At 54.4% G+C, this 56,485-nt stretch carries 55 protein-coding genes, 1 tRNA gene, 1 other RNA gene and 3 pseudogenes (2 of these 60 only partly in view); 8 read left to right on the top strand and 52 right to left on the bottom strand.

What is annotated here, in order from left to right; translation table 11 throughout:
- The 4 genes from bioA to ACVBDQ_RS03000 all read right to left on the bottom strand — a co-directional run.
- Nucleotides 1–612 carry the 5' portion of an adenosylmethionine--8-amino-7-oxononanoate transaminase gene (bioA, locus tag ACVBDQ_RS03015; RefSeq protein WP_446663039.1) on the bottom strand. 768 nt of this gene lie to the left of the window's left edge, so only the first 612 of its 1,380 coding nucleotides appear in the window; it begins with the start codon at nt 610–612; its stop codon lies off the left edge, out of view.
- Entirely contained in the window at nt 602–1,318 is a 717-nt protein-coding gene (gene bioD, locus ACVBDQ_RS03010; protein WP_011232487.1) for a dethiobiotin synthase, read from the bottom strand. The genes bioA and bioD overlap by 11 nt, the downstream gene beginning before the upstream one ends.
- A gap of 4 nt (nt 1,319–1,322) precedes the next feature.
- On the bottom strand, nt 1,323–1,886 hold the full coding sequence (locus tag ACVBDQ_RS03005) for a biotin transporter BioY (protein ID WP_011232488.1): 564 nt from the start codon (nt 1,884–1,886) through the stop codon (nt 1,323–1,325).
- A gap of 177 nt (nt 1,887–2,063) precedes the next feature.
- On the bottom strand, nt 2,064–3,896 hold the full coding sequence (locus ACVBDQ_RS03000; RefSeq protein ID WP_305142500.1) for a pyruvate kinase: 1,833 nt from the start codon (nt 3,894–3,896) through the stop codon (nt 2,064–2,066).
- 408 nt (nt 3,897–4,304) lie between these two features.
- On the opposite strand from ACVBDQ_RS03000, the gene ACVBDQ_RS02995 reads away from it, so the two are divergent.
- Nucleotides 4,305–4,868, top strand: coding sequence for an FAD-dependent oxidoreductase (locus tag ACVBDQ_RS02995; protein ID WP_011232490.1), 564 nt, complete (start codon nt 4,305–4,307; stop codon nt 4,866–4,868).
- A 136-nt stretch (nt 4,869–5,004) separates the two neighbouring features.
- Here the strand turns inward: ACVBDQ_RS02995 and ACVBDQ_RS02990 are convergent, their stop codons facing one another.
- The 11 genes and pseudogenes from ACVBDQ_RS02990 to ACVBDQ_RS02940 all read right to left on the bottom strand — a co-directional run.
- On the bottom strand, nt 5,005–5,472 hold the full coding sequence (locus tag ACVBDQ_RS02990) for a flavin reductase family protein (RefSeq protein ID WP_011232491.1): 468 nt from the start codon (nt 5,470–5,472) through the stop codon (nt 5,005–5,007).
- A gap of 211 nt (nt 5,473–5,683) precedes the next feature.
- Complete coding sequence (locus ACVBDQ_RS02985; protein WP_011232492.1) at nt 5,684–6,409, bottom strand: ABC transporter ATP-binding protein; 726 nt, start codon at nt 6,407–6,409, stop codon at nt 5,684–5,686.
- Nucleotides 6,409–7,179: an ABC transporter ATP-binding protein gene (locus tag ACVBDQ_RS02980; RefSeq protein WP_011232493.1), complete on the bottom strand. Its 771-nt coding sequence runs from the start codon at nt 7,177–7,179 to the stop codon at nt 6,409–6,411. Before ACVBDQ_RS02980 ends, ACVBDQ_RS02985 begins: the two co-directional genes overlap by 1 nt.
- Complete coding sequence (locus tag ACVBDQ_RS02975; protein WP_446663038.1) at nt 7,176–8,240, bottom strand: branched-chain amino acid ABC transporter permease; 1,065 nt, start codon at nt 8,238–8,240, stop codon at nt 7,176–7,178. The genes ACVBDQ_RS02980 and ACVBDQ_RS02975 overlap by 4 nt, the downstream gene beginning before the upstream one ends.
- Before the next feature lie 13 nt (nt 8,241–8,253).
- Nucleotides 8,254–9,135 (bottom strand): branched-chain amino acid ABC transporter permease, encoded by an 882-nt coding sequence (locus tag ACVBDQ_RS02970; protein ID WP_011232495.1) that lies wholly within the window; start codon nt 9,133–9,135, stop codon nt 8,254–8,256.
- Between the two features lie 61 nt (nt 9,136–9,196).
- Nucleotides 9,197–10,366, bottom strand: a complete 1,170-nt coding sequence (locus ACVBDQ_RS02965; protein ID WP_068894908.1) for an ABC transporter substrate-binding protein — start codon at nt 10,364–10,366, stop codon at nt 9,197–9,199.
- A gap of 78 nt (nt 10,367–10,444) precedes the next feature.
- A complete protein-coding gene (locus ACVBDQ_RS02960; protein ID WP_060788246.1) occupies nt 10,445–11,092 on the bottom strand; it encodes a GntR family transcriptional regulator in 648 nt (215 codons plus the stop codon).
- A 39-nt stretch (nt 11,093–11,131) separates the two neighbouring features.
- Nucleotides 11,132–12,295: pseudogene (locus ACVBDQ_RS02955) on the bottom strand (aldehyde dehydrogenase family protein); the annotation flags it as partial.
- Nucleotides 12,296–12,327: 32 nt separating this feature from the next.
- Nucleotides 12,328–13,086, bottom strand: a complete 759-nt coding sequence (locus ACVBDQ_RS02950) for a fumarylacetoacetate hydrolase family protein (protein WP_060788785.1) — start codon at nt 13,084–13,086, stop codon at nt 12,328–12,330.
- 227 nt (nt 13,087–13,313) lie between these two features.
- Complete coding sequence (locus ACVBDQ_RS02945) at nt 13,314–14,432, bottom strand: RNA-guided endonuclease InsQ/TnpB family protein (protein ID WP_446663037.1); 1,119 nt, start codon at nt 14,430–14,432, stop codon at nt 13,314–13,316.
- Between the two features lie 137 nt (nt 14,433–14,569).
- Nucleotides 14,570–15,262, bottom strand: a pseudogene (locus tag ACVBDQ_RS02940) (4-hydroxyphenylacetate 3-hydroxylase N-terminal domain-containing protein); the annotation flags it as partial.
- Between the two features lie 156 nt (nt 15,263–15,418).
- Here ACVBDQ_RS02940 and ACVBDQ_RS02935 point away from each other — a divergent pair.
- Nucleotides 15,419–16,333: a LysR family transcriptional regulator gene (locus ACVBDQ_RS02935; protein WP_011232505.1), complete on the top strand. Its 915-nt coding sequence runs from the start codon at nt 15,419–15,421 to the stop codon at nt 16,331–16,333.
- A 126-nt stretch (nt 16,334–16,459) separates the two neighbouring features.
- On the opposite strand, the gene ACVBDQ_RS02930 is transcribed toward ACVBDQ_RS02935, so the two are convergent.
- The 4 genes from ACVBDQ_RS02930 to ACVBDQ_RS02915 form a co-directional block, all read right to left on the bottom strand.
- Nucleotides 16,460–17,359: a manganese catalase family protein gene (locus ACVBDQ_RS02930; RefSeq protein WP_014196698.1), complete on the bottom strand. Its 900-nt coding sequence runs from the start codon at nt 17,357–17,359 to the stop codon at nt 16,460–16,462.
- 20 nt (nt 17,360–17,379) lie between these two features.
- A complete protein-coding gene (locus ACVBDQ_RS02925) occupies nt 17,380–17,616 on the bottom strand; it encodes a YuzF family protein (RefSeq protein WP_013144273.1) in 237 nt (78 codons plus the stop codon).
- A 144-nt stretch (nt 17,617–17,760) separates the two neighbouring features.
- Nucleotides 17,761–19,131, bottom strand: coding sequence for a PepSY-associated TM helix domain-containing protein (locus tag ACVBDQ_RS02920; protein WP_014196699.1), 1,371 nt, complete (start codon nt 19,129–19,131; stop codon nt 17,761–17,763).
- Between the two features lie 125 nt (nt 19,132–19,256).
- Nucleotides 19,257–20,432, bottom strand: a complete 1,176-nt coding sequence (locus tag ACVBDQ_RS02915) for a helix-turn-helix domain-containing protein (protein ID WP_033026218.1) — start codon at nt 20,430–20,432, stop codon at nt 19,257–19,259.
- A gap of 203 nt (nt 20,433–20,635) precedes the next feature.
- Here ACVBDQ_RS02915 and ACVBDQ_RS02910 point away from each other — a divergent pair, with 203 nt between their 5' ends.
- The 3 genes from ACVBDQ_RS02910 to ACVBDQ_RS02900 all read left to right on the top strand — a co-directional run bounded on the left by ACVBDQ_RS02910 (nt 20,636) and on the right by ACVBDQ_RS02900 (nt 22,290).
- Nucleotides 20,636–21,226: a DUF6230 family protein gene (locus tag ACVBDQ_RS02910; RefSeq protein ID WP_015375775.1), complete on the top strand. Its 591-nt coding sequence runs from the start codon at nt 20,636–20,638 to the stop codon at nt 21,224–21,226.
- Nucleotides 21,227–21,247: 21 nt separating this feature from the next.
- The gene (locus ACVBDQ_RS02905; protein WP_033026220.1) at nt 21,248–21,673 is read left to right on the top strand and encodes a DUF6114 domain-containing protein; all 426 of its coding nucleotides are present in this window, start codon (nt 21,248–21,250) and stop codon (nt 21,671–21,673) included.
- A gap of 167 nt (nt 21,674–21,840) precedes the next feature.
- Nucleotides 21,841–22,290 carry a staygreen family protein gene (locus ACVBDQ_RS02900; RefSeq protein ID WP_033026222.1) on the top strand — a complete coding sequence of 150 codons (450 nt, stop codon included), beginning with the start codon at nt 21,841–21,843 and terminating at the stop codon, nt 22,288–22,290.
- 732 nt (nt 22,291–23,022) lie between these two features.
- Here ACVBDQ_RS02900 and ssrA read toward each other — a convergent pair.
- The 6 genes from ssrA to secG all read right to left on the bottom strand — a co-directional run bounded on the left by ssrA (nt 23,023) and on the right by secG (nt 27,640).
- Nucleotides 23,023–23,374, bottom strand: a transfer-messenger RNA (tmRNA) gene (gene ssrA, locus ACVBDQ_RS02895).
- Between the two features lie 61 nt (nt 23,375–23,435).
- Complete coding sequence (locus ACVBDQ_RS02890) at nt 23,436–23,591, bottom strand: hypothetical protein (RefSeq protein ID WP_014196709.1); 156 nt, start codon at nt 23,589–23,591, stop codon at nt 23,436–23,438.
- 149 nt (nt 23,592–23,740) lie between these two features.
- A complete protein-coding gene (gene smpB, locus ACVBDQ_RS02885; RefSeq protein ID WP_013144268.1) occupies nt 23,741–24,208 on the bottom strand; it encodes an SsrA-binding protein SmpB in 468 nt (155 codons plus the stop codon).
- 81 nt (nt 24,209–24,289) lie between these two features.
- Nucleotides 24,290–26,566, bottom strand: coding sequence for a ribonuclease R (gene rnr, locus ACVBDQ_RS02880; RefSeq protein ID WP_033026225.1), 2,277 nt, complete (start codon nt 26,564–26,566; stop codon nt 24,290–24,292).
- 22 nt (nt 26,567–26,588) lie between these two features.
- Nucleotides 26,589–27,329 (bottom strand): carboxylesterase, encoded by a 741-nt coding sequence (gene estA, locus ACVBDQ_RS02875; protein WP_033004594.1) that lies wholly within the window; start codon nt 27,327–27,329, stop codon nt 26,589–26,591.
- Between the two features lie 74 nt (nt 27,330–27,403).
- Nucleotides 27,404–27,640 (bottom strand): preprotein translocase subunit SecG, encoded by a 237-nt coding sequence (gene secG / locus ACVBDQ_RS02870; protein ID WP_013144265.1) that lies wholly within the window; start codon nt 27,638–27,640, stop codon nt 27,404–27,406.
- Between the two features lie 615 nt (nt 27,641–28,255).
- Here secG and ACVBDQ_RS02865 point away from each other — a divergent pair.
- Complete coding sequence (locus tag ACVBDQ_RS02865; RefSeq protein ID WP_013144264.1) at nt 28,256–28,471, top strand: hypothetical protein; 216 nt, start codon at nt 28,256–28,258, stop codon at nt 28,469–28,471.
- Nucleotides 28,472–28,571: 100 nt separating this feature from the next.
- On the opposite strand, the gene ACVBDQ_RS02860 is transcribed toward ACVBDQ_RS02865, so the two are convergent.
- Nucleotides 28,572–30,068 (bottom strand): carboxylesterase/lipase family protein, encoded by a 1,497-nt coding sequence (locus ACVBDQ_RS02860; protein ID WP_033026229.1) that lies wholly within the window; start codon nt 30,066–30,068, stop codon nt 28,572–28,574.
- 681 nt (nt 30,069–30,749) lie between these two features.
- Between ACVBDQ_RS02860 and ACVBDQ_RS02855 the strand changes: the two are divergent.
- Nucleotides 30,750–30,905 (top strand): annotated as a pseudogene (locus ACVBDQ_RS02855) (IS4 family transposase); the annotation flags it as partial.
- A 152-nt stretch (nt 30,906–31,057) separates the two neighbouring features.
- On the opposite strand, the gene eno reads toward ACVBDQ_RS02855, so the two are convergent.
- From eno to ACVBDQ_RS02805, 10 genes are all read right to left on the bottom strand, one after another.
- A complete protein-coding gene (eno, locus tag ACVBDQ_RS02850; protein ID WP_011232524.1) occupies nt 31,058–32,350 on the bottom strand; it encodes a phosphopyruvate hydratase in 1,293 nt (430 codons plus the stop codon).
- Between the two features lie 41 nt (nt 32,351–32,391).
- The gene (gpmI, locus tag ACVBDQ_RS02845; RefSeq protein WP_013524585.1) at nt 32,392–33,927 is read right to left on the bottom strand and encodes a 2,3-bisphosphoglycerate-independent phosphoglycerate mutase; all 1,536 of its coding nucleotides are present in this window, start codon (nt 33,925–33,927) and stop codon (nt 32,392–32,394) included.
- Complete coding sequence (tpiA, locus tag ACVBDQ_RS02840) at nt 33,920–34,681, bottom strand: triose-phosphate isomerase (protein ID WP_033026230.1); 762 nt, start codon at nt 34,679–34,681, stop codon at nt 33,920–33,922. The genes gpmI and tpiA overlap by 8 nt, the downstream gene beginning before the upstream one ends.
- Before the next feature lie 61 nt (nt 34,682–34,742).
- Entirely contained in the window at nt 34,743–35,927 is a 1,185-nt protein-coding gene (locus ACVBDQ_RS02835; RefSeq protein WP_033026232.1) for a phosphoglycerate kinase, read from the bottom strand.
- A gap of 122 nt (nt 35,928–36,049) precedes the next feature.
- Nucleotides 36,050–37,057, bottom strand: coding sequence for a type I glyceraldehyde-3-phosphate dehydrogenase (gap, locus tag ACVBDQ_RS02830; RefSeq protein WP_011232528.1), 1,008 nt, complete (start codon nt 37,055–37,057; stop codon nt 36,050–36,052).
- Between the two features lie 42 nt (nt 37,058–37,099).
- Nucleotides 37,100–38,119: a sugar-binding transcriptional regulator gene (locus ACVBDQ_RS02825; protein ID WP_011232529.1), complete on the bottom strand. Its 1,020-nt coding sequence runs from the start codon at nt 38,117–38,119 to the stop codon at nt 37,100–37,102.
- 123 nt (nt 38,120–38,242) lie between these two features.
- Complete coding sequence (locus ACVBDQ_RS02820) at nt 38,243–38,488, bottom strand: glutaredoxin family protein (RefSeq protein WP_011232530.1); 246 nt, start codon at nt 38,486–38,488, stop codon at nt 38,243–38,245.
- A 50-nt stretch (nt 38,489–38,538) separates the two neighbouring features.
- Nucleotides 38,539–39,846: an RNA polymerase factor sigma-54 gene (gene rpoN, locus ACVBDQ_RS02815; protein ID WP_033026234.1), complete on the bottom strand. Its 1,308-nt coding sequence runs from the start codon at nt 39,844–39,846 to the stop codon at nt 38,539–38,541.
- 519 nt (nt 39,847–40,365) lie between these two features.
- Complete coding sequence (locus ACVBDQ_RS02810; protein WP_014196720.1) at nt 40,366–40,530, bottom strand: hypothetical protein; 165 nt, start codon at nt 40,528–40,530, stop codon at nt 40,366–40,368.
- A gap of 240 nt (nt 40,531–40,770) precedes the next feature.
- Nucleotides 40,771–40,842: transfer RNA gene (locus ACVBDQ_RS02805), tRNA-Arg, on the bottom strand.
- A gap of 306 nt (nt 40,843–41,148) precedes the next feature.
- Between ACVBDQ_RS02805 and clpP the strand changes: the two genes are divergently transcribed.
- Complete coding sequence (clpP, locus tag ACVBDQ_RS02800) at nt 41,149–41,739, top strand: ATP-dependent Clp endopeptidase proteolytic subunit ClpP (protein ID WP_011232532.1); 591 nt, start codon at nt 41,149–41,151, stop codon at nt 41,737–41,739.
- A 126-nt stretch (nt 41,740–41,865) separates the two neighbouring features.
- Here the strand turns inward: clpP and ACVBDQ_RS02795 are convergent, their stop codons facing one another.
- The 16 genes from ACVBDQ_RS02795 to ACVBDQ_RS02720 all read right to left on the bottom strand — a co-directional run.
- The gene (locus tag ACVBDQ_RS02795) at nt 41,866–42,123 is read right to left on the bottom strand and encodes an HPr family phosphocarrier protein (protein ID WP_011232533.1); all 258 of its coding nucleotides are present in this window, start codon (nt 42,121–42,123) and stop codon (nt 41,866–41,868) included.
- Between the two features lie 14 nt (nt 42,124–42,137).
- Entirely contained in the window at nt 42,138–43,100 is a 963-nt protein-coding gene (whiA, locus tag ACVBDQ_RS02790) for a DNA-binding protein WhiA (RefSeq protein WP_011232534.1), read from the bottom strand.
- Between the two features lie 120 nt (nt 43,101–43,220).
- The gene (locus ACVBDQ_RS02785; protein ID WP_011232535.1) at nt 43,221–44,174 is read right to left on the bottom strand and encodes a gluconeogenesis factor YvcK family protein; all 954 of its coding nucleotides are present in this window, start codon (nt 44,172–44,174) and stop codon (nt 43,221–43,223) included.
- On the bottom strand, nt 44,171–45,067 hold the full coding sequence (gene rapZ, locus ACVBDQ_RS02780) for an RNase adapter RapZ (protein WP_011232536.1): 897 nt from the start codon (nt 45,065–45,067) through the stop codon (nt 44,171–44,173). The genes ACVBDQ_RS02785 and rapZ overlap by 4 nt, the downstream gene beginning before the upstream one ends.
- Nucleotides 45,068–45,085: 18 nt before the next feature.
- Complete coding sequence (locus ACVBDQ_RS02775) at nt 45,086–45,562, bottom strand: NUDIX hydrolase (protein WP_014196721.1); 477 nt, start codon at nt 45,560–45,562, stop codon at nt 45,086–45,088.
- A gap of 337 nt (nt 45,563–45,899) precedes the next feature.
- Complete coding sequence (trxB, locus tag ACVBDQ_RS02770) at nt 45,900–46,856, bottom strand: thioredoxin-disulfide reductase (RefSeq protein WP_011232538.1); 957 nt, start codon at nt 46,854–46,856, stop codon at nt 45,900–45,902.
- A 75-nt stretch (nt 46,857–46,931) separates the two neighbouring features.
- On the bottom strand, nt 46,932–48,404 hold the full coding sequence (locus ACVBDQ_RS02765) for a tetratricopeptide repeat protein (protein ID WP_069304507.1): 1,473 nt from the start codon (nt 48,402–48,404) through the stop codon (nt 46,932–46,934).
- Between the two features lie 152 nt (nt 48,405–48,556).
- Nucleotides 48,557–49,204 carry a bifunctional phosphoribosyl-AMP cyclohydrolase/phosphoribosyl-ATP diphosphatase HisIE gene (gene hisIE, locus ACVBDQ_RS02760; RefSeq protein WP_020279446.1) on the bottom strand — a complete coding sequence of 216 codons (648 nt, stop codon included), beginning with the start codon at nt 49,202–49,204 and terminating at the stop codon, nt 48,557–48,559.
- Nucleotides 49,201–49,959, bottom strand: a complete 759-nt coding sequence (hisF, locus tag ACVBDQ_RS02755) for an imidazole glycerol phosphate synthase subunit HisF (protein WP_011232541.1) — start codon at nt 49,957–49,959, stop codon at nt 49,201–49,203. The genes hisIE and hisF overlap by 4 nt, the downstream gene beginning before the upstream one ends.
- Nucleotides 49,956–50,693, bottom strand: a complete 738-nt coding sequence (hisA, locus tag ACVBDQ_RS02750) for a 1-(5-phosphoribosyl)-5-[(5-phosphoribosylamino)methylideneamino]imidazole-4-carboxamide isomerase (protein ID WP_014196728.1) — start codon at nt 50,691–50,693, stop codon at nt 49,956–49,958. Before hisA ends, hisF begins: the two co-directional genes overlap by 4 nt.
- Complete coding sequence (gene hisH / locus ACVBDQ_RS02745; RefSeq protein ID WP_014196729.1) at nt 50,693–51,334, bottom strand: imidazole glycerol phosphate synthase subunit HisH; 642 nt, start codon at nt 51,332–51,334, stop codon at nt 50,693–50,695. The genes hisA and hisH overlap by 1 nt, the downstream gene beginning before the upstream one ends.
- Nucleotides 51,335–51,559: 225 nt before the next feature.
- The gene (gene hisB / locus ACVBDQ_RS02740) at nt 51,560–52,147 is read right to left on the bottom strand and encodes an imidazoleglycerol-phosphate dehydratase HisB (RefSeq protein WP_042381731.1); all 588 of its coding nucleotides are present in this window, start codon (nt 52,145–52,147) and stop codon (nt 51,560–51,562) included.
- A 3-nt stretch (nt 52,148–52,150) separates the two neighbouring features.
- Nucleotides 52,151–53,425 carry a histidinol dehydrogenase gene (gene hisD, locus ACVBDQ_RS02735; protein ID WP_011232545.1) on the bottom strand — a complete coding sequence of 425 codons (1,275 nt, stop codon included), beginning with the start codon at nt 53,423–53,425 and terminating at the stop codon, nt 52,151–52,153.
- 350 nt (nt 53,426–53,775) lie between these two features.
- On the bottom strand, nt 53,776–54,399 hold the full coding sequence (gene hisG, locus ACVBDQ_RS02730) for an ATP phosphoribosyltransferase (protein WP_015375795.1): 624 nt from the start codon (nt 54,397–54,399) through the stop codon (nt 53,776–53,778).
- A gap of 178 nt (nt 54,400–54,577) precedes the next feature.
- Nucleotides 54,578–55,762, bottom strand: a complete 1,185-nt coding sequence (locus ACVBDQ_RS02725; RefSeq protein ID WP_011232547.1) for an ATP phosphoribosyltransferase regulatory subunit — start codon at nt 55,760–55,762, stop codon at nt 54,578–54,580.
- A gap of 547 nt (nt 55,763–56,309) precedes the next feature.
- Nucleotides 56,310–56,485 carry the 3' portion of an acyltransferase gene (locus ACVBDQ_RS02720; protein ID WP_011232548.1) on the bottom strand. 322 nt of this gene lie beyond the right edge of the window, so 176 of the gene's 498 nt are visible here — the last part of the coding sequence; its start codon lies beyond the right edge, outside the window; the stop codon is at nt 56,310–56,312.

Genomic DNA, 56,485 nt, shown 5'->3' with positions numbered 1-56,485 from the left:
CAAACAATAGCCGACGATCTCCTGCTCGCTTCCGTATTCGTCCATACGGTACACGTACGGCGACGGCACTTCGATCCGCTCAAACAAAAGCGGCGCAAAAATGCGGTGGAACGTTTCCATGCCGCCAACGCTCACCGCCCCGACCGTATCGCCGTGGTACGCTTCCTTCAACGAGACAAACTTGTTCTTCTTCGCATATTGGACCGGGTCGATGTTTTTCCAATACTGATAGGCGATCTTGAGCGCGATTTCCACCGCCGCCGCCCCGGTATCGGAATAAAACACTTTTGACATGTGCGGCCAATATTCAAGCAGCCGTTTGGCCAACAAAATCGACGGCACATTCGCCGAACCAAGCAATGTCGAATGGGCAATTTTCTCCAATTGCTCGCGAAGCGCCGCATTCAGCTCCGGATCGTTATGGCCGTGGACATTGACCCATAGCGACGCATAGCCGTCCAAGTACCGGTTGCCGTCGACATCGTACAAATAGCTTCCTTGCCCGCGTTCAATGATCAAGGGGCGTTCTTTGGCATACTGCTTCATTTGCGTAAATGGATGCCAGACGTACTGCTTGTCCCACTGTTCCAATTGCTCGTACCTATACGCCAACGCCAAGCACCTCCAGCAGTTGTTTCGCCTTTCCTTGTTCGATCCAATGCTGAGCTAGGGTTTCCAGTTCCCTCCTTGAGACTGCAGGAAGGAGCGGCACGACCGCCAGCACCGGCAGCCGAAGCAAGGCGGCGATCGTTTCGACATTGTTTTGGTGGATGATCTCTTGTTCCTGAAACTGATTAAACATCAGGCCAAGCAGACGAATGCCTTGCGCGTCGGCATACGCCGCCGTCGTCACCGCGTGATGAATCGCACCAAGGCTTGAGAGCGACACGAGAATCGCCGGCAGCTGATAATCACGAAGGAAATCACTCGTCATATAGAATCGTCCGTCGCGCTCACACCACGGAACGGCCAACCCTCCCGCTCCTTCGACGAGCACCACATCATAGCGCTGCTTCAACCATTCCAACCGTTCAGCCACCCTCTCTGGTTCGATGGACGTGCCGGTCAACTTCGCCGCTAAATGCGGCGACATCGCCGGTTCCATATAGTACATGCCTTCTGATGCGGAAAGCTTCGCCACTCGTTCGTACCAATATTGTTCGGCAAACGACACCCCGTCTTCGGCCAGTCCAGTCTGAACCGGTTTCAACACGCTTACGCTCATCCCAAGCCGCTCCAGCGCCAACGCCACGATGGAAGTGACGACCGTTTTGCCGATTTCTGTTCCTGTTCCCGTCATGAAAATGGCTTGCCCCATTCTCTTATCCCCCCATCCCTCGAGTCATCATGATCGGTCGGACGCGCGGCCATACGCGCGCCGCGATGACCGAACAAACGGCGCAAAGCACGAGATCTCCCGGCACCGGGAGAAGAAAGCCGAACCATAGCGTTTGGCCGATGGAAAGCGGAGCCCCCGCGATCCATTTCATCGCTATGTACAGCCACGCGCAGCCAAACACATACACGACCAACAATGCCGCTGCATTCGCCATCAATATGTCTCTCGCTCTTGTCCATTGAAAGCGGCGGACAAGCAAGCCGCACGTATACGCCCCGGCGATGAAACCGAGCAAATAGCCAAACGTCGGCTTCCAAATATAACCGAGCCCGCCTCCTTCCGCAAACACGGGCGCGCCCGCCAGCCCAATCAAGACATATAGAAGTTGGCTAAGCGCTCCGATTTTTGGGCCAAGCAGACAGCCGGCCAAGTACACCGCCGCGATTTGCAGCGTAAACGGCACATACGGCACCGGAATTTTGATCCACCCACCAACAGCCGTCAACGCGGCAAAAAATGCCGCCCAAACAAAGGAATGGATTCGCACATCTTCCCTCCTCTCCAAATATTTGTTTCTATTGTGCCTGATGTGTTTTTTATTTGTCAACTTTATTTTTATATAGGTTTACATTTAGACAAAAAATATGGAGCCCCCTAACACAGCAGGACTCCTTTTTTGGCGCGGCTCATTTCTCAAACAGACGGCGGAAGCAGTGGCCAACGCTCACCCTTCATCCTCCCACAAGTTAAGCAGGTTCATCCGTTCGCCGTCCGTTTTCGGCATCGCCAGCGATCCACTCTGCCTCTCCTCCTTTTCCAACAACGACGACAATAAGCGCACCGCCTCCGCAATATGCCTTCCTTTGTTCAACATGATGCATTGCGCCTGTTTTCCAACAAAAACATCCGAGATTTCCGCGCGCGACGGAATTCCCTTTTTCGCCATTTGTTCAAGCACTTGCGTCGCCCAAATGACCGGGATGTGAGCCGCCCGGCATAGCGCCAAAACGTCGTTCTGTGCGGCCGCAAGATGTTCAAATCCAATCTCCAGGGCCAAATCGCCGCGCGCAATCATCACACCAAACGCCGGAAACTTCAATCCCTCAAGCAAGATGCGAACGAAGTTATGAAGCGCCGCCCGCGTTTCGATTTTCGCGATCACCGGGAGAGAACCAGCCCCTTGTTCGGCAAGCAAATGATAAAGCTTTCGCAGGTCATGAGGGGCCTGAACAAACGACAGCCCGACGATATCCGCCCATCTCGCGATGAACGGAATCCATTCAAGGTCGCGGTCGGTGAGCGGCGGAACCGTCAAATGGAGAAACGAATCGGGAAGATGGATGCCCGTTCCTTGCTTAATCGCTTTTCGCTTTCCGCCATCGGCAACGACTTTGGCCTCTACATGCCGCTCGTGCACTTTCACGACCCGCGCTGCAATTTGGCCGTCGTTCAAATAAAGGCGGTCTCCCGCCCGCACATTGCGCCACGCTTTCGCCAACGTCGTCGTCATTTTCACACCGCATCCATTCTGCGCCTGTGCAAACGCAGCGTCATCGAAATAAATATACAGCGGTGTACCGACCGTGACAAACGCTTTCATTGGAATGAACAAAACAGAACATAGAGTGAAGGAAGCCGACCCGCGCCGCAGTTTCATCCCTTTTTGCACATAGGCCGTCCGCGAAAGAAGAACTTTAAAACAAGACGGCGCGATTTGTTCCGTGACCCGAAGTTTTCGTTTTTTTCCGCGCACATCGGTAAACAGCAGTTCATCCCCTTCTTCGACGGTCGCTCCGTCCTCAGCCGTCAACTGCCACAAGAATGAAACATCGCGGGGGAGCGGAGACGGCGGCGGGGAAGAAGAGAAGGAAATGAGGCCGAAGAGCGGCTCCATTGGCTCTCCATATAGATTTTTCTTCACAGAGAGCTTCATCGGCCCCGCGTTGACCGCCAAGCGGTCGACCCGGATTTTTGGCCCCGGCAGATCCATGTAAATGCGGCATCGCCTCCCCTGCAGCTGTTGCTCCAACTGCTTCTCGGCTTGACGAATGATGGCCACGAGCGCCTCCCACGTTTCTGGAGAACCGTAGGCGCAGTTGATGCGGGCAATGTCCATGCCATAAAGAAGCAGCCGCTCGATCAGCCCCGGCTCATCCACCCATGCCTCGTCCATCGTCACCATAATGCGTGTCGGCCGAACAGAACTTGGGCTTCCGAACACTGCCTCCGCCCGTTTATGAAGCAACTGTTTCGCTTCCTTTCTTGTCATCTTTCGAAGCTCCCATCCGCCATCAACCCGCGTGCGCAAATATGCCAAAACTTGTTCGATCGCGTCGATGAGATGAGCCTCTTGCCCCTCGAGCCGCCATCCGGCGTCTTCCATCGCTTCATGCAAATCCGACGGCATATGCTCCCTCATATATAAGTAAGCAAGCAACTGATCCCGGCTCTCTTCATGGGATGGAAGAGGAAAATACTTCTGCTTTTGTCCCACCCACTCCGCCATCCCTCGGTAAAAAGCGGCCAAGCGGGCGCCCAAATCTCGTTCGTCGTGCATCAGCGGCACCAACCCTTGTGAAAAATGCGGTTTTACTTTTATATATTCGCCGCCGCCCCAAATGAGGACAGAAAAAAACCGGCGCCATTCGCCGGTTGAATACGACAGAAACAGGAAATCGTTTTTAGCGATATGATTTTTGAACCACAATTTTCGTCCCGCATTGGCAAAGCAGTGAGTGTTTCAGCCGCCGCAACGGCTGGCCGCACTGTTCACAAACGGCCGGTTTATTCACGCGTTTCCTCCCCTTTGCTGCGTGTTTGGTATCTATTATACGCCCATAATTATTTAAAGTAAATATAAAATGATAGCAATTATAAATAAAAAGCAGATCATTTGGACCCTTTTTCCATTTGTGATAAAGTAATGAATGATAGTGCCAATATTCAAAACAAGGAGGCGGTCACGATGTACGACATCGCCATCATCGGCGCTGGACCGGCGGGAGCGAGCGCTGCGATCTTCGCCGCCAAAGCGGGAAAGAAAACAGTGTTGTTTGACAGCGACAAAGGCATGACCAAGCGCGCTTGGGTGGAAAACCATTACGGTGTTCCGGAAATCAGCGGCCCGGAATTGGTCGAAACAGGAAAACGGCAAGCCGCGAAATTCGGCGCGGAATTGGTGGAAACGCAAGTGACAGACGTGCAAAAAACGGACGGCGGCTTCCGCCTCGAAACGGAAAACGGCTCCTTTGAGGCGAAACACGTCATTTTCGCCACCGGCGTCGCCACGGATCTGGCGGAAAAAATCGGCCTGCGCACCAAACCGGGCACGGAGCCGCGCATTAAAACGGTGATTGACGTCGACGCCAATGGCAAAACGAACATCGACGGCATTTGGGCGGCGGGGACGGTGGCCGGCGTCAGCGTTCATACGATCATCACAGCGGGTGACGGGGCGAAAGTCGCCATCAACGTCATCAGCGAACTGAACGGCGAACGGTACGTTGATCACGATGTATTGAAAAAATAACAACGAAGGTGTCCCAAACAGCGGGACACCTTTTCTAATAGCGCCATGGAAACGGCCGGGACGCAAGATGACGGGCTGAACCGCCTGTTGCGTCGTCCCCGCATCGACATAGCGGCCCCGATCCATCCAAGGGCGCTTATTGTCCAATGCTCCGGTACTTCCCTTCAAAAAACAAGAGCGGGTCGCCCGGTTCGTCTTTCATCAAAATATCGGTCACTTCCCCAAAGTAAAGCGTATGATCGCCGGCCACGTACGTGCTGTGGACGTTGCATAAAATATTCGCCAACGCCTCCGGCAAAATCGGATGGCCGTTCACCCAATCAAACGAAACATGGCGTTCTTCTTTCAACTGGCCGGCAAACAAGCGCGACAACTCCTCTTGATCGCGCCGCAAAATGTTGACGGCAAATTTCCCCGTTTGCTTGACAATGTCATGCATTCGCGCTTTGTGACCAATGGAGACGACGACAAGTTTCGGGTCGAGCGAAACGGACATAAACGCGTTCGCCGTCATTCCTTTCGCTTCCCCTTGAAATTCGGTCGTCACGACCGTCACGCCGGTCGCAAATTTTCCCATGGCTCTGCGAAATGTACGATCATCCATACGGTTCTCCCATCCTTCCCTTTTCGTCATCCAGCAGCCCTACGCCTTCAGCTGGCGGTTGGACGGCTTCCCTTCTTGATGTTTCCACACGACGGGCGCTTCGTCCGACATCTTGCCTCTATGGCTGAGACCCATTCATGCCGAAATGAGGGTCAAATCTACCCCCATCATAGCAGAAATAGAGGAAAGAAACAACGACGATATACGGCTGTCATCGGCGGCCCGCCGCTCCAAGGTACGCCTCTGCCACCCGCTCATCGGCAAGCAGCTCGGCGGCCTTCCCGTGCACCACGATGCTTCCCCGTTCCAACACATACGCCTCATCCGCTGTCTGCAGGGCGGCACGCACGTTTTGCTCGACAAGAATCATGGCCGTCTGAAATTGATCGCAGAGCTGTGTCAGCATCCCCATCACTTCCTTGACCACAAGCGGCGCCAGCCCTAACGATGGTTCGTCAAGCAAGAGCAGCTTCGGTCTCGCCATCAGCCCGCGGGCGATCGCCAGCATTTGCTGTTCGCCGCCGCTTAATAGTCCTCCCGGACGGTCGAGCATCGTTTGCAGTTTCGGGAACAGTTCAAGCACCCGCTCATAGTCGCGCTTCACTTCCTGTCCGTCGCGGCGGTGGCGGCGGTACGCCCCCAGCAGCAAGTTATCCCTCACGGACAGGCTGTCAAAAATTTGCCGCCTCTCCGGCACAAGGCAAATGCCTTTTTCAACAATTTGCTCCACCTTTCCGTATGGAAGCGGTTTATGTTCAAAAAGAATCTCCCCTTCGGTTGGAGCGTAGACGCCGGCAATCGTGCCGAGCAGCGTGCTTTTGCCCGCCCCGTTGGCGCCGACAACAGTGACGATTTTTCCTTCGTCCACTTGCAAACTGACCCCTTTTAACACGTGCAAATGGCCGTGGTAGACATGAACGTTGCGAAGCACGAGCATCAGACCGCCTCCTCTCCCAAATACGCCTTGATGACATCAGGATGCCGCGCAATCTCTTCCGGCGCCCCTTCGGCGATTTTTTTCCCATAATCGAGGACGACGATCCGGTCGGCGATCGCCATCACCGTTTCCATATCATGTTCCACGAACAAAAAGGTAAAGCCTTGTTCCCTCATCGCCAGCAACACATCAACGAGCTGCTTTGATTCTTGCGGGTTCAGCCCGGCCATCGGCTCGTCAAGCAAAATGAGCGAAGGACGAGACACAGCCGCCCGAGCGATTTCCACGAGCCGCTGCATCCCATATGGCAGCGTGCCTGCCCGCTTGCAGGCGAGATGGGCCAAACCGACCTGCTCGAGGCAGGAAAACGCCTGTTTCTGCGCTTGCCTTTCTTCTTTCACCGTACGCGGCAGCCGAAAGCCGGCGCTGAGGATTCCGCTCTTCAACCGTGAATGAAATCCGACCATCACATTTTCCAACACCGTCATATCAGAAAACAGCTGCAAGTTTTGAAACGTCCTTGTCATTCCCAGCATCGCCAACTCGTGCGGTTGTTTGCCGCTGACCATGGCTCCTTGAAAACGAACGAGACCACTCGTCGGCGGAATAATGCCGCTGATCATATTGAACAAGGTCGTTTTGCCTGCCCCGTTCGGCCCGATCACCGCGACGATTTCTTCTTTTTTCACGTGAAAGGACACGTTCTGCACCGCCTGAACGCCGCCAAATGACTTGGACAATTGCTCCACTTCGAGCAACACTGCGCTCATCCCCGCTCCCCTCCGATCGAACGCGCCTTATGCCCCTCAACTGCGGCTATCTGCTTCTCTTGACGTCCGCCCATTTCCAAAAAGCGCCGCATCCTCTTTTGCATCACACCCGTCAACCCGTTCGGCATATAAATCAACATGACCACCAACAACAAGCCAAAAAAGACAATTTCAAACTCTCCGCCGGCATTCGGAAGCAACAGCGGGACAACGGCTTTGAGCCATTCTCCTAAGCAGACATAGACGGCAGCGCCGACGAGCCCGCCCCACACATGGGCCGATCCACCGATCACCACCATAATCAAAAAGGAAATCGACGGGACGATGCCGAATAAGTCCGGATTGATAAACGTGACGTAATGGGCGTATAAGCTCCCGGCAATCGAAGCGTAGACCGCGCTGAGCATAAAGATTTGCAGCTTGTATTTCATAATGTTCACCCCAAGCGAACTTGCGGCCACTTCACTTCCATGAATCGCCCGCAGCGCCCTTCCGACCCGGGAGCGGACAATATTATGGGCAAACCATAACCCGGCCAGAACAAACAACGAAACGAGGTAGTAAAACTGGAGATCGCTTTGCAACGGAACCCCGGCTATACGGATCGGCGGAATGCCAAAAAAACCATTCAGCCCTCCCGTGATCTCTTTCCATTCCTTGAAAAATGTAAACATAATGACGCCAAAGCCTAACGTCGCCAACGCCAAATAATGCTCACGCAGCCGAAAAACTGGGATGCCGACCACAAGCGCCACCAAAGCAGCCAAAACCGCGCCGGCAGCCAGCGCCAGCCAGGACGGCCATCCCGCATGCGCGGTCAAATAGGCGGACGCATAAGCCCCGATGCCGTAAAACGCCGCCTGGCCGAGCGAAATTTGGCCCGCATACCCCATCAACAGCGTCATCCCTGTGCTTACGAGCGCGTACAGCCCGATGAGAATCAGAGTGCTTAGCACGTAGTTATTGCCGAAGACGAGCCAAGGGAGACCGAGCCAGACGGCTGCGCCAACAAGCAAGAGCCATCGTTTCCGTCCATCCGTCATTCGTTGACCGTGCTCCATCCATCCGCCCCCCTTACACTCGTTTTCCTGTCATCTTGGCAAACAGCCCGTTTGGCATGAAAAACAGAACAAGCAATAGCAGCCCGAAGCTGATCGCTTCTTTGTACCCCGAGGACAAGTATCCTTCCGCAAATGATTCAAGCAGCCCGACGAGAAACGCACCGGCGATCGCCGCCGGGGCGTTCGTCAATCCCCCGACAACAGCGGCGATGAACGCCTTCAGCCCGATCATCATTCCCATATCATAAGACGCGCCCGAAATCGGGGCGATGACGATTCCCGCCAGCGCTCCAAGACCGGCGCTGACGGCAATCGCGCCAAGCGACATTTTGCGGATGTCAATCCCCATCAACCGAGCGGCAAACGGATTGATGACGCAGGCCGCCACCGCCTTGCCGATGTATGTTCGGTGAAAAAACAGATGCAAGGCGGCAAAACTTGCGAGCGAAATGACGATCGCCCAGACGCTTTGCCATTGGATGACCGCTCCAAACACCTCAAGCGCCCCATGGCCCGTAAAGGGGCGCAGCGCGTACGGATCCGTCCCCCAAACAAGCAAGGCGATCCCGCGGAATACAAACGACGCCCCGATCGTAATGATAATGAGCACCGCGACAGGCGAACGGCGCGCCGGCTGAATCGCCAGCCGCTCAAACAGCCCACCGACGACCATCACCGCAAGCATGCTCAAACCGATGGCCGCGGCAAACGGCACTCCGTTATTGACCAACGTAATGCAAAACAACGCCCCCAACATAGCGAAATCGCCTTGAGCCAAATTTAAAATGCCGGTCACGCTGTACGTAATGACAAACCCGAGCGCCACCAACGCGTAAATGCTGCCGACCGTCAGCCCGGAAAACAACAGCTGCACAAACTGGCTCCACGCTTCCATGCCCCGTCCCTCCTTCAACGGTTAGGTGGAACAAAAGGGAATTAGCGACCTCATTCCCTGTTTACTGCTCGGCAAGGACAAACTTGCCGTCTTGAATTTGCACCATCACCAAACTGTCGGCGTCAAGCCCTGTATGGTCGTCTTTCGACATATGGAAGACGCCCGAAATGCCGATAAATTTTCTTGTATTCTCCAGAGCCGACCGTATTTTCTCTTGATCCGCGCCGCCCTCCTTGATCGCATTGACCAACAAATGGAACGCATCCCACGCATGTCCACCAAACGTTGTCGGGGCATAGCCGTACGCTTTCTCAAACTGTTCTTTGTATTTTAGCAGCGTTTCTTTTTGCGGGTCGCTGTCCGGAAGCTGATCGGCCACTAAAATGCGCCCGGCAGGGAACCATACGCCGTTGGCCGCCTCCCCGGCCAAGTCAATAAAGCTTTTCGTGCCGATGCCATGGCTTTCCACAATCGGCGCCTCAATGCCCAACTGGCGGATGTTTTTCGTGACGACCGCCGATTCCTGCGCTGTTCCCCATACGATAATGGCTTGCGGATTCGCTTTTTTCACCTTTGTCAACATCGCTTTCGCATCATCGACCGTCGCCTCAAACTCCTCTTCGATGACGGCTTTCACCCCATATTCCGGGGCATAATGCACAAACTCTTCATGCCCGCTCGTTCCGTATGCATTGGCGACGTTCAGCCAGGCGACGTTCGTCCATCCTTTCTCTTTTAAAAAACCAAGCAGCTTCTGGATGACGATATTGTCCCCTTGAGCGGTTTTAAATGTCCAATGACGTGAGGATCCATCGCTTGGATTGACGATTTGTTTGCTTGCGGCGAGGGAAATGTACGGAATGCCTGCTTTTTCAATGAGTGGAATCATGGCTAAGGAGTTGCCGCTGATCGTGCCGCCGATGATGGCCGTCACTTTGTCTTGTTCGATGAGTTTTTTCGTGGATAATACGGCCTCATTTTGGTTGGACTTGTCATCATAGGCAATCAGCTTAATTTTCTTTCCATCAATGCCGCCTTGCTTGTTCCATTGCTCAACGAGCATTTTGACCGTCTCCATCTCCGGCTTGCCAAGCGGGGTCGCCCCGCCGGAAGCCGAAAAAATGGCGCCAATTTTGATTTCATCCTCTCCTCCCGATGTCGCCGTCTTCCCACAGGCGGCAAGGAACATGAGCAATAATGCCGCCAGCAATCGAGACATTCCTTTTTTCATCTTTTTTTGACCCCTTTTACATTGACAACGCTTTCAAATCATCATTCTCCCGCCAGGCCTCCACCCGGCGGAAGAAGATCAGCGCCGCCGCTTAAACGCTTCGGCGGTGTTGATTTTGTGTTGACGGACGTATTGTTCGATTTCATGCGGCGGCGCCTGTTCATGCAACAGACGGATGATCTCTCTATGTTCTTCGATCGATGCTTTCGCCCGCTGCGGCACAAAGGTGAAGCCGTAGGCGCGGATGCGCTTCATCCGCTGCCAAATTTGCTTGATTTGCTCTTCGAGGTAGGCGTTGCCGCAATGGGCGTAAATCAAGGAATGAAATTCATAGTTCAGCTCGCTGAACCGTTCCAGCTCCAGCTCTTCAAGCGCCCGCTCCATCCGTTCGTTCAACCGCTCAAGCTCGTTGATCGCCTCCTTCGTCAAATGGGCGGAGCCAAGCGCGGTCGCATAGCCTTCCAGCACAGCCAACACCGACAGCGTCTCGATATATTCTTTCTCGTTGATGTTGCTCACAACGGCGCCCGTATACGGTTTGAACTCGACAAGCCCTTCCGCTTCAAGCTGGCGGATCGCCTCCCGCACCGGGATGCTGCTGAGTCCAAGCTCGCGGGCGATTTGGTCGATGACGACCCGGTATCCCGGGCCATAGACGCCGTTTTCAATGCGAGAAAGAATATACTCGTAAGCCAATTGGGTTTTGTTTTTCGCTTTCGTTTCCATACGTTTATCATATACTAGATCGTATACATTGACTAGCCATTATGCCTGTTCGGCAGACAAGGCGGTCTGTTTCTCCCCTTTGCCGAATGCGGGGATTGGCGGATCGCCGACCGCGACGTGGACAACTTGCACTTCCGTATAGAAATCAAAGCTGTAATGCCCGCCTTCGCGGCCGATGCCGCTGTATTTCGTCCCGCCAAACGGGATGCGCAAATCGCGGACGTTCGGTGAATTGACCCACGCCATCCCGCTTTCGATCGCCTGGGCGACGCGGTGGCCGCGCTTCATGTCGTTCGTCCATACGTACGCCGCCAGCCCGTATTTCACATCGTTCGCCAACCGAATGGCCTCTTCTTCACTTTCACTCGTGAAAGACATGACCGCCATGACCGGTCCGAAAATTTCTTCCTGCGCCACTTTCATATCGTTGCGGCAGTTAAGCAATAATGTCGGGGGCACAAAGTTGCCGCGCTCCAGCCCTTTCGGAACGCCCGGGGCATAGACGTCCGCCCCTTCCTGTTTGGCGATCTCAATATAGCGGTTCACCCGCTCCCAATGATCGCGATGAATGAGCGGTCCCAGTTCGGTCGCGGGGTTCATCGGATCGCCGATGACGATGCGGTCGACGCGCTCTTTCAGCCGGGCGACAAATTCATCGTAAATCGACTGTTCAAGCAAAAGCCGCGAGTTGGCCGTGCACCGCTCGCCATTGAGCGAAAATACGCCCCACACCGCCGCGTCAAGCGCCCGATCGAGATCGGCGTCGGCGAACACGATGAGCGGCGACTTGCCGCCGAGCTCCATCGATGTTTTTTTCAACGTTGCGGCGCTGTTGCGGATGATCTCCATGCCGGTCGTCGTCTCGCCGGTAAACGAGATGAGGCGCACATCCGGGTGGGCGACCAATGCGGCGCCCGCCGTTTCGCCAAACAGCGGGGCGAAATGGTCTTTCATCACGGCAAACAGTTCGGCGCCGACTTCTTTTTTTACCTGTTCCGGCCGCCCGGCGCCGATTTTGAGCGTCGCGTGCACAAAGGCATCGTCTTCGGCCCCGTCGGCCACATAGTACTCGTCAAGGCGAATCGCGCGCGACCGGATGCCGCCGATAGGAAACGAATCGCGCCGCTTGATCAGCACGCGGTGGACTTTTTCCAGCAATCCGCGAATGTCGGCTTCTTCACCGAGATTGGCCGTGTATTCCACAATAAAGTGCGGCATCCTCTCTCCCCCTTTGGCTAGGCGATGTAATTGACCAGCCGGCCGATGCGTTCGATTTCCGTCACGACTTCATCGCCGGGCTGGACGTTCACCGCTCCTTTCGGCGTGCCGGTCAACATGACGTCGCCCGGCGCGAGCGTCATGAATTCGGTGATGTACTCGAGCAAATACGGGATGGAAAAGATCATGTCGCCCGTATACCCTTCCTGAACCACTGCTCCATTGACATACGTCCGCAGCCGAAGCGCCATCGGATCGCCGACTTCGTCATGGCTGACGATCCACGGGCCGACCGGGGCAAAGCCGTCGCGCGCCTGCTCCTTCACCGCCGGGCGGTAACGCTGCTTATGGGGAATGGAGAGATCATGGACGATCGTATAGCCGAATACAACATCGAGCGCCTGCTCGCACGGCACGCGCGCCGCCGTCCGTCCGATGACAATCCCGAGCGCCGGAGCCGCCTGAAGATGCTTCACCCCGCGAGGCAGCAGCACCGGCCGCCGATGGGCGTTGATGGTGTTTGCCGGCTTCATATACAGCACCGGGCCTTCCGGCGGCTTTTCATACGGCGGGGCGTTCATTTCGGTTGACAACGCTTCCCACTCCTTTTCATCATTCAGCGCCACCCCGTACATCGCCCCGTCAACAGGCGCAGCCCATTCCCATTCATCGATGCGGTGCGTCCGATCGCCAAACGACACCGTTCCGCTCCAAGGATCCGCCTTCGCCTCAATCGCCCGCCCCATGCCGGCCAGGCGCAAGCGCACATTGACCATCTCTTCTCCTCCCACCCCGTTATGCCGTTTTGGATGGCTCTTCGGCCAGCAGTCCGTATTTGACGATGTTTTTTGCCACCACTTGATGGGACATGTCAACTACCCCCACTTAGCTAACGCTTGAAGTGGGGGCTTGCAACTCCCCAGAAGTGCGAGCGGACTTCGTCCTCCTTCCTTGACTTGGGGTTGCATCAGGGGGCAGGTTGACAACTACCCAACGACGCAGGTCATGCCTGTGTCGTTCCTTCAACGATGTACTCTATTCCTTTTCGTTGAAGGTTCATAGCACCAATGCGGTCATCGTTTGAGGTATATCCGCATGTTCGACAACAAAAGGTGTGTGTACGTTTCTTTCGATTGGCTTTTTCCGTATGACCACACTTTGGACATGTCAAAGAGGTGTAATGCGGAGCAACCACCATCACTTTTGACCCATGCAAACGTGCCTTATACTCTAACATTTGACGGAACTGATAGAAAGCCCACGATACGGTTTCATATCGGTCATGGATCCATACACGTTCTGTTTTTTCACGAATGCCTGTTAAATCTTCTAATACAAAAAGGGTACGTTCTCCATATTGACGAACGAGTGCCTTCGTGACAGCATGGTTCACATCCGTCATCCAACGGTTTTCTCGTTGTCCGATTGTTTTCAACTTCCGACGCGCAGAAGCCGTCCCTTTTTGCTGGAGGGTTTTTCGCATTCGTTTGTACTTGGCACGCATATGCTTGATTTTTCGTCCGTTAAAAAAGATAGTTTTCCCTTGCGAATCATAAGCTACTGCAAGAAAGTTAACCCCTACATCGACACCGACCACTTGGCGAATGTTGTGTTCATCCACGGTTGGAATCGTTTTGGTCATGGGAATGTGCAAAAAGAATTTGTTATGCTTGTAGACGAGTTTGGCTGTGCCAAACGTCCATGAGCCATCAAAATATTGTTCCATGCCTTTTGGTTCGAATGGCACTTTGATTCGTCCTTCTAGTGTATTGACAGAAAATAACCCTTGAACAATGGAGTAATCTCGATTCCAAACGAGGTCATATTCAGGCTTTTTAAAGCGAACCAATGTCCATTCGTGACCATTGCTTTTTAGGGAACGGTATCTAGCGATCACCGTTTTAATCACAGATTGCGCCATTTGCGAACGCAAAGCGTAGTTTGATCGAAGTAGACGATAGGTCATGTCGTGTAACTTGGCTTGTACAAGCACTTTTGTGTCAAAAATCACAACAGATACAGCGTTGCACGCTTGTCGATAAGCGGAAAGGGTAGCTTTCAATACTTCTGCTTGTTCCGCTGTTGGGTAAATTTTGATTTTGGCTGTTAACGTCATGTCCATTTGTCTCACCTCTCTTTCACTAAATATATTATATAATATATTATATCATATTTTTTAGTGATACAAAAACAAAAAAAGCGATTCCTCCCCCACTTACTCCCTTTGGTCGTTGAAGTGGGGGTCTCCTCGCCAAAGACGATGAACTTGACGCCCGGCGTATTGTTCGGAATGGCAAAGGCGAGCGCGTACGGGTCTTCACCAGCTGTCGATTTTTTCACGGTCGACGGAAACACTAAAATTTCATCGGTAATCCCGCCTTGCGTCGCCAACAGGCGGATGCCGCTGACGATGATCCCGTCTTTCCGCCGTTCGACCAAATGGAGCGGCACATCGGCGTCTTTCTGCTCATGAAGCGCCTTGCCGCGGTTCATTTGCGGATGGATGAGCGTGTGCGTCAAGCTGATATCGTTTTCACGTGCGTATTCATAGTAGTTTTTCGCGTTTTCGGCAAACATCGGATCGTCTTCGGCAAACAAATCGTTGGCGATGCCCATGGCCATGACTTCGGCATTCAAATAATCAGGCGAGCGCCCCATCATTCCGGCCGACATGCGCGCCCATTCTTGCGTCGCCTCGCGGCGGGCGATGAGCTCGTCAATGGTTGTCGGCTGAATGAACGTCATGCCGACGAGTTGCCCGGTTGTCGGCGACCGGTACAACATTTTCTCCGGCTTTTCATATTGCCGGTCGTAAAGCGCCGCCATCGAACGGACGACGTTGCGGAACGCCGGATGAACAGTGACATCCTCAACTTTTTCCCCGTGGATGTACACGCTGCTTTTCGCCCGCTTGAGCCGCTCCATATACTCCTGACCTGTTTTGGCCGGCATTTTCATTCCCCCCGTTTTCACGTATAATAGATAAGGAAGCGCTATCATTCAGAATGTTCAAAATTAATATAACATATGATTTCATATATGAAAAATACAAAAATGATCAACCATCCTATACGAAAAAGATATGGAAGCAAGAGAGGAGTCACGGCCATGATCGATGTGAAGCAGCTGAAATACTTCGTCACGATTGCCGAAGAGGGGCAAATCACGAAAGCGGCGCAAAAGCTTCATATCGCCCAGCCGCCGCTCAGCCAGCAGCTGAAGCAGCTCGAAGAAGAGCTCGGCGTTCCTTTATTTGACCGGAAGGCAAAAAAAATGGAGCTCACCGCACCGGGCAAAGCGTTTTACGAAAAGGCGAAACGGCTGCTCGCCCAGCTTGATGACGCCGTAGCGGAAGTAAAAGAAATCGAAGAGGGAACGGCGGGAACGCTGTCGATCGGCTGCGTCAAATCGTGCTTTTACTATTTGGCCCAAGCCATCCGTCACTTCCATGAACAAGCCCCGAACGTGACCTTTCATCTCCGTGAAGGAGATACATTTTCCATTTGCCAGCTGCTTTACGAGCGGCACATTGACATCGGCATCGTCCGCCTGCCGATCGACTCGGCTGATTACGACGTCATCCGTCTGCCCGGCGAACGTTATGTCGGCGTGCTGCCGGCGCAATGGAAAACCGGCCAAACCGCGTTATGCATGCGCGATTTTGCTGATTGGCCGCTTCTCCTTCTCCACCGGGTGCACGGCGCCGGACAGTACGAGCGGGTCATCGAGGAATGCCGCCGCCATGGTTTTGAACCGAACGTTCTATGCGAATGCCCGGACGCGACCATATTGCTCTCCCTTGTCGCCCAAGGCCTCGGGGCCACCATTGTGCCGCAATCCACTGTAGCCTTGTTTCGCCTCCCCGGCATCAAGGTGCTTGAGATCATCGACTCTTCCATGACAGCGGAAGCCGCCGCCATCCTCGACCGACAACGGTATTTGCCGAAAAGCGCCCGAACATTCCTCGACGTGCTCCAAACCGCTGCGGCCCGCGCCGCCGGCGGACAACATGAAGAAAGATAGCGATTCCTCCAATCGTGGACGCTCAAGTGAAGGGAAAAAACAACATTGGCGTCATCTCTTCGTTGCGCCGCCCTTTTTGTTCAACGACCGGCTTTCCAAAAAAATCAGGCGCCGTTGGGCGCCTCATCACAACCCTGCCGACCGCTGCAGCCGCTTGGCGATTTCGAAAAAATCTTCGGCCGAAATCCCGGGGGCGAATTCTTCCGGCACTTCGTCCAAATCGGGGATCGCCCCCCCTTGGGGCGCTCCTTCGACCACCTCGAGCGGCTGTCCATCGCTTGGATGGGTTCCTTGCCAAATGCGGACGATTTCTTTGTAATAGCGATCGCTGAACGTATAAAGCCGGCGGTGGACGCCTTGATCCTCATACTTTCTCGCCTCGTCGAACACACGGTTATCCAACTTCGGGATCGGCAGCAGTTTCGTCACATCGACCCCCGTAGCCACTTCGATCGCTTTGGCGTACGCCAAAATATGAACGCCCCCGCGCACAAGCAAGTAGCCGATCATCTCGCGGGCGGTAGGGTGGTCCGTCATTTCATAGACGCGCATTTTATGCGTGCGCGCTCCGCATTCAAGGAAAAAGTTGTGAAGCAAATCCAAAATCAAGTTGCCGCTGTTGAACACGTACTCCCCCGTCCACGCCTTCCCCATCGAATCGCCGGGAAACGCCGTCTGCGCCGTCGCGATAAAATGATACGTATTGCGCTTGTCTTTCGCATCCTTCATCGGCGCTGTATCCGGATCACCTGGATGGGTGGAGCCGGTCAAGCAAAGGTTGATCGCATTGGACACGAGCTCCACATGGCCAAACTCTTCGGCGGTGATGCTCGCCACCAACTCGTAAAACGGGCGCAGCTTCTGTTTTTGCCGAAAATTGAATGACTGAAACAAATAATTGTTTAACGTCGACATTTCTCCGAAACGGCCGCCAAGCAGCTCCTGAACAGCGGCAGCCGCATTGGGGTCCGCGTATTTGGGCTTCGGCAATTCAATCGCCAGCCGGTCGATCCGCTGAAATACCACGACTCTTTTCCTCCTCTCCATTAATTGCTGAGGCGAACAGACACCACTTGCGCCAAGCGGATGTAATAAACCGCCTGATGCGCCGAGATGACGATATGGTCCGGCTTCACATCCCTCACAGTTCCTTGGATCGAACCGCGGACGGTTTCCACCACCACTTCTTTGCCGTTCAAAGCTTGGAAAGCGTGGTACACATACGGGTCAACCAGGGCAATGAGCTGCGGTGACGAAGCATGGGACGCGTAGGGCTGGTTCATTCTCATTTCCTCCCTTTTGATGCGCTGAAGAAGATTCCCTTTTTATCCATATGCCGCCCCATGCAGAACATGACAAAAAAACCCAACGTCGAGAAAAGAAAGCGGCCTGATGCTCAAGGACATTCAAGCCGCTTCCAAAGATGTTTACGCCGCTAGAAAGCGACGAATGCTCGGAATCTTTTGCACAACAAAACGATCAAACAGCCAAATTGCGGCGAGCGACAAAGCAAATAACGGCATCACAATTCCTGCAGCGATCATGCCGCCCCACACCGTTTTCGCCGCTTGAGGGTCTTTCACCCGCGCCGGAGCGCCGAAACCGTCTTTCGGCTTGCGCTTGCGCCACATGACAAAGCCGCTGACGCACAAAAACACAAGCCCGAGGCAAAAAACGAGATTGACGAGCTGATTGGCCAGCCCAAACAACCGCCCTTCATGGAACGCGATGCCAATCGTAATCGCTTTGGCCAATGCGCCGTAGTCGGAAAAGCGGACATCGCTCAGCACCCGTCCCGAATATTGGTCAATATGCAAGGTGGCGTTATCCCACGGCTTCGTCTTCGATGTCGCAACGGTAAACACCCCTTTCGGCCCTTGCGGCAGCGAAATGGTGAACGGCTTTTTCACCTTTTTCGCCTCCGCGATCGCATACACGTCATCGAGCGACAACGAAGTCGTGTTGTGTGTATGAACAGAAGGCACCGGCAGTTGCTCGGCCGCCCATGGCACGTCTTGCGCCACGTCTTTGGTGACCACTTTCGATTCCGGCTTCGGTCCGAAGCTGAACGCAAACGGCGGATACCCGGTGTTTGTCGCCGTCGCCACGCGGTTGATGACCTCCCCCATGACCCCTGTCCACGGCATCCCTGTCACAATGAGCAGCAAAATGCCGATGCTCAACCATATGCCTGTCACTGCATGCCAATCGCGCCAAGCCAACCGTTTTTTCGCCCGCCAGCGCGGCCAAAACGTCCCGAGAACAGAGAATGATTGCCGCGGCCACCAAAGATAGAGGCCCGTGGCCAACAAAATAAAGCCCCAACAAGCCGCCAGCTCTACAAAACGGTTGGCTGCCGTTCCGCCAATCAATAGCTCGCTGTGGATTTTTTTCGCGATTTCCGTCCAATTCTCATCCGCGCGCAATGCCCCTTGAATCTCCCCGGTATACGGATTGACAAAAGCAAACACCATTTCTCCTTTGTCCATCATCCCGATTTTCACGGTCCGATTCGCTTCTTTCTCAAGCGTCACAGAGACAACGGAATCATGCGGATATTTCTCCTTGACCCGTTCCGTCAGCTCAACGAGAGACAGCCTTTTTTCCCCTACCTTGTCCACCTCGTACAAATGGCCGTACAGAGCCGATTCGATCTGCGGCTTAAACAAATAGACGGCCCCGCTCAACGCCAAAATGATCAGAAACGGCGCAAAGATGATCCCGGCATAGAAATGCCACCTCCAGACCGCCGCATACATCGGCCGCTGTTTGTCCGCCGCCTTCACCGTTTGTTCCACAGTTTTCCCCCCTGCCATGTTTTCATGTTTTTCAGTAGGCAGTATAGAACAAAACTGTGTCCAAACGGTGAGCAATCGGCGAAAATGGTGTGAAATGAAACGGCCGGACAGACCGGTCCGCCTCATCATCCGATCAACCCAAGACGCAGCGCTTTTGCCACCGCTTCCGTCCGATTTTTCGCGTTGAGTTTCCTTAAGGCGCTGGAAATGTAGTCGCGCACCGTAAATTCGCTCAAATAAAGCTGACAGGCCGCTTCCAATGTCGAGGCTCCGTCGGCGAGCAGCTTCAAAATCTCGATTTCTCTTGGCGACAAGGATTCCGCCATCCCTTCCCATTCTTTTTTTGGCGCCTTGATCCATTTCAACAGCAACTCCCCCGCGCTTTGGCCAAATTTCATCAGCGCGGGAAACAGGCGGCGGTCAACGGCAAAGAAGCGGCCCGGTCCGCGGTCGAGAACGACGCCTCCAATCATCCGCCCTTCCGTCGGCACATACACCGGAACGATCACCAGTGAGGCCAAACCGAACAAATCCACATACAGGCGCGGAAACTGTTCGCTCGCCCTCGGCACATAAATCGGACGAAAATGTCGAAATTCATGCACTTCCGCTTTCAATTTCCCCACACTTTCTTTCAACATCGGAATGCTGTCCAATTCCACGCGCAAGCGCTGAATTTGCCCATTGTCCACGCCATGCCCGTGCAGACCGATGGCTGTGCTCTCCTGATTGACAAATTGAAACAGAGCGCAGCGGCTGAAAGGAAGAAAATAGGAAAAACCAAAACAAATATGCGCCGCCGATTCCTCAAACGTCTGCGCCCGCAAAATCCATTCGTTGAACAAAATGACGGCGTCTTTCCACAAGGATTCTTTTTTCCACGAGGAATCGCGGCCGATTTTGAATGATTGCTCATTCATTTCATACAACAACCATTCATTCCATTTGAAAAACAAATACCGCACGGCTGGGTGCAGCGTAGCAGCCGCTGACGCATGCGCCTTCAACACTTGATGAACCGTATTTTCCATTAAATTTAGGGAAAATATGACCATCTCCGGATGAAACGCCGCAATGCGTTCGAGATGCCTATTCGCTGGGTGTTCGCCCCCGTACGGGAGCAATCTTGCCTGAACGAATGCGCACAGCGTGGAAAACACCTCTTGAACCCGCGCATTCCGCTTGCCAAGCGCTTCGCCGATCCGCTTCCATTCCCGGTTCACTTCCCTTTCATACTGCCGCAAAATATCCGAAGCCTCTCTCAGCAGTCGAAACAAATGATTGTGCAATTCTGTTGACAAGGCAACGCCCCCCTTTTTGGTCGACCGTGTTCCCTCACTATTGTATTTTCGCAACGCGTGCGTTGATTCCTTCTCCCCTCTGCGACGAAGACGGGAAAAAACCCTACAAATGTAGGGATTTTATTTTATTTGAATTATTTTAATATTTAATTAAATCTATATTTAAAGCGCTTTCAATTTATGTGAAGGGGAGGAGAATGTTCATGAATATGGCCAGCCAATCACTGATTGTAGGAGGGCACACGGCGAAAAAACCGTTGCTTCTCGCCTTGCTCGGAGGATTTTTTGCCCTCACTCTTATGTTGTCCGCCTTCGGGCTGACAGGCGTCGCCTATGCCGTACCAATCAGCGGGGTCGGCGAATTCACTGTTCAGTTTGACAAGCTAAACGGCAGCGGGTTTAAAATGTACGGCGGCGTGGCGGAAGCAGGCAATGCGCCGCAGACGCCGGTCTTCGTCAATGAAATGGATAAAGCGACGATTCAAGGTCTTCGGATTTCGAAAGACTTCCCGGCCTTGGGCATTCGCGTCGTCATTGTCGCGAGCGAGCCTGTCTCCATTGACGGCCTCGTGCAAAAAGCGACGCAAATCAACGGCAACATCTCCTTCGGCAGCTTGACGATGAAAGAAAGCTATGTCGGCGATACGAGCAACCCAGTCGAGAAAGCGGCCAAAGAATTCACACAAGGAGCCGACAGCATTACGATCGAAAACGGCGATATCAAAACCGTCTACTTATTCCAGCAAAAAGTGTCGCTGCCGGGCATGAAAGTGTACTTTGAAAAACTCAACTAATTTCAGTAAGGATGAGAAACATTGGGCATCATTCGTTCTAGCTGGCAGGCGTTCGGTCGCTGGCGGAAACGCCGCCCGTTTTGGGGGGCAACGTTTCTCTTGTTATCAAGCCTTGTGATTTTATGGGTTCCGATGCAGCTATACGAAATTTCTCTCGTTCCCGGAAGCATGGTGTTCGTCGGCTTTTTCCTTGGCGGCATGGTCATGTTGATGGGGATTCTTTCCTACGCCATGCCGCGGCTATCCACCTTGCTCGGCATCATCGGTATGTTCAGTGCCATTCTGTCGATCATGGGCGCCTTGGGCGGCTTCTTAGTCGGCACGATTCTCGGCATCATCGGCGGGGCGCTTTGCATCGCCTGGCGCCCGCAATGGGCCGAAGCCGACACTCCTGCCGCTCATCGTGAAGCAGCGGCAGACAAAGAGCCATCCGCCGCAACCGACTAACAGGCGCCGATCGCTCGGCCGAACGAAGCGAAAGATTCGCTCGTTCGGCCTTCTTTTTTATCTCTTTTTCCCGATCACGAATCCATTCATCATGAACAAACGAGGCGCATATTCATATTATGGGCCCATCATCGCTGCAGAACAAGATGAAAGAAGGAGGGACCGCCATGAAACACCTTTCTCCCGAGCGACTGCACGTCACCCAGACCGCTGGAATCACCCAGCTGTCACCAGTGAACGGCCGTCTGTACACCTTAACCCACTCGGACACGACTGGCGCCTTATTCCTCACCGTCTCCCGCGCATTTGTCACTGATCAGCTCACTTCTCAACGCGATGAAGTGCTCGGTGAATGGAAACAAGCCGGGCAACAGCTAGTATTGTTTCTCTATGTATTCATTGGCAACCGGCAAATGGGCCGGCAAGAAAATGCGCGCCGGGCGAACGTATTCAAGAAAGAATTGCCGTTGGCGCTCGAAGCCATTCGCTATGGCGACCGCGCTTTTTTTCACACGTACCCGTTTTGTGATTGGTGCCCGATTTTCATTCATTTCACTTTGGAATACCCGGAGCTCAACCGGACGGAATACTACGGCACCCCGTATTTGTACCGCTGACAACCACTTCGGTGATGGGGCTATGCATCGCCGCGTTTTTGGGCAGCCGACAAATCTCTTTCTGTTTCTCAAAACTGTATAAAAATATCGGGCCAACGGTATGCGCGCATTGTAAGAATTACCCTTAAGCATTGCGCTCAAAGTGAGTGCCACTCTACATTCCCCGCCTCAATCATGATGATGTTCACCCCGTCGGTTACTATTTTAACTTTTTCAAGCGATTGAGTGGCGGAAATAAGCACTACTTCCAATATTTCATCAGCATCAAAGTCTTTAACGCAATCTGTTTCAAAATATGTTACATCTTCAAAAACAACGAATCCTTTAATCATCTGTAGATGAGCAAATTCACTAACATAAATTTACATCCAAACAAAAAAAGGCGACATGGACTCGATTCCTTGGTTAGAATAGACAAGTGCAACTCTTGGCGGCGCTAGAGCTGAGGCCGCCTCCGAAGATTCTAGGCATCCATCCTCGCGCCTAGATACACGCTGGAAGGATGCCCAAATGCCTCTTGTCCCTTTGGCATCAAGGGATGAGAGGCATTTTGTTTACTTAGTCACTGTCGAACTCGGTATACAATGCAAGGTAAAAACGCGGTGCAAAATCCGTGCAAAATTTTTTCGGATTCTATCGATTTCTTTAGGATTCCCCAAAAATGAAAAACGACCGCAAACACGGTCGTATCAAGAGGTTCACCATTTTTAATCCGAAACAGCAACATGTTGGAAATGGAGACGGTGGGAGTCGAACCCACGTCCAGAGGCATCGCCACTTAAGCATCTACGAGCGTAGTCGGTATATTTCGCTTCGCCGTCCGTTCCGCCTACCGACAGGCCTCCCGGCGGCTAGCCTGGTTCGTCTCTTCCCTCATCCTCAGGCGGCGGATTTGGGCGTAGCCCGCTTCATATGAGCCCCTCGAACGCCACGCGGGCGATGGCGGGAGGAGCTAGCTGCAGCAATTAGGCAGCTAAAGCGTAGTTTTGTTTGCCAGTTATCTTTAGGTGACGTTTTTACGAGGACGTCCCCCTCGGCTCGCCGCTTAAGCTCGACCTACCCCTGTCGAATCCGGATCGTCCCCGCGGTGGCGAAGAAAGATCGGAATAGCGTAAGCGATGGATAACTGGCTGTTGCATTATTTATTATACCATGGCGATGCGCATTTTCAATGGGAATGTTTTCAACCCCGGTGAAAAACGGTCATTTTTGCCAAAGCGATGGAGTTCGCCAGGAAAGAAGAGCCGATGTTTCAATGCTTCTCCACTGGAGAAGATTCGATTGAGAACTGTTTTTCCCATACACCACCGACTCCCTATAAGGCTGGTGAAAAACGGGTTTTGCGCCCAGATCGGCGGCGCTGGACGAGAAAGGCATGTCGATCTGACAAAGTTTCTCTAAATAGAAAAAGAATTGGGATCTCCCGTTTTTTCTTTGAATCACCAACCCTCTATAGTTTTTGCCGCTCGCGGAACGCCCGCTCGATTTCGCGCTGCGCTTCTTTCCGCTTCATGTCTTCCCGTTTGTCGTATTTTTTCTTCCCTTTGGCCACTCCAAGCTCCACTTTGGCAAAGCCATTTTTAATATACAATTTCAGCGGCACGAGCGTATACCCTTGCTCTTTCGTATAGCCGATCAGCTTGTTGATTTCGCGGCGGTGCAAAAGGAGCTTTCTCGTCCGCAGCGGATCATGGTTGTAGCGGTTGCCTTGTTCATACGGGCTGATATGCATGTTATGAAGAAACACTTCCCCTTTTTCCACTTTGGCGAACGAATCTTTCAAGTTCACCCGGCCGTTGCGGATCGATTTGATTTCCGTCCCTTGCAGCACAAGGCCGGCTTCATACGTTTCTTCGATGAAATAGTCGTGGTGCGCTTTTTTGTTTTGGGCGATCACTTTTCCTTCGCCTTTCGGCATCCGTTTTCCCCCTCCTCATTGTAGCGTTTCTTATTTTACCAAAAACGAAAAAGAAGGAAAAGCCGCCCGTTCGGCTTTTCCTCACCGTTTTTTCTTTTTCTTCTTTTTCGCCTTCGCGCTGCGGTTTGAGCCGCTTTGCGCTTTCGGCTCCGCCTTCGCTTTTCCTTTCTTTTGCTTTTTCCCTTCAATGACGACCGGAGCGGCTTTCGCTTTCGGCGGACGGCGTCCCTTCATGCCGACGACTTCAAAATCGACGATCCGTTCGTCTTTGTTCACGTTGATGACGCGGACGGTGATTTCATCGCCGATGCGGTACATTTTCCCGGTCCGTTCGCCGATCAACGCGTAGTGGCGTTCGTCGTAGCGGTAATAGTCGTCCGTTAAGTAGCTGACGTGCACCAAGCCTTCGATCGTGTTCGGCAGCTCAACGAACAAGCCGAAGTTCGTCACCGAGCTGATAATGCCGTCAAACTCCATCCCGATTTTGTCTTCCATAAACTCGGTTTTCTTCAGATCGTCCGTCTCCCGCTCCGCCTCAACGGCGCGCCGCTCCATATCGGAAGCGTGTTCCGCAATTTCAGGCAGCTTTTCCGCCCATTTTTGCTGGGTGTCAAGATCCATCTGGCCGTTAATGAGATACGTCCAGATCAACCGATGGACGATCAAATCCGGGTAGCGGCGGATCGGTGACGTAAAATGGGTGTAAAACTCGGTCGACAGGCCGTAATGGCCGAGGCTCTCGGCGTCATAGCGCGCCTGTTTCATCGACCGAAGCATGACGGTCGAGATCACCATTTCTTCCGGCTCGCCGCGCACCGCTTCGAGAATTTGCTGGAGGGCGCGCGGATGGATTTGGTTGCCCGTTCCTTTCACGACATAGCCGAAGTTCGTGATGAACTCTAAAAAGCGCTGCAGTTTTTCCGGCTTCGGATCCTCGTGAACACGGTAAATAAATGGCACGTTCAACCAATGGAAATGCTCAGCCACCGTTTCGTTCGCCGCCAGCATAAACTCTTCAATCAACCGCTCAGCGACCGACCGCTCGCGCAAGACGACATCGTACGGCTTGCCGTTTTCATCGACAAGCACCTTCGCCTCCTTAAAATCGAAATCAATCGCCCCGCGCTTTATCCGCTTTGCCCGCAAAATGTCGGCAAGCTCAGCCATCAGCTCAAACATCGGCACAAGCGGCGCATATTTTTCCCGCAAGGCTTCGTCTTTGTCAACGAGAATTTTATTGACATCGGAATACGTCATCCGTTCCGCCGTGCGGATGACGCTTGGGAAAATTTCATGGCGGACGACTTCTCCTTGCGGGGTGATTTCCATTTCGCACGAGAGCGTCAGCCGATCGACTTTCGGGTTGAGCGAGCAAATGCCGTTCGACAGCCGATGCGGGATCATCGGGATGACGCGGTCAACCAAATAAACGCTCGTGCCGCGTTCATACGCCTCGCGGTCAATAGGCGAGCCTTCCTCAACATAGTAGCTGACATCGGCGATATGAACGCCGAGCTTATAGTTGCCGTTTTCAAGCTTTGTCACGGTGACGGCATCGTCCAAATCCTTCGCATCTTCCCCGTCGATCGTGACGATCATCTCGCCGCGCAAATCGCGGCGCCCTTCCAAGTCTTTCTCCGTAATGACATCCGGCACCCGGTTGGCGTGCTCGATCACGTCTTCTGGAAATTGAAGCGGAAGGCCGTATTTATAGATGATCGCCAAAATGTCGACGCCCGGGTCGTTTTTATGGCCGAGAATTTGGACGACTTCCCCTTCAGCGCTCATTCGTCCTTCCGGGTACGAGGTGAGCCGGGCGACGACTTTATGCCCTTCGACCGCGCCGTTCGCCGCGTTTTTCGGAATGAAAATGTCGTTGACGATCCGTTTGTCATCGGGGATGACAAAGCCGAAATATTTGCTTTCCGTGTACGTGCCGACGACTTCTTTCACCCCGCGCTCCAAAATGCGGACGATCGTTCCTTCGCGGCGCGCCCCGGATGAATCGGCTTGGACGCGCACAAGCACCGTGTCGCCATGCATGGCGTTTTTCAGTTCGGACGGCGGGATAAAAATATCATCCAGTCCCGGCTCCTCCGGTGTGACAAACGCGAATCCTTTCGGGTGGCCAATCACCTTGCCGCGCACGAGATTCATCCGCTCGGGCACGCCGTAGCGGTTGCTGCGCGTCCGGACGACAAGACCTTCCTCTTCCATGGCGACAAGCGTTTTGACAAACGTTTTAAACTCCTCAGCATCCGCAATCCCAAACGCTTCCTCCAGTTCCTCAACGGTCAGCGGTTTGTACGCCTCATCGCGCATAAACGTTAAAATTCGTTCGGCCAACACATGATCCATTGGCCATCCCCTCCTTTCTCCATTACCAATCTAACGATTCAAGAAATGCATAAATATCTTCATGCAGCTGATCTTTTTCTTGATCAAGCGTAATCACATGGCCTGATTGCTCATACCATTTGATTTGTTTGACCGGCGATTCAATTTCGTTATAAATGATGTTCGCGCTGTCTGGATTGATCATCTCATCATGGCGCGCTTGGACGACGAACGTCGGCGCATAAACCAAATCAAGGTGGGCGCGCACATCGGCAATGAGTTCTTGCAAGGCTTTCAACGTCTTCATCGGCGTTTGTTTGAACCGTTCCATTTCCTGTTCGATTTGTTCCTCTGATTTCCCTTCCCGCTTTTTATACTCGCGCGCATACTCGAGCACACCTTCGTACATCGTTTCTTCGCTTTTGATGTACATCGGCGCGCACATCGTCACAATGCCTTCTATAGGTACAGTGTAGCCTAATTTGAGAGAAAATACGCCTCCAAGCGACAATCCAGCCACGGCAATTTTTTCGTAGCCTTTGTTTTTCAAAAACTGATAGCCGTTCATGACGTCTTGCCACCAATCATCCGGTCCGGTGTGGACGAGCTCTTCCGGCGGCACGCCATGCCCTTTGTAAATCGGAGCGTGGCACGTATACCCTTTCGATTCCAAGAATCGCCCAAGCATCCGAACGTCGGCGGAATTGCCGGTAAACCCATGCAAAAGCAGCACCGCCCGCTCCCCGGCTTCAAAGAAAAACGGCTTCGGCGGAACAATTTTCATCATAGGTTCTCCTTCCTCTCTGGTGTGAAATAGAAAGGGCAGCCCTTCATTCTATGGACCGCCCCATGTTTGACTTATGATGGCTGTACGTACGTAACCAAGATCGTCAATACGAAAAACAAGACGGCCAACACGACCGTGACGCGCTGAAACACCGCATCGAGCCCACGGGCTTTCTGCTTCCCGAACAATTGCTCGGCGCCGCCGGTGATCGCCCCCGACAGCCCGGCGCTGCGGCCCGACTGCAGCAAGACAACTGCGATCAGCGCGATCGACACAATGACAAGCAGCGTCACAAGCAAGGCATGCATGCCTGACACCTCCAACGACCGACGTTGCAATAATTTCACTATACCATAGATCGCCGTTGGCGGCAACTGGCGGGCCTGTCTCAACACGACGAAAGGAACAGATTCTCTTTTTTGTGAAACATTAGATTGGAAAGCCCGTCATCTAAAAATTTTAAAAAAATACAAGCCAGAAGATGCTCAAATGGAGGAAATCGATGAAATCATTGACGAATGCCTGGCAAAAATCGCAACGTATCTGACCTGATCTGATCGGCCTGGAGGCAGCGAAAGAATGGAACGATGTTGAAGGAAAGACTACATTTCCTGTCTTTTCTATATAAGTTGCAATAAAGATTTTCCGATTGTTCGATTCTGTTTTCCTTCATAACAAGTCATTTTGATAGAATGCAGCGGGCGTTCTACTGGATGTAAAACAAAGTTTCAACTTATATAGAGGGCTAAATCGAAGGGATGGGGCCAAAAAATTCCCTGCTCCTCCCCTTTGGCATAGATGGGGGAGCGTTTCATCCTCCATCCGCTTGACGCTCCATGAATCGGGTGCGGTATGATCATTGTCGTCCGCCGCCGAAATACGTTACAATAGAAAGCAAATCGGCAACGACTGGAGGGACTTCAATGGCAAGACCGGACGAACGAGTCGTCATCGCGATTGACGGCTATCAATTCAAACGGGCGCGGGAGGCGAAGAAAGGGAAAATTTTCGTCACCTCGCCGATTGGGGCGAACTTTACGTTTGACGTCAACGTCATGCGCAAGCTCATCGAGGCCATCGACCGCGACCCAGCGCTGGCGGAACAGTTCGGGCTTCCTTCTCAGGGGGCAAACGAATAACAAAGGAACGGCGGTTGGCCGTTCCTTTGTTGGTTTAGCGGAGAGAGGCCGAAGCTCCATTTTTTCACAGATGGCGGTGCTCCCTCACGAATCAAATCTTCTAGCGTCCTTGCCATGCCGCTCGCTCGCGGCCAAACGGATCATCTTCGACATGGCTGGCGGCTGAAAAGACAAAGGCCGCCTTGCGCTCGCTCGTATACGCCGGCCACGCTTCCGGCAAGTGATCGCCGTTCGGGTTGCCGGTGCGGGCAAACGCCAGCCAGGCGTAATGCATTTGGTCAGCGATCGCCTCGCGCTCCGGCCGGTTGCCGACGAAATTCGCGACGCCCGGCTGATGGAGATTGTGAAACACAAACGGCAGCTCGAGCGCGTGGCATGCTTTCAGCTGTCCGCCGAACACCGGCGTCTCATAATCAAACCGGTACATGTACACATCCGCTCCGTGGGCCGCTTGGGCGTCCGCTGTCCGCAGCATCCCCTCGACAAAAACACGGTACGTCATGATGCGCAGCCACGTTTGCCAGTCGGGCGCCGACGGCTCCGCCGTCTCTGCATAATAGCGAATCGCCGCCTCCGGCACGGGCCCGACTTCACGGTTGATCCGGTCAAGCAGTTCTTTTTCGCCAAGCTTTGTCCACGATGGATCCGTCAAGGTAAACAGGTTGTACTCGTCTTTCGTCACGCCGATGAGAATCGGAATGCCGCTGGCCGCCCCGTCGTGGAGCGCCTCGATCGGATGGCGCCGCAATACGCGGCCATCCACCACCGGACCGTACATGATTCCCGGACCGAGCGACAGCGCCGCCCGCAGCAGCTCCTCGGCGGGAATCGACAAGAGCCGGCCGCGGTCACCCGGGCGGATGCCGGCGCGCTCGAGAATGCGCTCGGTCATCGCCATGGCGGTCTTGGGCGAACGGAGGAGAAGCGCTCCCGAACCGCTTTGCAAAATGGCGCGCCGAAACAGCCCGCTGGCCTCCGGAAGCGACAACAGCACGCCGACGCTCGCCGCTCCCGCCGATTCACCGAAAATCGTCACATTGTCCGGATCACCGCCAAACGCCGCAATGTTCTCCTTCACCCAGCGCAGCGCCGCCACTTGGTCCAAAATGCCGAGATTCCCGGCTTGCGCGTACGCTTCGCCGAACGAATCACCGAGATGCAAAAAGCCAAACACGTTCATTCGGTAGTTGATCGTTACGACGACGACATCGCCGTGTTTCGCCAACGCCGTCCCGTCATACCACGGCGAAGAACCCGAGCCGAACAAAAAGGCGCCGCCGTGAATCCAGACGAGCACCGGCCGCTTCTTCCCATCCGCCGCCGGCGACCAAACGTTCAGGTACAGCCCGTCTTCGCTCGGCGGCTCGCTCATCCGCCCGAGCAATCCGCTGAAAATCGGATCCGACGGCTGCATCACGACAGGACCGAAGGCAGTCGCCTCCCGCACCCCATCCCATGCCTCAGGCGGCTCCGGCGGCAAAAAACGGCGTTCACCGACCGGCGCTTTCGCATACGGAATTCCTTTCCAAACGAAAACGCTTCCATTCACCACACCGCGCAGCCGCCCATACCGTGTTTCAACAACGGTTCGTTCCATCCTCTTCCCACTCCTCTGAATATTTGGACGATTCAAAAATATTATAAACCAACAGCCAGTCTGCGTCCATCGTTTTGCGACCGCACGCGAGGTTCTCATACCGCGTCCAAAAGAGAGGTGCCCCGCCCATGCACAAAAGTAAAGATAGACGCGGCCGAAACAGTCAGCGCCATGAAAAAGATGATTCTAGGCGCGATCACCTTAAGCGGCGTTGTTCGGTCGCCCGACAGTCGATCAAATACTCGGGAAAAGCTGCAAATGGTAAAGCTTCAAATTGCATCTATATAGTTGAGCAAATTCACTAATAAACTGTAGGTTGGTCTCTTTGTTAACGGAAAATATTGTAATGAAAATTGCTCATCTACAGTCAAGAAAAATTAATTTGCGATCTCCATCAGCAAGTGCAACAAAGGCCGGGTTCACCTTCAGTTTTGTATCGTTTCGGGAGACAGTTTCTTTCCATTTCTCACACCCAACCATTAAAAACAAACAGATGCAATAAATGAAAATCATAATTTTACAGGCGTGTTGATTAACCAATAATATCCATAAAAAGCATAGAAAAAAGAGCACCTTTCCTGTAGAATGTAAGTAACGACGCAAACAAACCTAGGAGGCGCTCTCTGTGCACAAGCATACCACACTCCCAAATTTGATGCAAAAAATTGTTTCTGATGAGGATCGGATTTTACTTGTCAATTCGGAACAAAACAATGTCGTTCCAAAAAGCGCCATCGCGTCGTGATCTTTCAGGATGCGAACGAGCATGACATCCGTGTGGTCACGAACCTCTTGAAGGCATCGGCGGAAAAGATTGCCGAGATGTATCAAGCGCGTCATCATAAAACGACTATTTACGATCCCATCTGATGAAGAGGCGTAGCTTTCCTAAATGCGTCAAGACGTCTTGATCACCGCCAGCCATTCGATTCTCTTTTCGCCTCCGTCAAAACGACAGGCGCCCCCTCCGTTGGGGACGCCTGTTCCCGTTATTTTTTCAAATTGTAAAACGAGCGGATGCCTTGGTAAATGGCCGTGTGGCCGAGTTCATCTTCAATGCGGAGCAGCTGGTTGTATTTCGCGACGCGGTCGGTGCGCGACGGCGCGCCCGTTTTGATTTGGCCGGCGTTGGTGGCGACGGCGATGTCCGCGATCGTGCTGTCTTCCGTTTCGCCGGAACGGTGCGAGACGACGGCGGTGTAGCCGGCGCGTTTCGCCATTTCGATGGCGTCAAACGTTTCGGTGAGCGTGCCGATTTGGTTCACTTTGATCAAAATCGAGTTGCCGACGCCTTTTTCAATGCCTTCGGCCAGTTTTTTCGTGTTTGTGACAAACAAGTCGTCGCCGACAAGCTGGACTTTTTTGCCGAGCCGCTCGGTCAGCAGTTTATGGCCTTCCCAGTCGTTTTCATCGAGCCCGTCTTCGATCGAGATGATCGGATATTTCGATACAAGCTCTTCATACCAAGCGACCATTTCTTCCGACGTTTTCACAACGCCTTCGCCTTCAAGATGATATTTGCCGTCTTCTTTGTTGTACAGCTCGGACGAGGCAACGTCCATGGCGAGCATCACTTGTTCGCCCGGTTTGTAGCCGGCTTTTTCGATCGCTTCGATGATCGTTTGCAGCGCTTCTTCGTTCGATTTCAAGTTCGGGGCGAAGCCTCCTTCATCGCCGACGGCGGTGTTGTAGCCTTTCGCTTTCAGCACCGCTTTTAAGCTGTGGAAAATTTCCGCCCCCATGCGCAGCGCTTCGCGGAAGCTTTCCGCGCCGACCGGCATGATCATAAATTCTTGAATGTCGACGTTGTTGTCCGCATGCGCGCCGCCGTTTAAAATGTTCATCATCGGCACCGGCAGCGTTTTGGCGTTAAAGCCGCCTAAGTATTGGTACAGCGGCAGGCCAAGCTCGTCCGCTGCCGCGCGGGCCACGGCGAGCGAGACGCCCAAAATGGCGTTGGCGCCAAGCTTGCTTTTGTTTTCCGTGCCGTCTAATTCAATCAGCTTCCGGTCGATCGCCACTTGGTCGGCGACCTCCAGGCCGATGATTTCCGGCGCGATGATTTCGTTGACGTTTTCGACCGCTTTTAACACCCCTTTGCCGAGGTAGCGGTTTTTATCGCCGTCGCGCAGTTCGACCGCTTCATATTCCCCGGTCGAGGCGCCGCTCGGCACCAAGGCGCGGCCGAAGCCGCCGTCTTCTGTGTACACTTCCACTTCCACCGTCGGGTTGCCGCGCGAATCGAGCACTTCGCGAGCGTAGACATCGATAATGGCAGACATGGGAACACACTCCTTTTCGTATCGTTTTCTCAAGATCATCATTATTTGACAATCAACGATTTCCCCGTCATTTCTTTCGGCTGCGGCAAGCCGAGCAAATCGAGCATCGTCGGCGCCAAATCGCCTAAGATGCCGCCGTCTCTAAGCTTGATGCCTTTTTTCGTCACGATGACCGGCACCGGATTCGTCGTATGAGCCGTTTGCGGCTTGCCGTCCGGCGTCAATACTTCATCGGCGTTGCCGTGGTCGGCGGTGATGATGGCGATGCCGCCTTTGGCCAAAATGGCATCGACGACTTTGCCGAGGCATTCGTCCACTGCCTCCACCGCCTTGATCGTCGGTTCGAGCTTGCCCGAATGGCCGACCATATCCGGGTTGGCGTAGTTCAAAATGATCGCATCGTACTTATCGGCTTCAATTTCCTTGAGCAGCGCATCGGTCACTTCATAGGCGCTCATTTCCGGCTTCAAGTCATACGTCGGCACTTTCGGCGAGTTGATCAAAATCCGGTCTTCGCCTGGAAATTTCTCTTCGCGGCCGCCGCTCATAAAAAACGTCACGTGCGGATATTTTTCGGTCTCGGCGATGCGCAGTTGGCGCAGTCCGTGCTGCGACAGCACTTCCCCAAGCGTGTTGTCAAGGTTCGTCGGCTTGAACGCCACGTACCCTTTCACCGTTTCGCTGAAATGGGTCAAGCAGACAAAGAACAAATGCTTCGGATGTTTCGGGCCGCGGTCAAACTCGCGGAAATCTTCGTTCGTAAACGTGTTTGAAATTTGGATCGCCCGGTCAGGGCGGAAATTATAGAAGATAATCGCGTCATTGTCTTGAATCGTCGCCACCGGCCGGCCGTCTTCGCGGACGATGACCGACGGCAGGACGAATTCGTCGTAAATGCCGTGTTTGTACGAGTCCTCGATGCATTCGAGCGGATCGCGGTACGTCGGCCCTTCCCCGTACACCATCGCCCGATACGCCTTTTCGACGCGGTCCCACCGCTTGTCGCGGTCCATCGAGTAGTAGCGGCCCGATAACGTCGCGATTTCGCCGACGCCATATTCCTTGATTTTTTCCTGCAGTTCTTTGATGTATTGCGGCGCTGTTTGTGGGCCGACGTCGCGGCCGTCCAAAAAGCCGTGGATGTACACGCGTTTTACGCCTTCTTTCGCCGCCAAGCGCAAGAGGGCGTACAAATGGTGAATATGGCTGTGCACCCCGCCGTCGGAAAGCAAGCCGAACAAATGCAAGCTTGTCCCATGTTGTTTCACATGGTTCATCGCCGCCAAAAACGTTTCATTTCGGTCAAACTCGCCTTCGCGAATGGCAATGTTGACTCGCGTTAAGCTTTGGTACACAATGCGCCCGGCGCCGATGTTGAGATGGCCGACTTCCGAGTTGCCCATCTGCCCTTCCGGAAGCCCGACCGCCTCGCCGCACGCCTTGAGCGTTGTGTGCGGGTATTCGTTCCAATAGCGGTCAAAGTTCGGTTTGTTCGCCTGAGCGACCGCATTGCCGTACGTTTCGTCGCGCAGCGCAAATCCGTCTAAAATGATGAGCGCAACCGGTTTTTTACTCATGGCGCCCCGCCTCCACCAATTGCAAGAATGAAGCCGGCTCGAGGCTCGCCCCGCCGACTAAGGCGCCGTCGATCTGTTCTTGCGCCAAGAAGTCGCGGATGTTGTCTGGTTTGACGCTGCCGCCGTATTGAATGCGGATCGCTTCCGCCGCCTCCGGGCCAAACAGGCGCGAAACAACCGAACGGATATGGCCGCAGACGCTGTTGGCGTCTTCCGGTGTTGATGATTTGCCCGTCCCGATCGCCCAAATCGGCTCGTAAGCGATGACCGCTTGCTTCACTTGTTCCGGCGTCAAGCCGGCGAGCGCTTTTTCCACTTGCGAGGCGACAACGGCGTTCGTCTGCCCCGCTTCCCGCTCCTCAAGCGATTCGCCGCAGCAAATAATCGGTATAAGCCCGCGGGTGAAGGCGGCCAACACTTTTTTGTTCACGGTCTCATCTGTTTCGGCGAACATTTGCCGGCGCTCCGAATGGCCGAGGATGACGTACGTGACGCCGAGGTCTTTCAGCATGACCGGGCTCACTTCGCCTGTGTACGCCCCTTGATCGGCAAAGTGCATCGTTTGCGCCCCGATTTTTAAATCCGTGCCGTCTGCCGCTTGCACCAACCGATCCAAAAAGAGAAACGGCGCGCAAACGACGGAATCGACTTCGTCGGCCGGCGGCACGTGCCCTTTTACGTCCTCGACAAATTGAACAGCTTCCGCCAATGTTTTATGCATTTTCCAGTTGCCTGCAATGATGCGTTTTCTCATCGTTCACCCTTCCTTTCAATGGGCGGCGTCAGCCGCCATGCGCCAAATCCGGCGCCGTGGGTCATTTGTCTTCGAGCGCGACGACACCCGGCAGCTGTTTTCCTTCCATAAACTCGAGCGAAGCGCCGCCGCCGGTGGAGATATGATCCATTTTGTCGGCCAAGCCGAATTTCTCAACCGCCGCCGCCGAATCCCCGCCGCCGATGACCGAATAGGTGTCGAGCGCTTCCGCCAGTGCTTCGGCGATCGCTTTTGTCCCGTGGGCGAACGCTTCCATTTCAAAGACGCCCATCGGGCCGTTCCAGACAACGAGCTTCGATTGACGAATGACATCGCGGTACAATTCGCGCGTTTTCGGGCCGATGTCAAGCGCCTCCCAATCGCTCGGAATGGCGTCGATGGCGACGACTTTCGTGTTGGCGTCGTTCGCAAACCGGTCGGCCACGACCACGTCCACCGGCATATAAAAACGGACGCCTTTTTCTTTCGCCTTTTCCATAAACGATTTGGCGAGTTCGATTTTGTCCTCCTCAAGCAGCGACTTGCCGACGTCATGGCCGAGCGCTTTGACGAACGTATACGCCAGTCCGCCGCCGATGATCAAGTTGTCAACTTTTTCAAGCAAATTGTCGATGACGCCGATTTTGTCTTTCACTTTCGCGCCGCCGATGATCGCCGTAAACGGGCGGTCCGGATTCGAGAGCGCTTTGCCGAGCACTTCGAGTTCTTTTTCCATCAAAAACCCGGCCACCGCAGGCAAGTAATGGGCGATGCCTTCCGTCGACGCATGAGCGCGGTGGGCGGCGCCGAACGCATCGTTGACATACAGATCCGCGAGCTCCGCAAACGCTTTGGCCAGCTCTGGATCGTTTTTCTCTTCGCCAGGGTAAAAACGGACGTTCTCAAGCAAGAGCACGTCGCCTTCGTTCAAACGGTCGACCGCCGCTTTCACCTCATCGCCGACCGCTTCATTCGTTTTGGCGACCGGCCGTTCAAGCAGCTCGCCGAGCCGCTTCGCAACGGCATCCAAACGCAATTCTTCGACCACTTTTCCTTTCGGGCGGCCGAGGTGGCTCGCCAAAATGACTTTCGCCCCGTGCTCGATCAAATAGCGGATCGTCGGGAGTGCGGCGCGAATGCGCGTGTCATCGGTGATGGCGCCTTGCTCCATCGGAACGTTGAAATCGACGCGGCAAAAGACGCGCTTTCCCCTCACCTCAACGTCGCGGATCGTCTTCTTGTTCATCGTTCGTGCCCCCTTTTGGCTGCAGTTTGGACAAAGGAAAAGGAGTGGGGATCATTTCCCCGCTCCCCTCCATTTCCCTATTATAGACTTGAACGGATGGAAAACTCAACGCCAAGCTGGTTTTACAGCCCTTTCGAGGCGATGTAGGCGGCCAAGTCGACGACGCGGTGCGAATAGCCCGTTTCGTTGTCATACCACGAAACGACTTTCACCATTTTGCCTTCAATGACCATTGTCGACAACGCGTCGATCGTCGACGAAGCGGTGCTGCCGTTGTAGTCGCGCGACACGAGCGGTTCTTCGCTGTAGGCCAAAATGCCTTTCAGCTCGCCTTCCGCTGCTGCTTTCAACGCGGCATTCACTTCTTCGACCGTCACTTCTTTTTCCAATTCCGCCACCAAGTCAACAACGGATACGTTCGGCGTCGGCACACGCATTGCCATGCCGTTCAATTTGCCTTTCAGTTCCGGCAAGACAAGCGCAACAGCTTTCGCCGCCCCGGTCGTCGTCGGAATGATCGATTCCGCGGCCGCGCGAGCCCGGCGCAAATCTTTATGCGGCAAGTCCAAAATTTGTTGGTCGTTTGTGTACGAGTGAACGGTCGTCATCATGCCGCGGACGATGCCGAATTTTTCATGCAGCACTTTGGCAAACGGCGCCAAGCAGTTCGTCGTGCACGAAGCGTTCGAGATGACATGATGGGCTTTCGGATCGTATTTGTCTTGGTTGACGCCCATGACGATCGTAATATCCTCGTCTTTCGCCGGTGCGGAAATGATCACTTTTTTCGCACCCGCTTCCAAATGTTTGGCGGCGTCTTCGCGTTTCGTGAAGCGGCCGGTCGACTCAACGACGATGTCAACGCCGATCTCGCCCCACGCCAAGTTCGCCGGATCGCGTTCCGCCTTGACGATGATTTCTTTGCCGTTGACGACCAAGTTGTTGCCGTTCACCGACACTTCGGCATCCAGACGGCCATGGACGGAGTCGTACTTCAACAAATGAGCAAGCGTATTCGCATCGGTTAAATCGTTCACCGCCACCACTTCAATGTCCGGGTTTTTCAATGCCGCGCGGAAGACGTTGCGTCCGATGCGGCCAAATCCGTTGATTCCCACTTTGACTGCCATCTTATTTTCCTCCTTGCGATTGGATTGTATCAGCAAGGGAGATTACTCCCCTACGAACGCTTTTGCGGCTCCTTCGTCCGTCACCAATAGCGAGTGCGGCGCCCGTTTCATGTACGCGCGAATGGCTTTCGCCTTCGACGCCCCTCCGGCGACGGCGATGACATGCTCGACATGCGGGAGGTGTTCAAGTTGAATGCCGACTGTTTTCACTTTATGGACGACGTCGCCGTACTCGTTGAAATAGTAGCCGAACGCCTCGGCGACCGCATGGCGGGCGATGATGTTCTCCATCTCTACAGGCGGCGTCTTCCGCCGCTTGGCCATCGTCACCGCTTCACCGATGCCATGGACGACCATGCGGCATGATTGGATGAGCTCAAGCACTTCTTTCACCGCCGGCTCTTCGACAAGCGACGCGTACGCTTCATCGCTCAGCTGGTCAGGCACGTGCAGCAACCGATAGCGGCCCATCGCTTTTTCCGCCATTTTCGCACAAATCGTGTTCGCCTGATTCTCGACATCTTCGCCAAGGCCGCCGCGCGCCGGCACGAACAACACATCGCGAAGCTTCGAATCCGGCGTCATCATCTCCGCGACCGCCGCCATCGTCGTTCCGCCGGCCACGGCGACGATGTCCCCGGGCTCAAGCAGCTCCTTCATGCAGGCGACACACGCTCTACCCATTTCTTTTTTTACCCAAGGGGAACGGTCGCTATCCCCGGCAACGACAATCACCCGCGGAATGCCGAGCTGTTCCTGCAGCGCGGCTTCCAGCTCTTTGAGTCCGAGCGCTTCCCGCATCAAATCATTGAGCGTATGAAGGAGCGCCTGGCCTTCCTCCGTCAACCGCATGCCCGACACATCGGCGGAAAGCAAGTTTTGTCCTTTCAAAAATTCTGTTTCCGACCGGAGAACCCGCTCGCTCATGCCGAGGCTCGCCGCCAGCGCCCGCCGCCCGATCGGCGCCATAAGCGAAATAGAGTGCAAAATTTGATATCGTTTTTGCATAACGTCAAGCAAGTCAGGCAATAATTTTTTTTGTGCCTCCAATAACGGCTGCATGGATCCTTTCTCCTCGATTGAATATAGGGACATTTTATGTCCCGGTATGACATATTATGTCCCGCAGTGCCATAAAAAATTCCTCCCGCGCCATTTTCATTATAGCAGGAGGACGATAGCCGTTCAACTGTTTTGCGCCCGCCGCAACCGTTTTCTCACCGCTTCTTTTTCAATCGCTCCGTAGCCGATTTCTTCGCCATCCAATTCCACAACCGGGATCATCAGCTGATATTTTTCCAGCAGTTCATCATCTTTGTAAATATCAATTTCTTCCAGCGTAAACGAATAGTCCGCCAGCAGTTCCGTCAAAACGGCTTTCGCTTTGTCGCAGAGCGGGCAATTGGTTTTCGTATACAATCGGATATGCATTCATTTCTTCCTCTCTTTCTACAGCAGTTGCCGTTTCGATTGGCCGCCCGTTACGGCAGGCCGATATATTGCCTCCGCTTTGCCGAAGACGGGATGCGCAGCTGCTCGCGGTATTTGGCGACCGTGCGGCGCGAAATGGCGATGCCGTATCGATCGCGAAGCAAATCAGCAAGCTGTTGGTCAGACAGCGGCGCCCGCCGATCTTCCTCGGAAATAAGGGCCTCCATGATCGCTTTCACGCGGGCGGACGATGCCGCTTCATCTCCTGCGGCCGTCGCGGCGTTCGAAAAGAAGCGGCGCAGCTCCACGGTGCCAAACGGCGTTTGCACATATTTATGCCGGACCGCGCGGCTCACCGTCGATTCATGAACGCCGAGCTCCTCGGCCACCTCGCGCATCGTCATCGGCTTGAGCGCCGAAAGCCCAAACTCCAAACACGAGCGCTGGCGGTCGATGATGACGGCCGTCAAATGGAGCAGCGTCTGTTTCCGTTGCTCCAAACTTTTCGCGAGCCATGTAAACTGCCGATATTTTTCTTTGATAAACTGTTCGGCATGCCGGTCGCCGGATGCGGCGATGCGCCGCTCGTAATCCCGATTCCATCCGAGCTCCGGATGGATGTCATCATTATAGGCGGCCATCCAGTCTCCATCCGCCCCGCGGGTGACGATGACATCCGGCACGACCAAAGGCGGCGTTTCGCTCGAATAGTGAATGCCCGGCCGCGGCTCGAGTGTGCGAATGAGCTCGAAGACGCGCTGCAGTTCGCCAAGGCTGACGCCAAGCTGCTTGGCCAGCGTTTTCCACGACTTTTCCGCAAAAGGAACAAAATGATAACGGACGATCGTTTCCGCCAGCTCGTCGCGCTCAGGAAGACGTTCAAGCTGCAGCAAGAGGCATTCCGCCAAATCGCGGGCGCCGACTCCCGGCGGGTCGAGCGACTGCACAAGGCGCAGCCCCCGTTCCATCTCTTGTTCCGATGCGGAAAACCGCGCCGCCAGCTCGGCAAGCGGCACGCGCAAATAGCCATCCTCATCGAGCGAGGCAATGAGATAACGGACGATGCGCTCTTCCCGATCGGCCAGCTTCAACGCAGGCAGCTGAGAAAGCAAATGGCCAACAAGTGTCTCTGCGCGGGCGCCAATGTTCTCGAGCCATTGCTTTTGGTCTCTTTCTGTCCGGCTTGGCCGTTGCCGCACCCGGGTGCGGCGAATTTCCAAAAACGGGTTTTCCAGCGACTGTTCATATAAAAACGCTTCCAAATCCACTGCGGAATATTGCAACAGTTCAATCGCCTGCACCAGTTCCTTTGTCAGCGACAACTGCAGCCGCTGCTCTTGCCATAACTCCGCCCTCATCGTCACGCCTCCCTTTCTTTTATTGTACACAACGGGAGCGGGAGGGGGTAGGAGAAATTTTTGACGGCGGAAAGCGGCCTTGGCGACCGCCCGAACCGGCGCCTGTTCAGACGAAAAAACCCAATGCCCCGCCCGAGCCCTTGATTTGGGAACCCTCTCGAGGAAAGCGGCGCGTCCGCTGCTGATCTAAAAGAAAAACAGCCGCCTAGGCGGCTGTTTTGCCTCGGCAGGATTACAACCATATACCAAGTATATGTTTTTTAACCTAAGGGTCTTTATTCCTTCCCATTTCCTCCTCACCGCCCCGCGCACTCGTTTATACGTATCGCGCCGGACCCCATGATCTCCATCCAGTCGCCCCAGGTCATTCCGTCCTTTTTCTTCATGTGGTTTAGCTTTTGTTATCGTTCAATACCTCGTGCAACTTCTACACGTGTATCACCTCACCTACAGCGCCGCCCAATCGGGTGACGCAACGGAAGGAGGATTCGGTTTGCACCTTTCACTTATTAGTGGCATTTACACGACAAAAAACAAAAAACTGTAGTCTGGATGAAGAAAGAGCGCTTCCAGATACTCCGTGGCGCCATACGCTTTGTCTGCGGACAAAGTCCGAATCGTGATCGACGGTTGGCGAAACCGAATCGAAGCCAGCTGCTCCAAACTCGTTTCCTGTTCCGCCATATTGTCACTACTCTGCAAACGTACTCGCATATTTTAGATGAGATGGAACAAAAAGAATCCCGGCAGGTCGATCTCGCGATGGCGGAACTGGATCGTACCAAATAGCCGTGCAAAATTCGTGCAAAATTTTTTCGGATTCTATCGTTTTTTTCGGGATTCCCAAAAAATGAAAAACGACCGCAAACGCGGTCGTATCAAGGAGTTTAGGAATTCCGATCCGAACAGGTCGGATACAAGTAGCGCCCTCGGCAGGATTCGAACCCACGCTAAGAGAACCGGAATCTCTCGTGCTATCCACTACACTACGAGGGCATGGAAGTTCATGATTTCTCTATTTCGTTCCGTCGCATGTTCTATTATAGCAGGATCGCGCAAAAATGCAAGAGGAAAAATGCCATCAAAAGCAGGAAAAATTGCACCTTTGTTCCTTCCCCCATCAACGGGGCAACAGGTTAAAAAAACGAAAAAGCGGTTATGATGAAAAAAGGGATGTTTGCCGCCAGCCGCGAATATGTTATAAAGAATGGGGAAGGTCGTTTTGTTTGACCTTCATTGACCATTCGTGTATGATTAAGGCGTACATATTGATCCATTAGGATGGAAAAGGAGGCGTTTTTGATGTATTTGATTCCGACTGTCATCGAACAGACGAACCGCGGGGAGCGGGCGTACGACATTTATTCGCGCTTATTGAAAGACCGAATCGTGTTCCTTGGCAGCCCGATCGACGACCAAGTGGCCAACTCGATCGTGTCGCAGCTGTTGTTTTTGGCGGCGGAAGACCCGGACAAAGATATTTCCTTGTACATCAACAGCCCGGGCGGCTCGATCACAGCTGGCCTGGCGATTTACGACACGATGCAGTTCATCAAACCGGACGTATCGACAATTTGCATCGGCATGGCCGCTTCCATGGGGGCGTTTTTGCTTGCCGCCGGTGCGAAAGGGAAACGGTTCGCCTTGCCAAACAGTGAAATCATGATCCACCAACCGCTCGGCGGCGCCCAAGGGCAAGCGACGGAAATCGAAATCGCAGCGAAGCGCATTTTGTTCTTGCGCGACAAATTGAACCGCATTTTATCGGAAAACACCGGCCAGCCGATCGAAGTGATCGAGCGCGATACGGACCGCGACAACTTTATGACCGCGCAAAAAGCGATGGAATACGGCATCATTGACCGCGTGCTGACGCGCGCTGATGAAAAATAAGGCATGCACACGTTGGTAGAACCGCTATAGAGCTGCGCCTGCACCGACATTGACGAAAAAAGGCTGCTTCCGACAAAAACGGAGCAGCCTTTTCCATTCCTTTCCCCGCCAGCCCCACACGCTGCTTTACTTTTCCTTTTGCACATAGGCGGCGAGCTTTTCGATCGCTTCTTGCTCATCCGGACCGTCGGCAATGAGCGTGATCACCGCTCCATGGCCGATGGCGAGGCTCATCAAGCCCATAATGCTTTTCGCGTTGACCCGTTTTCCGTCTTTTTCCAAAAACACATCAGCGGAAAAACGGTTCGCTTCTTGGACGAACAACGCCGCCGGGCGCGCCTGCAGCCCGGTTTTTAATTTCACTTCCACTTGTTTTTCCACCATTCTCCATCTCCCCTTTACAGCGATTTATGGAAATCGACCGGCTTTCCAGCCCGCAGCCGCTCCGCGATCTCATCAATTTTGCGCAGCCGGTGGTTGATGCCGGATTTGCTGATTTTTCCACCGGCAACCATCTCGCCGAGCTCTTTCAGCGTCACGTCTTGATGCTCGATGCGAAGTTTCGCGATTTCCCGCAGCTTGGCCGGCAGTGAATCAAGGCCGATCGTCTCGTCGATGTAGCGGATGTTCTCCACCTGGCGAAGCGCAGCGCCGATCGTTTTGTTCAAATTGGCGGTTTCGCAATTGACAAGCCGGTTGACCGAGTTGCGCATATCGCGGACGATGCGAATGTCCTCAAAGCGGAGCAGCGCTTGATGGGCGCCGATGATGTTCAAAAACTCGGCGATTTTTTCCGCCTCTTTTAAATACGTAATAAACCCCTTTTTCCGTTCCAACGTTTTCGCATTTAAAAAAAAGTGGCTGTTCATCAATTCGCATAACGCCCGGTTATGCTCCTCATACAGCGAAAAAATCTCCAAATGGTAGGACGACGTCTCCGGGTTGTTGACCGAACCGCCGGCCAAAAACGCGCCGCGCAAATACGAGCGCTTGCAGCATTTTTTCTTGACGAGCTCCGGGGAAATGTCATGGATGAGCGAAAAATCGCCGTTGACAATGTGAAGTTCACGAAGCAAAGAAGCCGCACCGTCGGTCACGCGGACGATGTAGACGTTGTTTTTTTTCAAGCGCATTTTCTTGCGGACAAACAGCTCGACGGCGACATCGTAGCCCTTTTTCAATAACGTATAAATGCGCCGAGCGATCGCCGCATTTTCCGTCTGGACATCGATGGCCATTCGCCCGCCGGAAAACGACAGTGAACCGTTCATGCGCAAAAGCGCCGACAGCTCCGCGCGCAAGCAGCAAGGCTTCACCTCTAAATGGGTCAATTCCTTTTTCGTTTCCGATGCAAAAGACACGATCGCTCCACCTCCATTCGTTCCCCGCATCCGGCCGGTTGGAGGTGCCTGACTTTCGGCGCGGCCATCGGGAGCATCACCGCCCATAATGGCGCTTTGCGGCCTACTCGGGTCCCGCCTTTAACGGTGAGGGAGAAGCCCGAGAAGAAGGGCGGCGACTTTCGCCGTATTATGGCGAATGACCCCATCCTCGTACGTGACAATATCGTCGCGGATGACTTGCAACGAAAGCCCGCTGCTGTCGTCACGCACCGGCTCGGCCCGCTCCGCCTCGTAGCGGCGGCGGATCGCTTCCGGGATCGCTCCGCTGTTGATGATCACCGCGTCCAAAAACGGGCCGCCAAGATGAGCATGAAGCGCCTCCACATGGTCGCTCACCGTATAGTGCGGCGTCTCGCCGGCCTGAGTCATAATGTTGCATATATATACTTTTTTCGCCTTCGCCTTGCATACTTCCTGCCCGATTTTCGGCACGAGCAAATTCGGCAAGATGCTTGTGTATAGGCTGCCCGGCCCGATGACAATCAAATCGGCGCGGCGGATGGCATCAACCGTCTCCGGCAGCGGCTCAATGTCTTCCGGCGTTAAAAACACCCTCTTAATTTTTTTTCCCGCACTCGGGATTTTTGACTCGCCAGAGATGATGGAACCGTCTTCCATCTCCGCGTGCAAAACGACGCTCTTGTTCGCTGCCGGCAGCACCTGGCCGCGCACGTTCAACACTTTGCTCATCTCACGGATTGCTTTCACAAAGTCGCCGGTGATCGATGTGAGCGCCGCCAAAATCAAATTGCCGAGCGAATGGCCGGATAAGCCGTTGCCGTTTTGAAAACGGTGCTGGAACAGCTCGACAATGAGCGGTTCGACGTCAGACAGCGCGGCCAATACGTTGCGGACATCCCCGGGCGGCGGAATGTGCAGCTCATCGCGCAGCCGCCCGGAACTCCCTCCATCATCGGCGACGGTGACAATGGCGGTCAAATCCAATTCATGCTGCTTCAGCCCCCTCAGCAGGACGGGAAGCCCGGTGCCGCCGCCGATGACGACCAGTTTCGCTGCTCGTTCGTTTCTCATCGGTGTATGTCCTTTCTCCTCTCCATGTCCCGGTGCGAGACAACCGTTTTATAATCATCTGAAAAATGGCGGGCGATATATTCTGCGAGCGCCACCGAACGGTGCTGCCCGCCCGTGCAGCCGATGGCGATCACCAGCTGGCTTTTTCCTTCGCGCTGGTAATACGGCAGCATAAACGACAACAAGTCAATGAGCTTTTCCAAAAACTTTTGCGTTTCCCCCCACTTGAGCACGTAGGACGATACGTCGTCATCCAACCCGGTTTTCGGACGCATATGTTCAATGTAATGCGGGTTCGGCAAAAAGCGGACGTCAAACACCAAATCTGCATCAATTGGAATGCCGTACTTAAACCCAAACGACATGACGTTGATGGTAAACCCGGATTGAGCGTGCGATGAGAACTGGCGGATGATTTTCTCCCGCAGCTCGCGCGGCTTGAGCCCCGTCGTATCGTAAATGATCTGCGCCCGCCCTTTCAGTTCTTCGAGCAGCTTCCGCTCCAAACGGATTCCTTCAAGCGGGGGCTCGTTCGGCGCAAGCGGATGCGTCCGCCGCGTTTCTTTGTAGCGGGCCACCAACGTCGAATCTTGGGCGTCCAAGAACAACACCTGTGGGATGACCCACGCTTGCTCAGCCAGCTCATCGAGCGCGGCGAACAAATGATCGAAAAAGTCGCGGCTGCGCAAATCCATGACAAGGGCGACTTTGTTCATTTTATTCCCGGATTCTTTGACGAGCTCCAAAAATTTCGGCAGTAGCGTCGGCGGCAAGTTGTCAATACAAAAAAAGCCGAGGTCTTCGAAGCTTTGAATCGCCACCGTCTTTCCCGCGCCGGACATACCGGTGATGATGACGAGCTGAATCGGCTGCAGCGCCCCGTTTTGTCCCATCTCCGCCCCTCCTCTCCATCAGCTCGGATCGAGCCGATATGAAAGCAGCTCGAATTCCTCTGTATAGACAAACACCCCGTACATGACCCCTTTGCCTTTCAAGGCGTAATCCAAAATATGATAGTCTCCAGGGGCCATCGGCAGCGTCGAAAGCGTCTCCACCTGATGCCAAGCAAGCGTCCCTTCTTCGGAAGACGGCACGTTTTCACCAATGAAGTCGTCGGCGAAAAACGTAAACATCATCCACTCCGACACCGTTTCATTCCCATTTTTCATCACGATCGTAAAGACGCCTTTCAGCTCTGGATTTTTCAAATAAATGCCCGTCTCTTCCCGGTATTCACGAATGCATGCTTCACGCACCGTCTCGCCGGGCTCCATTTTCCCGCCCGGAGCGACCCACCAGCCGCGCCTCGGCTTTTGCAAAAGCAGCACTTGGCCGTCTTTATATAATACGCAGTTTGTCACCCGTTGCAATTCGTTCACCCCAACCATCCGCAAACACGCACATAATCATCTTTATTTTACCATAAATAGTTAGGCCGCTCCACCTTCAAACCGCTGGAAACCGTCCGCTTCCCGTCTGCAAAAACCTCGGGGGCCCAACATTCCGCTTCCAGCCGAAAGACGCCATCCCCCGCCGTTTCGAGCGGGGCGGCAGGATGCAAGCGCGCAGGCAAAGAAAAAAGAGACGCGGACAAACGCCCGCGCCAAAAAGGATCTATATAAAAGGGGGTCAATTACTTACTTATAGCATACGACAAATGTGTTGCGCCCGTGTTACATCTGGGTTAAATAACCATTACGATTTGATTGCGATTTGGTTACCGGATCAGCTGACCCCTTGCTTATTGAGCTTTTCTTTCAGTTCCTCAACGTAATGCTGGGCGCTTTGCGCGGCGATGCTGCCGTCGCCGGTAGCCGTCACGATTTGCCGGAGCGTTTTTTCCCGCACATCACCGGCGGCGAAAATGCCCGGCACTTTCGTCTCCATCTTTTCGTTCGTGACGATATAGCCGTTTTCATTCGTGATGCCAAGATTGGCAAACGGCTTCGAGAGCGGCACCATCCCGATGTAAATGAAAACGCCGTCGCACGGAAATTCGCGTTCCTCGCCTGTTTGCGTATGCACAAGCGTCACGCTGCCGACTTTTCCGTCCTTTTCGTTGATTTGTTTCACCGTATGGTTCCAGATGAAATCAATTTTTTCATTGGCGAACGCCCGGTCTTGCAAAATTTTTTGCGCCCGCAGCTTGTCGCGGCGGTGAACGATCGTCACTTTATTGGCAAACCGCGTCAAATAAACGCCCTCTTCGACCGCCGAGTCGCCCCCACCCACGACGACCAAATCTTTTCCTTTGAAAAACGCCCCGTCGCACACCGCACAGTACGAAACGCCGCGGCCGCCGAGCTCCGCTTCACCCGGTACACCGAGTTTTTTATATTCCGCTCCGGTGGCGATGATGACCGCGCGGGCCTTGTACTCTTTATCGCCGACGATGACCGTTTTGTACGCCTCGCCGTCGATGATTTCTTTCACATCGCCGTATGCGTACTCCGCGCCGAATTTTTTCGCATGCTCAAACATTTTCGCCGCCAATTCCGGGCCTAAAATCGTTTCAAAGCCGGGATAGTTCTCGACTTCCTCAGTGTTGACCATCTGCCCGCCCGGAACGCCGCGCTCGATCATCAGCGTCGACAAATTGGCGCGCGATGTATAGACAGCCGCCGTCAGCCCAGCCGGCCCGGCTCCGGCAATAATGACATCGTAAATTTTTTCGTCTGCCACACCGTCCACTCCCTCGCTTGAGAATCATTCCATTTTCATCGTATAGAAGTCGATTCGCCCTGTCTATTGATTTGCTCATGTATAGAGCCGGCGCGCTTTTTGCACGTATTTTTGCACCGTCGACGCCGACACGCCGTATTTGGCCGCCATCTCTCTTTGCGTCACACGCTCTCCTTGCTGTCGGCGCCACATGTATTCGATCGCCGCCGCCCACGCGGCTCCGTTCGCAAATGGCTCGCGATCAGCCGACGGATGGACGACCATCGCGAAGGCGAAGCGGCAGAGCGCTTCCTTTTCCTCATTATGCGCCGAAAGCGCATCGACCATGCGGCCGATGTTCGCCGCCCAAGCGGACGGGCCGTCGGTTAAGCCGAACAAAAAGCAGTCGATAAACGGGCGCAGACGGGGATCGGACGGCAAGAGGCGGCATACCGCAAGCGACATCGATGGCTCTTTCGCCTGCGGCGAGCGGCTGAACAAGTACAATCCGTACAGACGGTCGGCCAGCTCGTCGCCCTCCAGCCAAGCCATCAAGCGGATAAGCGCCTCATCCACCGGCGCTGAAACGGCCCACGGCTCCTCACCCCGTTTTTCGGGATGGAGGGTGGCAAGCACCTCCCACATTTGCCGAGCGAGCGGCTCATGGCCAGTATAGTAGGCAGCGCAAGCGAGCCAATAATAAAATGGCCCATCACCGCCAAAGCCTTGTTTATACAAACGGTGCAGCCAACGGAACGCCAAATCGAACCGCCCAACAAGCGCGAATGTCGCCCCGAGCTTGTATTGATGCTCGCGAAAAAACGGATACAAACCGGCCAGCGTCTCGCAAAGCGCGGCCGCCTGTTCTTCCTCACGCAAGTAATAGGCGAAGACAAGCGCGTTGCAAAGCGCATGCAAATTGCCGGGATCGCGTTTGAGCACTTCACGCACTTTCTGTTTCGCTTTGTCGACATCGCCGCTGTAAAAATAAGCAAGCGCCAAATTGTTATGCGCCGACCAAACGTCCGGATAGCGCACGACGAGCGCTTCAAGCGCTTCAATCGCTTCCGCAAACCGCTCCTCCTCAAGCAAACGGCGGGCCCGATCCTCCAGCACCATCAGCTGCTCCTCTTCTTCCGTCCATTCCGAGCCATCGAGCCGAAGCAGCTCAAGCAAGTCAGCAGCATCGTCGGCAAACTCTCCGGCCGGCTCATGCGCCAAATAACGTTCCGCGTATTGCCTTGCTTCACGAAACAAGCCGAGGCAGGCGAAATTGTTCGCCAAAAAATACAAACAGTCGTACATCGTTTCGTCCAAATCATGGATAATTTTGAACAGCCATTGATTGGAAAATTGATATTCACCAAGCTCCGACAGCACAAGGGCAAGCTGCAAGGCGAATGAGGCGTCGCGCTCATCCAAACGGACGGCGCGCTCAAAATATTTCCTCGCCTTTTCCAAATCGCCTCGGTCGTATGCTTTCATTCCTTTTTTAAAAAAGTAATCTCCGCTTTGGATGAACGGTACAATCGTCGCTTTTCGTGATGATCGCTTCAGTTGTTTTCCCATTCTGTCCTCCGTCGTCCGTAAAATTCGTCGAACAACAGTATACCATATCGGCGGCGAAAACAAGCAAGAAACTTTAGGAATGCGGTTTTTCCGTGCAAAAAAGGAACGCCGGCGCGATGGCAGACGTTCCTTTTTCTCACCTAACCATCTTGTTATTTTTTGTCGCTCGCTTCCACCTTTTGCGCGTGCCGCTCGGCAAGCGTCGCAAGCACCGCGTCAAGCGGCAGCTTTTGTTCGCGCAACAGCACAAGCAAATGGTACAACAAGTCGGCCGCTTCCCATTTCAATTCGTCATGGCTCCGGTTTTTCGCCGCGATGATGACTTCCGCCGCTTCTTCGCCGACTTTCTTCAAAATTTTATCGACGCCTTTTTCAAACAAGTACGTCGTGTACGACCCTTCCGGCCGTTCGGCGTCGCGCTGGGCGATGATCTGTTCCAACTCGTTCAAAATGGCAAACCGGTCGGCCGCCGGCGTGCGCGCCGCGCCGTCCAGCGAGCGGGAAAAACAGGAATACGACCCGGTATGGCAAGCCGGGCCGGCCGGCTCGACGAGAACGAGCAGAGCGTCGGCGTCGCAGTCGTAGCGGATGTCGACAACGCGCTGCTCGTTTCCAGATGTCGCCCCTTTATGCCATAGTTCTTGGCGCGAGCGGCTGTAAAACCATGTTTCTCCGGTCTCCAGCGTTTTTTTAAGCGACTCTTTGTTCATATAGGCAAGCGTGAGCACTTCCTTGCTTTGCGCATCTTGGACGATGGCAGGTACAAGCCCTTTTTCATCAAAGCGAATGTCCGCCGTCATCGCACGTTCACCCCTTTTTCTTTCAAGTACGCTTTCACTTGTCCGACTGACGTTTCTTTGTAATGGAAAATCGATGCCGCGAGCGCCGCGTCTGCTTTCCCTTTTTCGAACGCTTCGAGGAAATGCTCCGCCTTGCCGGCGCCGCCCGAGGCGATGACCGGAACCGGGACCGCTTCGCTCACCCGCCGCGTCAACTCAATATCAAAACCGTTTTTGCCGCCGTCCGCGTCCATGCTCGTCAGCAAAATCTCCCCGGCGCCAAGACGGACCGCTTCCTGCGCCCAAGCGACGACTTCCCAGTTCGTGGCGTTGCGGCCGCCGTGCGTATAGACGCGCCATGAACCAAGCGTTTCATCGTATTTCGCGTCAATGGCGACGACGATGCATTGCGAGCCGAAAAAGTCCGCCCCTTCGGTGATCAAGGTCGGATGGAGCACCGCGGCGGTGTTGAGCGACACTTTGTCGGCCCCGGCGCGAAGCATCCGCTTCATATCCTCAAGCGAGTGGATGCCGCCGCCGACCGTAAACGGAATCGCTAGCTGGGCGGCGACGCGCTCGACGACATCGACCATCGTTTTCCGCCCTTCATGGGAAGCGGAAATGTCCAAAAACACGAGCTCGTCCGCCCCTTGCTCATCGTACGCCTTCGCGAGCTCCACCGGATCGCCGGCATCGCGCAGCTGGACAAATTGCACTCCTTTGACGACGCGCCCGTCTTTCACATCGAGGCACGGGATGATGCGCTTCGTGATCATCGCTCGTTCACCGCCTTGAGCGCTTCCGCGAGCGTAAACTGATTCGTATAAAGCGCCTTGCCGACGATCGCGCCGCCGATGCCTTGTCCAGCATATTGGCAGAGCGCGCGCAAATCGTCAAGCGAGCTGACGCCGCCAGAAGCGATCACTTCTTTTCCCGTCGCCTCGGCCAACCGGACCGCGGCGGCGATGTTCGGGCCCGACAGCGTGCCATCGGTCGCAATATCGGTGAAAATAAACGTCTCCGCCCCCGCCTCAGCGAGCATCCGCCCGAGCTCTTCCGCCTTGACGTTCGACGTCGCAAGCCACCCTTCCGTCGCCACGAAGCCGTCGCGGGCGTCAATGCCAATCACGATGCGGCGGCCGTATTTTTGGAGCATCTTTTTCACAAACGGCGGGTCGGAAATGGCCGCACTTCCTAAAATGACGCGGGCGACCCCATTTTCTAAATAATGCACGATATCCTCTTCCGTCCGGATGCCGCCGCCCACTTGCACATGGACGGAAAGACGACGGGCCGCTTCAATGACAAACCGGTCGTTGACGCGGCGCCCTTCTTTCGCTCCGTCCAAATCGACCATATGAATCCACTCCGCCCCTTGAGCGGCGAATTGCTCGGCCATCGCGACCGGCGAATCGCCGTACACCGTTTCTTTGTTGTAATCGCCTTGCAGCAGGCGGACGCACTTGCCGCCGCGCATATCGATCGCCGGATAAATCGTAAACGCCGCCATCAGCCGTTCCCCCTTCCCGTGGCGATGCCGACATAATTGTTCAAGATGCTCATGCCGACCGCACCGCTTTTTTCCGGATGAAACTGTGTGCCAAACACACAGCCGCGCCCGACGACCGCCGGAACATCAACGTCATATTCACTGCTCGCGAGCACGACGTCCTCATCCCCTGGAATGACATAATACGAATGGACAAAATAGACATGCCCTTCCTCGACGCCACGAAGGAGCGGCGACGGACGATGAAAGCGGAGCCGGTTCCAGCCCATGTGCGGCACTTTGTATGGCTCGCCGGTTTTCGTGACGCCCGGAAAGCGGACGACGCGGCCGCGAAGCAAGCCAAGCCCTTTTGTCGGCCCGTTTTCTTCGCTTTCGTCAAACAACAGCTGCATCCCTAAACAAATGCCGAGCAGCGGCGTGCCGTTTTCAACCGCCGAACGGATGAAAGCAGCTAGGCCTGTCTCATTTAAAATGTGCATCGCATCGCGAAACGAGCCGACACCGGGCAAAATCAGCCCGCGCGCCTGCTCGAGCTCCTCTTTGTCGCCGCTTAGGACATACGGACAGCCGAGCCGCTCGAGCGCTTTGCTGACGCTGTATAAGTTGCCCATGCCATAGTCGATGATCCCGATCATCGTCATCCCATTCCTTTCTTCCCTGATCCATGCCCATCCCCTTGTTCAATGAACAACGGTATGGCGGCATGCTTTTTTACGGCGCTCCTTCCATGTGCAAACCTCTCCTTGGCATCCGGTCGCCTTTCCTGCATCCATGGAGCTTTTCCCGCAGGAAGCGCTGCCTCGATCCGACCGCCTTTCCTGCGCCTGCGGAACTCTTTCCCCACGGGGGGCGCCCCACTCCATCGGCTACAGCATCCCTTTTGTCGACGGAACGCCTTTGACGCGCGGGTCGATCATCGTTGCTTCATCGAGCGCCCGCCCGAGCGCCTTAAACACCGCTTCGATCATATGGTGCGTATTGCGCCCGTAATGGACGATGACATGCAAGTTCATCCGCGCTTCAAGCGCCAGTTTCCATAAAAACTCATGCACGAGTTCGACATCAAACGCGCCGACTTTCGCTGCCGGAAACTCGCCGCGAAACTCAAAATGCGGGCGATTGCTCAAGTCGATCACAACTTGCGCCAAGGCGTCATCCATCGGCACAAACGCGTTGCCGTACCGCTTGATTCCTTTTTTGTCGCCGAGCGCTTCCTTGATCGCCTGCCCGAGGCAAATGCCGATGTCTTCCGTCGTATGGTGGTCGTCAATATGCGTGTCGCCTTTGGCCTCAATGTGCAAATCGAACTGGCCGTGCTTGGCGAACAAATCGAGCATATGGGTTAAAAACGGCACGCCCGTTTCCAGTTCCGCCTTCCCTTCGCCATCCAACGAAAACGATAACTGAATGCTCGTCTCGTTCGTCGTTCTTGCGATCATCGCTTCCCTTGCCATCATTCATTCCCCTTTCTCGAGCCGCACCTCAATGGCGCGCGCGTGCGCCTCCAGCCCCTCGAGGCGGGCAAAGGCGGCGATTTTGTCGCCATGTTGTTTCAATGCGGTTTCACTGTAAACAATCACGCTTGATTTTTTCACAAACTCGTCAACGCTCAAGCCGCTTGAGAATCTGGCCGTGCCGTTGGTTGGCAGCACGTGGTTCGGCCCGGCGAAATAGTCGCCGACCGGCTCGGAGCTGAAGCGGCCGAAAAACATCGCTCCCGCATGGCGGAGCCGGCCGAAAAGCGCGAGCGGTTCTGCCGTCATCACTTCCAAATGCTCCGGCGCCAGTTCGTTCACGACATCCACCGCTTCCTCAAGCGTCTCGGTGACGTAAATGGCGCCGTAGTTCTCGAGCGCCGCTTGGGCAATGTCGCGGCGCGGCAGCGTTTCCAGCTGCCGTTCGACTTCGCTCGCCACCGCCAGCGCCAATTTCATCGACGGCGTCACCAAAATGGCCGACGCCCGCACGTCATGCTCGGCTTGCGACAACAAATCCGCCGCAATCTCATCCGGTCGGGCCGTTTCATCCGCCAGCACGACAATTTCGCTCGGCCCCGCGATCATGTCGATCGCCACATGCCCGAACACTTCCCGCTTCGCCAATGCCACATAAATATTGCCCGGCCCGAAAATTTTGTCAACCGGCCGGATCGTTTCCGTCCCATAAGCAAGCGCGGCGATCGCCTGCGCGCCGCCGACTTTGTAAATTTCCGTCACGCCGAGTTCATAGGCGGCGGCCAGCACCCCAGCCGGGAGCGTGCCGTCTTTGTTTGGCGGCGAGGTGATGACAATCCGTTTCACCCCCGCCACTTGTGCGGGAATAACGTTCATCAGCACAGACGACGGATAAGCGGCCGTCCCGCCTGGCACGTACAACCCGACCGCATCGAGCGGCGTCACCTTTTGTCCGAGAATCGTGCCGTCTTCTTTCGTCATCCACCATGATTCGCGCTTTTGCCGTTTGTGGTAGTCGCGAATGTTGGCCGCCGCTTGGCGAATGATCTCCAGCATCTCCGCGTCCATCGCCGCATGCGCGCGCTTCATTTCCTCTTCCGTCACCTTGAGCGAATCCAGCTTGACGCCGTCAAACCGTTCCGTATATTCTTTCAGCGCCGCATCGCCGCGGTCGCGCACATTGGCGATGATATCAAGCACCGCGCGCCGCTGCTCCTCCGTTCCGCTTTCAATCGTGCGCCGCAGCGAGACGCCGCCTCGGATCCGTTCGATTTTCATCGTTCGCTCCCCTTTCTGTGACGTCCATCGGTTTTCGTCCATTGGCAATCTGTATCGATGCAATTTGAAGCTTTACCATTTGCAGCTTTTACCGAGTATTTGATCGACTGTCGGGCGACCGAACAACGCCGCTTAAAGACCCATATATGGGTCTGTGAAGCAGGCGGTTGTTCGATCCTCCGTCAGTCGAAAATGGACAAACCGCTTTTCCGTCAAGGATATGTTAAAGTTCTTCGTTGCATCTATATGCTATTTTCCAACGGCGTTGTCAACGCCGCTCCGCCATTCCCGAATCTCCACCAACCCATTCTTCGGAAACCGCCCATTTCCGCTCTGTCACACCTTTTTTCCTACGGCTGGGGAATGACCGCCGCCAATCGGTCGACCAACCGTTCAATGTCCCCGCCGTTTAGCCGGTAGCTCGCCGGGTTGACAATCAGGCGCGACGTCACCTCGGCGATCCGTTCAAGTTCGACAAGCCCGTTTTCTCTGAGCGTCCGCCCCGTGGAAACGATGTCCACGATCCGGTCGGCAAGGCCGATCAGCGGGGCGAGTTCAATGGATCCGTTCAGGCGGATGATTTCGACTTGCTCGCCTTGCTCGCGAAAATACGTTGACGCGATGTTCGGGTATTTCGTCGCCACCCTTGGTGCGATTTCGTTCATCTTGGCGCCGGGCAGCCCGGCGACCGCCAAATGGCAGCGGCTGATGTGCAAATCGAGCAGTTCGTACACATCCCGTTCTTCTTCCATCAGCACGTCCTTGCCGGCAATGCCCAAATCCGCGACCCCATGCTCGACATAGGTGACGACATCCATCGGTTTCGCCAAAATAAAGCGCATGTTTTCCTCTGGCACATCAATGACGAGCTTGCGCGACTCGGTAAATTCCGGCGGCAGCGCATAATCCGCCCGCCGCAGCAACTCGACCGCCTCTTCAAAAATGCGCCCTTTTGGCATGGCAATCGTCAGCATCATTCTTCCTCCTTGCTCCTCATCATGTCAAATGCGGCGCTGGGCCTTGAGTACACCGCATGCTCTCCACCGCCATGGGCAGCCTTTCCCGTCCGTTCTTCGCATCCGCTCTGTCCCGCCAATCGCTGCCGTTTTCAACAGCGTCGATGACCAACCGGCGGCGCCTTCTCTGTTATGTTCACTGCCCATCGCGCCCGCTGCGGCCAAGCAAATACACGATCGACCGGTAGCGCTGGCTGTAGGCGTCAATATCACGAATGCCGGCAATGTGCTGCAAGACGACGCGCTTGCCTTCCGCCCGTTTCGCTTCGGCCAATTCCACCGCTTCCGCCAGCCGCTCTTGGCTGAACACGATGCACTCGATGTCATCGCGCACATCCGTTTCCCCAATCGCCTCAATCAACCGATCGACGCGCAACCCAAACCCCGTCGCCGGCGCCGGGCGCGAGAACTTCGCCAATAAATCATCATACCGCCCGCCGTTGCCGATCGGGAATCCCACTTGCTCGGCGTACACTTCAAACAAAATGCCAGTGTAATAGCTCATATGGCTGACAAGCGCCATATCGAGCTTCACCGCCTCGGCCACTCCGTACGTCCGAAGCACCGCCATGAGCACCGCCAGCTCATCGGCCGCCCGCCGCCCCTTCTCGCTTGTGACGAGCGTTTTCGCCTGTTCAATCACGTCCGTTCCACCGCGCAAGGAAAGAAGGTCCAACAGCCGCTTTTGATCGATCGACGAAAGCGGCCACGACTTCACATGTTCACGGTAGCCGACGTAATTTTTCTCATATAAAAAACGGCGCAATACACTCGCCCGCTCCTCATTCCCTAAAATCTCCAAAAACAGAGCATTGACATAACCGATATGGCCGACCGCCACCGAAAACCGCCCGAGTCCCGTCCGCTTCAGCAGGGCGACCATTAAACTGATCACCTCGGCGTCGGCCGTCACCGTGCCGTCGCCGATCAACTCCACACCGATCTGTTCAAACTCCGCCGGCCGCCCGCCTTCGCGCTGCTGGGCGCGGAACACATTGGCGTTGTACGCCAGCCGGAGCGGATTGCCGTCGTCATACAACCGCGACGCCGCCACCCGGGCGATCGGCGCCGTCATATCGGGCCGCAATACGAGCGTATGCCCTTGCTGATCGAGGAGCTTAAACAGCCGATGATCGGCAATCGCCGACGCCGCCCCGACCGTTTCATAATACTCAAGCGTCGGCGTTTCGATAAACTCGTACCCCCAGCGTTCAATTTCTTCCGCCATCACCGAACGCACTTGTTTTTTCAACTCATATAAAAACGGCAGCGTATCGCGCATGCCTAACGGTTTTTCAAACATGAACAGCTTTTTTGCCATGTCCCCACGCCCTTTATCGAGATGCTTTAGTTTGCTAATATGGTAGAGAAGTGAAGTTATTAGTAGTTTACTCCTTTGCGGCCACAGCGTCAAGGGGGGAATGCTTTATAAATAACAAAACGGACAAGATCGCTTCAAAAAAGGAAGCGCTTGTCCATTTCGTTCCATGTCGCATAGGCGATTATCCACAATAATAGAATAAATACCTAAAAAAGTAGAGTACTTATTTATATACATGCAACGAAAAAGTTTAACATATCATTGACGGAAAAGTCGCTTATCCACTTTTCGACTGGCGGTGACCGAACAATCACCCGCTTCGCAGCCCCATACATGGTTCCGGAAGCGGCATTGTTCGCTCGCCCGACAGTCGATCCAATCGCTCTGTAAAAACTACAAATGTTAAAGATTCAAATTGCACCTATATAGAAAACCTACGCCCGTCAGACGATCTTCATCAGTCGCATTATAAATGTTTTTTGTGTTCCAATCTTTTTATCACTTTTTCTGGAAATCTTCATTTTTCCAAACAAAACCTCGCCCCCATTCAATTGGAAGGCGGTTCATTCCGGCGGACGATGCGCATCGGGCAACCCGCGGCCATCGCCCCGGGCGGGACGTCTTGATGGACGACGGTGCCGGCGGCGACCACGGCGCGGTCGCCGATCACCACACCAGGCAAAATGGTCGAGTTCGCGCCGATCATCACCTCATCGCCGATCA

This window comes from Geobacillus sp. CCR (assembly GCF_052906625.1).
This window is presented reverse-complemented; position numbering and strand designations above follow the sequence as displayed.

Excerpts from the sequence above, each read along its gene's own strand:
- bioD (WP_011232487.1), bottom strand. The coding sequence starts at position 1,318 with ATGGGGCAAGCCATTTTCATGACGGGAACAGGAACAGAAATCGGCAAA.
- ACVBDQ_RS03000 (WP_305142500.1), bottom strand. The coding sequence starts at position 3,896 with ATGCACGACGAACGAGATTTGGGCGCCCGCTTGGCCGCTTTTTACCGA.
- ACVBDQ_RS02995 (WP_011232490.1), top strand. The coding sequence starts at position 4,305 with ATGTACGACATCGCCATCATCGGCGCTGGACCGGCGGGAGCGAGCGCT.
- ACVBDQ_RS02990 (WP_011232491.1), bottom strand. The coding sequence starts at position 5,472 with ATGGATGATCGTACATTTCGCAGAGCCATGGGAAAATTTGCGACCGGC.
- ACVBDQ_RS02985 (WP_011232492.1), bottom strand. The coding sequence starts at position 6,409 with ATGCTCGTGCTTCGCAACGTTCATGTCTACCACGGCCATTTGCACGTG.
- ACVBDQ_RS02980 (WP_011232493.1), bottom strand. The coding sequence starts at position 7,179 with ATGAGCGCAGTGTTGCTCGAAGTGGAGCAATTGTCCAAGTCATTTGGC.
- ACVBDQ_RS02975 (WP_446663038.1), bottom strand. The coding sequence starts at position 8,240 with ATGGAGCACGGTCAACGAATGACGGATGGACGGAAACGATGGCTCTTG.
- ACVBDQ_RS02970 (WP_011232495.1), bottom strand. The coding sequence starts at position 9,135 with ATGGAAGCGTGGAGCCAGTTTGTGCAGCTGTTGTTTTCCGGGCTGACG.
- ACVBDQ_RS02965 (WP_068894908.1), bottom strand. The coding sequence starts at position 10,366 with ATGAAAAAAGGAATGTCTCGATTGCTGGCGGCATTATTGCTCATGTTC.
- ACVBDQ_RS02960 (WP_060788246.1), bottom strand. The coding sequence starts at position 11,092 with ATGGAAACGAAAGCGAAAAACAAAACCCAATTGGCTTACGAGTATATT.
- ACVBDQ_RS02950 (WP_060788785.1), bottom strand. The coding sequence starts at position 13,086 with ATGGTCAATGTGCGCTTGCGCCTGGCCGGCATGGGGCGGGCGATTGAG.
- ACVBDQ_RS02945 (WP_446663037.1), bottom strand. The coding sequence starts at position 14,432 with ATGGACATGACGTTAACAGCCAAAATCAAAATTTACCCAACAGCGGAA.
- ACVBDQ_RS02935 (WP_011232505.1), top strand. The coding sequence starts at position 15,419 with ATGATCGATGTGAAGCAGCTGAAATACTTCGTCACGATTGCCGAAGAG.
- ACVBDQ_RS02925 (WP_013144273.1), bottom strand. The coding sequence starts at position 17,616 with ATGAACCAGCCCTACGCGTCCCATGCTTCGTCACCGCAGCTCATTGCC.
- ACVBDQ_RS02910 (WP_015375775.1), top strand. The coding sequence starts at position 20,636 with ATGAATATGGCCAGCCAATCACTGATTGTAGGAGGGCACACGGCGAAA.
- ACVBDQ_RS02900 (WP_033026222.1), top strand. The coding sequence starts at position 21,841 with ATGAAACACCTTTCTCCCGAGCGACTGCACGTCACCCAGACCGCTGGA.
- ACVBDQ_RS02890 (WP_014196709.1), bottom strand. The coding sequence starts at position 23,591 with ATGGGAAAAACAGTTCTCAATCGAATCTTCTCCAGTGGAGAAGCATTG.
- smpB (WP_013144268.1), bottom strand. The coding sequence starts at position 24,208 with ATGCCGAAAGGCGAAGGAAAAGTGATCGCCCAAAACAAAAAAGCGCAC.
- rnr (WP_033026225.1), bottom strand. The coding sequence starts at position 26,566 with ATGGATCATGTGTTGGCCGAACGAATTTTAACGTTTATGCGCGATGAG.
- estA (WP_033004594.1), bottom strand. The coding sequence starts at position 27,329 with ATGAAAATTGTTCCGCCGAAGCCGTTTTTCTTTGAAGCCGGGGAGCGG.
- secG (WP_013144265.1), bottom strand. The coding sequence starts at position 27,640 with ATGCATGCCTTGCTTGTGACGCTGCTTGTCATTGTGTCGATCGCGCTG.
- ACVBDQ_RS02865 (WP_013144264.1), top strand. The coding sequence starts at position 28,256 with ATGGCAAGACCGGACGAACGAGTCGTCATCGCGATTGACGGCTATCAA.
- ACVBDQ_RS02860 (WP_033026229.1), bottom strand. The coding sequence starts at position 30,068 with ATGGAACGAACCGTTGTTGAAACACGGTATGGGCGGCTGCGCGGTGTG.
- eno (WP_011232524.1), bottom strand. The coding sequence starts at position 32,350 with ATGTCTGCCATTATCGATGTCTACGCTCGCGAAGTGCTCGATTCGCGC.
- gpmI (WP_013524585.1), bottom strand. The coding sequence starts at position 33,927 with ATGAGTAAAAAACCGGTTGCGCTCATCATTTTAGACGGATTTGCGCTG.
- tpiA (WP_033026230.1), bottom strand. The coding sequence starts at position 34,681 with ATGAGAAAACGCATCATTGCAGGCAACTGGAAAATGCATAAAACATTG.
- ACVBDQ_RS02835 (WP_033026232.1), bottom strand. The coding sequence starts at position 35,927 with ATGAACAAGAAGACGATCCGCGACGTTGAGGTGAGGGGAAAGCGCGTC.
- gap (WP_011232528.1), bottom strand. The coding sequence starts at position 37,057 with ATGGCAGTCAAAGTGGGAATCAACGGATTTGGCCGCATCGGACGCAAC.
- ACVBDQ_RS02825 (WP_011232529.1), bottom strand. The coding sequence starts at position 38,119 with ATGCAGCCGTTATTGGAGGCACAAAAAAAATTATTGCCTGACTTGCTT.
- ACVBDQ_RS02820 (WP_011232530.1), bottom strand. The coding sequence starts at position 38,488 with ATGCATATCCGATTGTATACGAAAACCAATTGCCCGCTCTGCGACAAA.
- rpoN (WP_033026234.1), bottom strand. The coding sequence starts at position 39,846 with ATGAGGGCGGAGTTATGGCAAGAGCAGCGGCTGCAGTTGTCGCTGACA.
- ACVBDQ_RS02810 (WP_014196720.1), bottom strand. The coding sequence starts at position 40,530 with ATGGCGGAACAGGAAACGAGTTTGGAGCAGCTGGCTTCGATTCGGTTT.
- clpP (WP_011232532.1), top strand. The coding sequence starts at position 41,149 with ATGTATTTGATTCCGACTGTCATCGAACAGACGAACCGCGGGGAGCGG.
- ACVBDQ_RS02795 (WP_011232533.1), bottom strand. The coding sequence starts at position 42,123 with ATGGTGGAAAAACAAGTGGAAGTGAAATTAAAAACCGGGCTGCAGGCG.
- ACVBDQ_RS02785 (WP_011232535.1), bottom strand. The coding sequence starts at position 44,174 with ATGAGAAACGAACGAGCAGCGAAACTGGTCGTCATCGGCGGCGGCACC.
- rapZ (WP_011232536.1), bottom strand. The coding sequence starts at position 45,067 with ATGGGACAAAACGGGGCGCTGCAGCCGATTCAGCTCGTCATCATCACC.
- ACVBDQ_RS02775 (WP_014196721.1), bottom strand. The coding sequence starts at position 45,562 with ATGGTTGGGGTGAACGAATTGCAACGGGTGACAAACTGCGTATTATAT.
- ACVBDQ_RS02765 (WP_069304507.1), bottom strand. The coding sequence starts at position 48,404 with ATGGGAAAACAACTGAAGCGATCATCACGAAAAGCGACGATTGTACCG.
- hisIE (WP_020279446.1), bottom strand. The coding sequence starts at position 49,204 with ATGACGGCGGACATTCGCTTTGATGAAAAAGGGCTTGTACCTGCCATC.
- hisF (WP_011232541.1), bottom strand. The coding sequence starts at position 49,959 with ATGATCACGAAGCGCATCATCCCGTGCCTCGATGTGAAAGACGGGCGC.
- hisA (WP_014196728.1), bottom strand. The coding sequence starts at position 50,693 with ATGGCGGCGTTTACGATTTATCCGGCGATCGATATGCGCGGCGGCAAG.
- hisH (WP_014196729.1), bottom strand. The coding sequence starts at position 51,334 with ATGACGATGATCGGGATCATCGACTATGGCATGGGCAACTTATACAGC.
- hisB (WP_042381731.1), bottom strand. The coding sequence starts at position 52,147 with ATGGCAAGGGAAGCGATGATCGCAAGAACGACGAACGAGACGAGCATT.
- hisD (WP_011232545.1), bottom strand. The coding sequence starts at position 53,425 with ATGAAAATCGAACGGATCCGAGGCGGCGTCTCGCTGCGGCGCACGATT.
- hisG (WP_015375795.1), bottom strand. The coding sequence starts at position 54,399 with ATGCTGACGATTGCCATGCCAAAAGGGCGCATTTTTGAAGAGGCGGTC.
- ACVBDQ_RS02725 (WP_011232547.1), bottom strand. The coding sequence starts at position 55,762 with ATGGCAAAAAAGCTGTTCATGTTTGAAAAACCGTTAGGCATGCGCGAT.